The following is a 57,671-nucleotide window of genomic DNA, read 5'->3' as shown; positions in this document are numbered from 1 at the left end:
GTATTTTATTATAGATATTCAATTCTTCTTCTTTAAAAAATATTGATTGCTCACGCTCACCTTTTCCTGTATCAGAACAATGTAAAACACTCCTTGATGGATGAGAAGCGAAATAATACCTGATTGTACCAGCAACATCAAACTTCCCCTGTAAGTCAGTTACAGTTTGGGCAGCATCCACTCCTACTTGCCCTTCTAATGCTATTGCTACAACTGGTCCATCCAAGCAACAATCAATTATAACCGAATAATGGGGTTCATGATGCAAATGACCATAGAGGTCTTCAATTTGCTTCCTTGTCGCAGTGAGCATTTTTAGTCCAATTATCTTTAGCCCTTTATCTTCTAGCATTGCGATAATTTTTCCGATCAAGTTTCTTTGTATAGCTTCCGGTTTTAATAAAATAAATCCTCTCATTAGTCACCTCTGTCTAACCATATATTTTTCTTACTGCGTCTTCTATCGTAGGTTCTTCTAGTTTAATATCTCTTACTTCAGCAAGATTAGCGACTATTTTAATTGCTTGGCCTTGGGTTATAGTATCCTTCTCAAACGCAATCCATTTCCTTTTACCTTCTTCATTAATAATTCTCAAACGAGAGTCCAATTTATCTGGATGGACATTGATTTCATCCATGTAGTCGACCACAATAATGTAACCATTACCATAATGCTTTTTAAACTCTTCGATTTTTCCGTCAAAAAGTAACTGGCCTTTATCAATTGTGATAATCCTATTACATATCGCTTCAATATCATCCATATCATGAGTAGTAAGTAAAACAGTTGTATTCTTTTTTTGATTTATTTCTTTTATGAAGTTCCTTATCTTTTTCTTAACAATAACATCCAGTCCAATAGTAGGCTCGTCTAAGTACAAAATGTCCGGATCATGTAGCAACGCTACTACCAGTTCAGCTCGCATACGTTGACCTAAACTTAGCTGTCTTACCGGCGTTTTAATGAACCCAGCCATATCAAGGAGGTCAACATAAAACTCAATATTTTCTTGGAATCTTGTGTTTTCTATCCTATAGATTTTTTTGAATATTTCAAAGGTTTCATTCATGGGCAAATTCCAAAAAAGTTGTGTTCGTTGGCCAAAAACAGTACCTATCATTTTTGCATTCTCCTTGCGATTTTCCCAAGGCCGATTTCCATTTACTAGAATTTCGCCTTCGGAAGGGACAAGAATTCCTGATAACATCTTTATAGTTGTTGATTTTCCGGCTCCATTTGGTCCAATATAACCTATAAGTTCTCCTCGTTGGATGTTAAAAGAGAGATTTTGAACAGCTTTTTTGATAGTTGACTCACGATGAAATAATGAAACTAATGATGGGAGCAAACCACTTTTTTTCTCGTAAACTTTAAAATGCTTAGAAACTCCATTAACTTTGATAAGCGACATATAGCCTCCTATGATCCAGTACTTTTATAATTGTTTATACCGAACATCCAAAAACGATAGGCGAGATAAATACAGAACACTCCAACAATTGGAGTAGCAAGCTCAAAAACAGGATGAAAAAATACTGACTCTTGCTTTTCTTTCAAAAAAAATTGAACTGGATAAAAATTTATAAATGCATAAGGGAGAATAAATGTCAGGAGTACCTGAACATAATTGTTAAAAATAGTTATTGGATATCGAATGAAACTTTTTAATTGAAAGAAAAAGATATCTTTAAGTCCTCCACTTTCAACAAACCAGAAGGAGGGGACAGAAGTAAGTATAAATCCAGCACCTTGAATTAAACTTCCGCCTATTAGAACTACTAACAAAAAGAAGATACTAGTTAAGCTCCAACTAATCCCCAGTTTTGAAAAAGATAATATGATGACAAGTATTGAAAGAAGCAAATGGCTCAGATAACCACTATTAAACTCCCGACATATTAAATAAAAAAAACTATTAATTGGTTTAGTAAGAACTTCATCAAAACTACCAGTTTTGATCATAGAAACTAACTGATTACTCGGACTGAAAAAAAAGAATCCTGCAATAGCATATGATCCAAGGTTAAGCGCGTATAATAAAATAACTTCATAGGTTCCCCAGCCGTTGATAGACTTAAAATGCTCGAGTAACACCCATACAAGAACAAACTCGGCGCCATATGCAGCTATTTGAGCAAATGCTCCTACAAAAAAAGCTTTTCTATACTCAGCCACTTCCATAATTCTTAGCTTAATGAAAGAAAGATAAAGACCAAGATACATTATCTTCACTTACCCCCCATGAACGACCACTTTCCGTTCTACATTACTCCATACGAATCTTTCGATAATAAACAGAACAAATAACCAAAAAATCTGGACACCAATTTTATTGATGGAATCAGATATAGTATAATGTCCTAGAAAAATTGAGATTGGCTCAAAGAAAATATACTTAAAAGGTAGCCAATTACAAATCGTCTGTAGCCAATTTGGATAAAACCAGAGTGGTACAGTAGATCCTGAGAACAACTCAAATAATGCCCCTAAATAAAACTGAAGATACCAAGTAGAATGAAGCCAGAATGCAGAAAGTCCAACAATATAGTGAATACTAAAAGCAATTAGAACCCCTAAGCAAACACTTATAATAAATATCAATAAATTAATCATTTCGGGTAATACTGGTTGATCATAAAAAAATAAAAATACAATCGCTGCAGGTAAGGACACGAAAAGTGCTTTAAAGACATTATTACCTAGATCCTCTGCTAGTAGATACAACTTAAAACTAATTGGTTTAGTAAAATCGGATACTATCGCGCCTGATAAAACTCGTTCAGCTATCTTGTTGCCAACCCCAAACCTTGTTAATGAAAGCAAAAAGATTGATATTAAAATGTACATAAGCATTTCACTTAGTAATATCGAGTGCTGAATACCATCATTTTTGTACAATGATTTCCAAACACTGATTTGTACGATCAGAGATAACATCGTTGCAAGTATCGAAATGTAGAAATCGAATCTATATACATATTTCTCCTTAAAGGATTTTAAGAAAAAACTCCAGTATAACAAGACTTCTCCACGTCCTTAATGTTTATTTATAAATACGGGAAATAATGAACTGCGAATATCGTCTGGATCTTTTTTCTCAAAAAATAATATTAACGGCAGTGTCTGCGAAGTTAATATCTCAGGGTATTCATCGCCGTTAATCTTAACTGATAATGATGAAATATTCTCGTCCTCTGTGTAAGTCATCACATTAGTAATTCGTTCTCCAGTAAAAATCTCCCTATAAGTGCCGAAATTTAACATTATCATATCGTTATTCGATAATTTTGTATTAATCATATGAAGCTCGAATTGTATATCTTCTTCCCACGTGACTTGCACAGCAACTTCAAGTTTCTGACCTGTTGTTCCCTCATAACCAATTAAGCTATACTCTTCATTTTCATCTTTGTTTTGATATAAAAAGGATGATTTTATTATTGTATTCTTCATTTCCCTGACTATATCATCTAAAACGATTGTTTTTAATAAATTATTTGTTTGATTATTATTGATCCACGTATTGAAATGCCACAGAAGCATTTGAGGAAATCCTGGTTTCAGTTGTCCCATTAGAATTTCAAAAGGATTGTGACCATACAACTTATTCATTACTTCACCGACAAAATCGAGCAATTGTAAAGCGTTATATTTTTCTGCAAGCTTGTAAACTCGACTAATATTAGTTTTTTTTAGAATCTGTACAATTTCAACAATCTGAACTAGTGGTACTGGTGGTAAAAAATCCAGGAATGAAATATAATCTTTAAACAGATTGTTACATAGAATTAGGATTGCCATCTCCATACTTGGAATAGCCAAATTTTTATGAATGTAAATGCAATTTTGGACCAAATCTTCATATCGAATCTCATTTACAATCTGAATACTCTCGCTTGTTTTTAAATTAAGTATATTTAATTGCGTATCCCATATATCTACAGGATACTGATAAATAGGATACAATTTATGAATATCTACATTTAGTGAGTCTTTCACTAATTCTGAAAACTCATGGCCTGTTTCAGATTTAACCTCGAAGAATCCATGGGTTATAAGTTTATCGCGGAGTATGACATAATCTTTCGCAAACAAATCCATGTCACTACTTGCTCGAATAGGTGTTTCTCTGTCCGTTAATAAGTATGCAGTAAAACCTTTAATAATTATTAATGTAGACTCATATTCTTCAGAAAATGAAGTCAAAAAACTATATTGCTCTTCAAATCTTTTTCTAATTTGTCTAGCGAGTGATTCAGCTTTTGAATATATTTTGTCTGAACACCATAATGGTTTCTCTTGTTTGATTTTTTCAAAAAATCTAGTCTCTAATTTGTGTCCAACAATATATTTAAATAGTAATTCCTCATTAATATCGTTCATGCTGATGAAAGGGCTTTCTGATAAATCCAGAGTCCAACTTAGTATTTTTGATTCGTTCACAGTATCTCTCCTTAACAGAATTTTAATCTTTGGAAATACGGGTCAGCTAGAAGATAATGTTTGAGCCTGATATTAAAGTCAACTATTTTTTCCCGTTCTTCCTCATAGCGAAATAACTCGAGATAATGCTTTATGTTGCTTTCCCATATCCTTGGTTCAATATTATACTTTACTTTAATATCTGACCAAATTGGTAATAACCATGTGTGATAGTGAGGATCATTGCTTTTTTCCTCAAGATAGATATGGGCTCTCTCAATTGAGAATAATTTCCTCATTGCATTGCGCAGAATAAATGTGCAAACACCAATTTGCTCAGCAGTTTCCTGGTCGACATCTGCCAAGGAGTTTATATGATCACGTAAACTCAGAATATAAAAACCAGGAACAGGGAATTCAGCGTCTTGTCTTATCGCGAATTTCTGGTTGCTAACCACAGGTTTTAAAATTTCTGGAAATGATTCAATGTTTTTTTCTAAATAACAACCCCTGCATATCTCTCCTACGACTTCAAAACTACTTCCATCCAAAAACTTATACTCTTTCTTTTTTAAAAGGCTCACTTATAATCCTCCTATGCTTATTGGTTCTATTCTATTTAGTTCTCTAATTTTTTTTAATACAAGCCTTGCAGCATTTTCGTCATGAATATTACCAATAATGAGTCTTTCATTATTAACGTCATCTGCTCCCCATGAATAATTGTTATCTTGTTTTGGAACCCACACAACACCTTCTCCATCAATCAATAGATATTGATTCTTCCTATTTTTTCTTGATTTAAACTGAATATCAATGGACGCATTGCCATTAGTAAATTGCTTTAGATCATCTTCGACCTTTTTATAAGTTTCATCTAAAATTTCATATTTATCCTTGTTTTTAAAGCCACCGGGACCGATCGGCATGTACTGAAATAATTGCCACTTGGTAATATGGGGGTAATCAGAAATAATAGAATATATATTTAAAATATCACTTTGGTTTTCTTTATTCACAACTGTATTAATACAAATATTTGTTGTTTGATATTTAGACAAGACTTCAATAATCGATTTAACCTCATCAACCTTTAAGCCTCTTCTAAAGTGATTCATTATTTTATCGGTTGAACCATCAAAAGGGATCCCTATATTATCTATGTATGGCAAAATAGTTTCAGGATTCGCTTGTGAAACAATTTCTCTACCTATTACAACATCTCTTATTAAGGAAAGTCCGACCGTATCTAAATTGATTATCAGACCCAGTTGCTTAAGGCTTTTCAAAATATACCCCATATCATGCCGGGCCAGCGGTTCTCCGCCTGCCATTGTAACTTTTTTTATGTGTACGTTTTTTTTTATGTCCTTGATAAAAGCAATTAGCGACTCGGTGTTGTAATCTTTATTACTAAAATAGTTATAGCAGCCGGGGCACCTGACAAAACATTTGTTTCCACCACTTAAAATGATACTTCTAAAACTGGTTAACATCTAAAGCCTCCTGGGTAGTTATAATTTGGAAATCAAAATGATATAAAATTCATTGTATCCCAACCCATTTCAAGAAAATACCCTATAAAATAGACTTTTTTTCATATAATAATTATACTAGGCATTGAAAAGTTCTACACCACTAACAAACCAATGAATCCTCGTCAACATGTGAAGTAACCTGCTTGGATTTAATTATTTTCGTTATGGCTAAATGCGGATTTTGAGCAAACAGGCGAAAAATAGACTTGCGGAAATAAGCGGCAACGGTGGCCTCGGACACGACAGTATGAGAGGGGGTTCGCAGGTAGCGGAAAAACAGGCCCGGCGTCGTCCTGAAAAGCGCAAAGCGACCAGTTGCAACAGCCCCATCGCAATGCACTGGTACCTGACAAAACCTTCAATCGATTGAATCGTTTGTTCAACCCGACGTTGATCCTGTTTGTTTTTTTACTGCTTCGAGCGGGTGGGCTGAACCCTTTTTCAAAAACCGGTTCAATTTTGGCATGGACTTGCTCCAGAAACGATAGCCGAAAGCGCCGATGGCCGGCTTCATTTCCCGGAACGTGCACTCGATCTTGAAGCGATAACCGTACAAGCCAATGATATCTGTAGCCGTCAAGCAGAGATCCGTACTGACCAAAATGGAGTAGCGACCCTGATGAACTACCAGCACAAAGCGTAATTCCTGATACCATCCCTGTCCCCATAGCAGATCCAGAACTAGAAACTGAACCTCCTTTTCTTTGCCATACATGAGGAACGTTGGCAGTTTGAAAGTCGGTAGCGCGAATCTTAAACAACGCTTTCAGTTTGACCGCCTTGCCTTTTTTCGACGGTCGGCCACGGCCGGGCTTCTTGGTCGTAGGCCACTGCGTTAGACTTGGCTTTCGTCACCAGATGCATCCTGGCATCGGAGGCGAGGTGGCACGCCTGCAAGCGTTCCAGGGCCTGAATCGACAAGAAGTACCGATCCAGAAGCAGCAGTGCTTGACCGAAGTCTTTCGCAGCCTCAAACCCTTGTTCAATCATCTGAACCACATGGGAAGGCGTCGATTCGCGACTCCATCCGCAAGCTGGAGCAAGAGGGATTGATCGTTGGTAAAAAAGTTGTCACGCCGACGGAAGGCGATTTGCGCAACCGATTTCAGGTTCGAATGCTGCTTGAAGGGCATGCAGCCCGCAGTGCGGCAACATTTCTTCCGGACCATCAGCTGGCAGCGCTGCGTGAATGTGTTGTAATTGGGCAGACGGGTGAGCTGGAAGAAATTATGAAGGCGAATGAAGCATTCCATGATATTATAGTGAAAGCAAGCAACAATCCGGTCATGGTGCAAATTATTGACCAGATGCAGTCCATTATTTATCTTTTCCGCCGTACGGTCGTTTATTACAATCGTCCCTTTCTTATAGATGAACACATGAAAATATATGAAGCGATCGAAGCCAGAGACGGCGAGCTTGCCGAGCGGCTGATGAAGGAGCATTTGCAGGCTGATCTGGAGTTTTGCTTGCATCTGATGAGCTCGACCCGCACGATTTAGAAATACGGAGGAATGTGAAATGAACCATTCGTCAGATGAGCAGTGGCTGGAGTGGGTAAAACGGGTTCAAGCACTCGCGCAAAATGGGCTTGCCTATTCGGAAAATGCTTTCGATATCGAGCGATATGAGGAGCTTCGCGCTATTTCGGTAGATATGCTGGCATTTGCTACCGGCATGAAGCGGGATCAGCTCGCGTTAACTTTCGCCAGCGATACGGGATATGCGACGCCGAAGGTCGGCATTCGCGGCGTTGTGTTCCAGGATGAGCAGATTTTAATGATCAAAGAAAAGCAGGATCAGGCGTGGGCGCTGCCGGGAGGCTGGGCGGACGTTGGCATTTCTCCATCTGAGGTGGCGGTAAAGGAAGTTTGGGAGGAATCCGGCTTCAAAGTCAAGCCAAAGCGGCTGCTGGCGGTGCTGGACAAAAAGAAGCACGAGCATCCACCGGATATTTATCATATTTACGATCTGTTTATTGAATGTGAAATCATTGGCGGAGAAGCGGCGGTTGGACCGGAGACGACTGACGTTGGTTTTTTCGCAGAGGATGCGCTTCCTCCATTATCCGTGCAGCGCAATACGGAGCGGCAGATTAAGATGATGTTCGAATTTTTGAAGCAGCCGGATAAGCCGGTTGTATTGGATTAATCGTAATAAGGGCAGCCTTGCCAGTAGTGTTTAACTACTAGCGAGGCTGCCCTTATTTGATAGGCTGGTTGCAGCGATTAGATTAGTTTTTAGACAGGAGATTGTACAACACCTGTGCTACCTGAGCGCGCGAGGAGACCGTTTCAGGGTTGATTTTGCCACCTGATCCCGTAATGATTTGTTGATCGGCCAGCTTTTGAATAGCTTCTTGTGCATAATCGGCAATCTGGTTAGCATCATTGAAGCGGGATAAGGATGTGCTTGCGTTGCCTTCAGGCAGCTCGCCAAGCTCACCAAGCTTGTCAAGCGAGCGGTAAAGCAGTGTAAAGAGCTCTTGCCGCGTAATTTGGTTATCCGGCTTAAATTGATTGTCGCCTACGCCGGTCGTAATGCCAAGACGTTTTGCCGCAGCTAGGTAGCCGGTATAATAGGTGCTGCCAGCATCCGCGAAGTTGTCCGCAGCCGTGCTATCCGGTGCAATGCCAAGGGCATTAAGCAATAAAACGATGAATTGGCCGCGAGTCACTGCAGCATTCGGGCTGAATAGAGCTCCGTCTGTGCCAGTAGTGATACTTCTGGCAGCCAGAAAGCCAACCGCATCGCTATACCAAGCTGTTGCGGGCACATCAGTAAAGGTTACCTTGTTATATCCGATAATATATTGGGAAAAGTGGGTGGTAACAAAATCCACCGTACCCGTTGCTGCGTTATATTTTCCGCGAACATTTTCCAATTGTCCGGACCCATTAATATGATAGACGATGACTGCAAGCGGATCTTCTCCAGTTAACAGCGAGTAGGGAGTGCTGATCGCAGCTTTTCCCCCGCCAAATTCTGAAATCGGGCTGTCACCTGCCTTAACGGACAAGTCATAGACCGGGCGATCTCCAAGAACAGCTTTACCTTCCTCGGTTAGTGAAACCTTTGCTATGCGAATACTAATATCGCCGCTATCTGACGCTGACGTTATGCTTTTCAGCGCCGCAGCATCAAAGATAATCGTTCCGACATTAGCGTAGACGATTCTTACCTCAGCGTTGGTATCGGAAGAAACTTGATTTAAGGCGCTCCTTGGCAGGATAAGCTCAGCTGTTTTGGTTTCGGCGGTTGCCGCCACTTTAATTTCCACAATAGCTGTTTTTCCTTCAGCCTCGGCCTTTTTGGAAGCCTCGGCAAGGCTTGCTAGGGAAGCCGCTGACAGGGTTGCGTTTGTGACCCCCGTTGCATTGTCGTTAACTGCCACGGCGGATGCCGATGCTACAACAGTAGAGGATTCGGCTGTATCCGGCTCGGTACTGCCACCTGCAGCAGGATTAGGAGTGCTGCCGCCAGATGAGCCCGTGCCACCGCCACTGCCGCTTCCTCCACCGCCGCTGCTTGGAGCAGGTGTAAATGCAGGCACGACAACGTCCGTCGCTGCGCTGGCGTTGAAGCCCTCTTTCTCAGCGTATCTGACTTGATAAATACCCGGAGTAAGCCCGGAAATTTCCACATCCGGCGCATAAACATAATCCGTCACGCCAGCTTGCTTGTATTGCAAAGCGGGAGTTGTGCCTGTAATACGTCCGTCATTGTTAGCTGCCGAAGTAGGTGCTATGCCCACGAGACCCGTTGGGGCGGCTTGCTCGCCATATGCCGGAACTTCGACAGAAGCAGCTGCGCTCGCCAAGCCTCCATCAACGGCTGCAAATCTGACCTGATAAATGCCCGGTAGCAAACCCGTGATTTCTTGATTCGGTGCATAAACATAGTCGGTCACACCTGCCAGCTTATATTCCTGACCTGGAACGGTGCCGGTGATTTTCCCGTCGTCATTGGCCGGAGTGGTAGGTGCAACGCCGAGTAGGCCTGTAGGCGCCGCTTGCTCTTGCGAGAAAGCGGGAACGATCACATTAACCGATTCGCCAGCGTTATATAAAATGGCTGTTGCTCCTGCGGCGGCCGTCGTTGGTCCCTGATAGCCTGCTTTGGCGGCATAACGTACGTTATACGTGCCGGGAGCAAGATTGGCAATCGCCTCACCTGATGCTGGTGTATAAGCTGATGCTCCGTCCAGCTTATATTCCAGCGTTTTATTTTTGATGCCGGTAATTTTCCCGTCGTTGTTGCTTGCAGAGGTAGGCGCTGTTGCTTCGAGTCCTGTTGGAACAGCCTCTACTCTAGAAAATAGCGAATCCAAAGCATGGGTATAGTAGGTGTATCTCGCACCAATCGCATAACCGCTGCTGGCATAGTCGGGCTGAATGTTTGTCCAAGAATACATCAGCTCAACATGTCCAAGGATAGGTGCGCTCGCACCGTCCGCATCTTTGTTATTTTTGTTATAAGTGAAAAGGTAGGGTACTTGGAGTCTGTCCCCAACCACTACCGTACCGTTTTCATTGGTATAGCTGATGGTTGAAGGATTAGCTGCGGTGTTGTTTTGCGTCTTGATATTAGTTAAATATTTATTCACGACATCCACATACAGCTTGGCATAAGGGTGATTGTTGGCTCTGACCTGCAGCGTTTCCGTATTATGTGGATTTGTAGTCGGATTGTTAGTCGGGCTGGCAACCGTCACCCCTGAATCCAGCTTCGTATCCCAAAAATAAACCTTGCTAATATTGTAGGACTTCGCATATTGGTTGATATATTTGATGGCCGCCTGTGTATTTGGGCACCATGAGCCGCCAAACAGAAAGATGTAGCTGCCTTCACTGCCGAGCAGCTTATTCAACTCGTGGTAGGTCACATGCTCAAGGACGAGATCGCCGTCCAGATCATCAAAAATCAGCGGCTTTCCCGGGTTTTCATTGCCATAATTTTTGTTGAAGGCCGCTTTAATATAGGCGGACTCGTCAATCGTATCAAATTGCGCAACGGAGCTGAATACAGGCCGCAGCGATGCTTTATAAGCTTCCGTCTTGGCGGGATCAACTATGCCATTGGTCAGGAAATCATCCCAGACATGAGCTTCATCCGAATAGGCAACGATGGGAGCGCTATTGCCGCTTCCGTCCTTATGATCCTTGTTGTAAATGAATAGGAAGGGGGTCTCCAGCTTGTTGGCGACCACCGGAATGCCATCTTTAATATAGCTGACGTTATGATCAGGGTCATTTTTATCATAAAGATCAAGGTTGGTTAAATATTTGTTAACCAGATCAACGTATTTGAAAGCGTAGGGATTGCTTGAATCAGCAATTTGCAGCGTATCGCCATCAAGCTTCGTGTCAAAGTTATAAATGGTGGCTACGCCGTATTCTTTGGCCACTTCATTAATGAAGCCGATATTGGCTTGAGTCTGCTCACTCCATGCGCCGCCGATTAGAACGGCGTAGTTTCCTTCACTCTCGAACAGATGAACGATATCTTCATATGTAGCCGTTTGATAAACATGCTGGTTATCATTCAAATGTGGATAAACATCATTAAAATAATTATAAGCATTCGCAGCGTTTGCGGAGTAAGAAGCCGCAGCATTCGCTTTCTCAACGGGGAGGGGGAGAACGAGCAATGCTGCTGTGAGCAGCATTGCCATCCATTGCTTTAATTCAGATTTTCGTTTCATCATTTGCACCTCTGCTTATTGGATTTCAGTGTTTACAGAACATCATGACAACGACTGCTGCTGCTAATCTGCTTTTTGCTTACGGGCAAATTTCTTCATCGTCAGAGGAGGAAGAAGGTGCCTGCTCTGAAGAGGAAGCTGGCGTAGAAGCAACTGGAGTCTGCGAACTACCGGATGATGAGCTTGATGAAGATGAAGAAGTAGATTGCGCTGCTCCTGTTGAAGCGCTGCTTGTTGTTTTCGCTGCTTGAACGACTTCTGTCGTAGCGAAGGTAATCGTTTTTGCAGGAGCTTGCTCAGCAACCGGTGCTTGGGTAGCTTCAGGCGCTGCCGCTTCTGTCTTTGGCTTGCTCGCTACTTGAGGCTTTACGCCTTCCGTCTTGGGAGCGCTGGTCGGCTTTACGGCTGCCGCATCTGTCTTAGGAGCAGTGGTTGCTTCCGGAGTTGCTGCCACTGTGTTCGTGCTCGGCTGTACAGTTGCGGATGAAGCGACGGCCGATGGCTGGTTAGTCGCTGTTTTGCCGGCACCGACCTCAGCTGCTGCGGACGGTGCTGGTGATGCTGCTGGCGATGATTCTGAAACTGCAGCAGTCGTTACCGTTCCAGCATTTGCTTTTTCAACCGCTGTTTCAGCCGCTGCCTGCTTGTTCTCGGCTGGTGCTGCCGCAAGTGACACGCTTTGTGTTTTCTGAGCCGCCGGGGCAGTAGATGCTGCTGGCTGCTGGCTTGCAGTGGAGGCGGTGTTGCTGGCTGGCGCTTGTGCTTGGTTACTAGAATCCGTTGAAGCGACGACTTTCTCTTGAGGCACAGCTGTGGTCTGCTGCGAGCTGTTTGCGGATACGGCAGCCAAAGTGACTGCAGAAAGCACAACTGCTGCGGAAACGAGTGAAACGGTCCATTTTTTCATGAAAAATACCATCCTTTTCGGTTGCCTTGGGCACAAGAGTAGTCTGTATCCTCTGTCTGCCTTGGCGATTTTTTTGTAATACTTCAAATTTGCTTCGAGCCCGGCGTAGAAAAAAAGATTCAATAAGGAGCGTCACTTCACGCTCCTTATTGAATCTCCGGGTGTCCAGTCGATTCCTGCTTTACGGTTAAAATCATCAATATTGGCCTGCTAATGGCTCAATTCCACCTCCTTGTCATTTGGCAAAAAAATAGAGACCCAAGGCAGCGGTCAATCGTTGCTGCATTGAATCTCTGGTCATCCAGTTGATTAGTTACATGATAGGTGCCAAAAGTTTCCTTGTCAATCATTATTTACTTAACCTATTGAAATTGTCGGATATTACGGAGGGGGCTAGCTGAAATACCGCCAGATACCCTCTTATTTTTTAATCCATAGTTTAGAAAAATCCAGCCAGCCGAAGGAGTCGATAGCCAGGCCTTGAAGGGCTAGCGGCAGCTGCGTCTGGAACCGGGAATGATAAAGGTACAGCAGCCAGTTGTCCTGCCGCAGCCATTGCTCGGCTTCCTCTACAATTTGGGCGCGCTCGGCTGCGGAAGGGAGGCTGACGTAGCGGGCGAGGATGCTCCGCAGCTGCTTTCGCTGCTCCATAGTCAGAAAATGATGCAAATTGCTGTCTTCATTATAGAAAAGCCGAAGCAGGCCCACTTCTGTATCATTTTCCAGTATTTCAGTTGCCAGCATCAAATGGGCAGTTTGCGCTAGCTTTTGCGGCGAGACCTCTGCAATGACATAGGGATGGAGTTTCAGGCGAAGGCCAATAGCAGCTGCCCGCTGCTGCAGCCAAAGCATATCCTGCTGTTCAACAGGCCTGCCGTGATGATACAGCTGAATGACTTCTCCGGCATAGCCACTTTCCCGAAGCAGCGCCTCTGCATCAGCCAGCGAACCAGATTCATATGAAGCCAGCTCACTGCTGGCGACAAGAAAGCTGTTTGCGGGTACGGCGCGATTGCCTCCGAGCTCCGCAATCAGCAGTTCGCGGTCAAGCAACAGCCGCAGCGCTTGGCGGAAGGAGGACTGGTGCTGAATGCCCGGCATGCTGAAGTTGAAAATTAAATAGCGGCAGCCATCAAGCAAGGAATCCATCGCTCTATTATTTTCCGTGGCATGATCTCCGGATGCGGCATCCATATGCGGCAAGGAAAATTGCCGCTCCCGCGGGGCATCTGAAGGAATATGCCAGATTTCCACAAGGTCAAGCCAGGCCCGCTCGCGAAAGTAGTGGTCGAAGGCTTCAAGCCGCAGCACCTGCGCTGCATTTTCCACCAGCTTGAAGGAGCCTGTCCCAAGCATCTTCTGCTCGGAGAATGCCACATCATGCGGCAAAATCGACATGGTCGCGCAGCTGAGAAAATGCAGCAGAAACGGGTTTGGCTGCCGCAGCCTGAAGATTAGGCAATAATCGCTGACGATCTCAATGCCTGCAATGTCCTCGTATTGCCAGCAGGAGGGAGAATGCACCTCACGCAAACGCTCCAGCGTGAACCGCACATCCTCCGCGGTTAGGAGTTGTCCATGATGGAAGCGGACTCCTTTGCGCAAATAAAAGGACCATGCCGTGTAGTCGTCATTGCTTTCCCAGGCATGGGCAAGCGAAGGCAGGAAGCGCTGCGACGCCGAATCAAAGTCGATCAGGCGGCTGTAGATTTGCTCCAGTAGAAACACCTCGGTAACGGTAAAAGCAAAAGCCGGGTCGAAGATGCCGAGCTTCCTCGTCACGGTCACCCGAAGCACATCAAGATTGGCGGCACCTGCCTGCTCCAGCTGGAAGCCCATACGATTTTCAAGCATGGCGCGCAGCTTGTCACGCAAAGCAGGAGGCAGCTCGTGGCTGGAGATGAAATCGATGGCCTCCTTCATTTTCCCCTTAGCCAGCAGCTCGTTAAAATGCTCCGTCAACACATCCTCCAGCCCGCGGATAACCGTTAATTGCGAAATATGGCCGCGTCCCACCCCTGCGCTCCATGCGACAAAGCCTTCCTCCACCAGCCTGCGCAGTACAAGCTTGACGTTGCGTGGCGTACAGTTCAGCACCTCCGTCAGCTCGCCGATCGAAATCGGTATTGCTGCACCCTTATGCTGTTTGCCGGGCAGCGATAACAGCAGGCTAATATAATGCTCCTTATGTTTCATATTCTAACCGTCCTTTGCTCAGGCTGGCGCAAGCGCTGCCCATAAAAGGTGAAATTTTAATTTCAATCTTACTCTTTTTATTCTCGTTTTCCCAGCTAAAATTAAGTCTACTATAGAGAGAGGGGAGAACCATCATGTTTATGCAGCTTGATCGCAATATTAAAATTCGGATTTTGACGACCTTCCTGACCCGCTGCGTAGAGGCGATGATCTTGCCGTTTATGGCGATTTATTTTACCCAGCGGCTGGGGGCGGGGATTGCGGGCCTTCTGCTGCTCATTAATTTGCTCGTGCAAATTACAGCGAGCCTGTACGGCGGCTACATGGCAGATCGTTATGGACGAAAAAAGGTAATGGCATACGCCCAAATGATCCGCTTTATTTCCGTCCTTGTCATGACGCTTGCCAACTCGCCATTTCTTGATTCCACTTGGCTGACCTTCTCCATGATGCTGCTGCTTAGTCTTTGCAATGGCATGTTCAATCCAGCGGCCGAGGCCATGCTGATTGACGTCAGCACAAAGGAAAATCGCGCTTTTATTTATAGCATTAACTTCTGGGCGATCAATTTATCGATTTCGATTGGCGCACCGATCGGCGGCTTTCTGTTTGCGACGCATCGGACCGAGCTGTTTATGATTATGGGGCTAGCGAGCCTGGCTACGCTTATGCTGACGTTATTTTTAATTCGGGAAACTCATTTTCCAGATGCGGAAAGCAGGCTGCAGTACAGTGGCAACGGCCCCATTCGCAATATGGTGCTGAATTACAAGCTGGTGGCGCAGGACAAGCTGTTTATTATCTACAGTGTCAGCGGGATGCTCATTCGCTCGCTGGAAATTCACTTGTACAACTACATTAGCGTCCGCCTGCAAAAAGAGTTCGAGCCCCAGCAGCTGTCCATGCTGGACAATTTCACCTTTGACCTGACAGGCATTAGGCTTGTCAGTCTGCTGCAGGTCGAGAACACGCTCATCATCGTCTGCCTAGCGATCTGGGCAGCCAGCTTTGTCCGCCGTTTCCGTCCGGCACGAATAATGTATATTGGCGTTATTTTGTATACGCTCGGCTTTACGATCGTCGGCTTCAGCAACTCCGTGTGGCTGCTGCTCATATCGATGCTGGGAGCGACGGTTGGCGAGCTCATGTTTACGCCGATTAGACAAGCTTATTTGGCTGGTATTGTGAAGGATCATGCGCGAAGCTCGTATTTAGCGGTGAATGGCCTGCTTGGGCAGTTTGCTGGCGCTTTCGGCGCTATTGGCATCAGTCTTGGTGCTGTGCTGCACTCCAGCTACATGGCCATGATCATTTTCGTTATGGGCATGACGGGGCTGCTGCTGACGCATTATGTATTTCAGCGGCTTTCGCCAGGGGAGTCGCGTCCGCAAGGTTCAGCACCGACGGCTGCAAAGGTTTAGAAGTGAATGGCTGTTGTAAGCGAAGAATATAAAGGAGGTTGTACAGCATGAGTAAAAAACAATGGGCTGGCGCGATGCCGGCTGTACAATTCAGAGTAGCAAGGCCGACGAACCAATTGGCTGAGGTGGCTGCCTTTTATGAACAGGGGCTGGGCCTATTGCGAATTGGCTCCTTCGAGGGGCATGACGGATACGATGGTTTGATGTTCGGCCTGCCGGGGGCGGACTACCATTTGGAGTTTACACAGCATGTCTCGGGGGCGCCGCTCGCACGACCATCTGAGGATAATCTGCTAGTGTTCTACATTGAGGATCGCGAGCAGCAGTTAATTATCGCCAAGCGGCTATTGGAGCTGGGCTACCCTGAGGTGGAGCCGGAAAACCCTTACTGGAAGCAAAAAGGCATCACCATCGCCGATCCCGACGGCTATCGTATCGTGCTGCAAAACACGTCTGGACTGAGCTGATTGTGGGCTACTGGAAGGTTGAACTAAAGAAACATGATTTGGAGAAATCAAAAAAAAGCCGCTCTGAAAGCTTTGCTTACTTGTATCTATGGGTGAGCAAAGCTTTTTTTTATAGGTTAACCAAGATATTTCCCGCTGCCTGTGTTTCCCAGAAAGACAAGTATTCAAAAATACAGTTAAAGTTGAAAATTTAAATTAAAGGAATTATACTATTATCAATTGATAGTTAATACTATCAATTGATAACTTTATTTTCTCATATATTTTCAATGCTGAACAAGTATGGCTAGGGCGTGTATGCAAACTGAGGATAACCTGCTACAACCTGCCTATCGTTTCTCTGGGACCAATCTCATCTGGCGCTTCAGAGCTGGTGAACCTCAGCTTACAATTGCTGCTGAGGCTAAGCAGTTTGGGATGCTCGCTCCTTGATTGGAGGACTGAGGTAACGCTATTCAAGCTTTTTCACTGATTTCAGGCTGTAAGCGGACAGGAAATCCGCTATGACTCTCATTATCCCGTCGAAATAGTCATTTACAGCTTATTAGCGGCTTCTGAGTCCGCATCCAGTGCCTTAACCCATGACTCAGTTGAAATAACGGCTGCTGAGTCCGCCAAATCTATTTTTGTGCAGGGATTCAACAACTGAAGCGATGAACTTTCATTAATATTTTTCAACACATAAAGAGAGGAATGATAGAAGATGCAAGACAAAATCTCTATTCCCCACCCCCCAACGTATGGTCCGCTAGGCAATTTGCCTTTGATTGACGTAGACTCGCCAACCTTATCCCTTGGAGCTTTGGCAGAAAAATACGGACCTATTTTCAAATTTACTGCACCGGGACTATCAAGTTTAATCGTCTCAGGCCATGAGCTCGTGGCCGAGGTATGCGATGTGACCCGATTTGACAAATATGTATACAACGAGCTGCAGAACGTTCGCGCATTCGGCGGCGACGGGCTGTTTACAAGCTGGACGCATGAGCCTAACTGGAGAAAAGCGCACAACATACTGCTGCCCACGTTCAGCAAGCAGGCGATGAAGGGATATCACTCCATGATGATTGACATCGCCGAGCAGTTAATACTCAAGTGGGCACGGCTGAACCCGCAGGACACCATCGATGTAGCCGATGATATGACCCGGCTGACGCTGGATACGATCGGACTTTGTGGATTCAATTATCGATTCAACAGCTTTTACCGGGAAGATCATGCCCCGTTTGTCCAAAGCATGGTCCGAGCATTGAACGAAGCGATGCTCAGAGGCTCGCGAATGAAAATTCAAAATATGTTGATGGTCAAAACAAAACGCCGTTTTGAAGAGGACATTCAGACGATGTTTACGCTGGTGGATAAGATCATTGCCGAACGAAAGGCAAGCGCGGAGCCGGGACAGACGGATTTATTGGCACGCATGCTGGAAGGCAAGGACCCGGAAACCGGAGAAATGCTGGATAACGAAAACATTCGTCATCAGATCATTACGTTTCTGATTGCAGGTCATGAAACAACGAGTGGTCTGCTATCCTTTGCTGTTTATTTCCTGCTGAAGCATCCGGAAGTGCTCGCGAAGGCTCAGGAAGAAGTAGACCGCGTGCTGACAAGTCCCACCCCGCTATATGAGGAGGTTCTTCAGCTTAACTACATCCGTCTGATATTAAATGAATCGCTGCGGTTGTGGCCGACCGCTCCAGGATTTGACGTTTATGCCAGAGAGGACACGATCATTGGCGGGAAGTATCCCATCCCCAAGGGACAGAGTCTCAGTGTGCTATTGCCTCAGCTTCACCGCGATCCGGCTGCATGGGGAGAGGATGCAGATCTTTTTCGGCCTGAGCGGTTTGAAGATTCGACCAAGGTTCCCCATCATGCTTACAAGCCTTTTGGGAATGGTGAACGCGCCTGCATCGGCATGCAGTTTGCCCTCTATGAAGCCACATTAGTACTGGGTATGGTACTGAAGCATTTCGACTTGATTGATTACGACAACTACACATTGGACGTTAAGCAGACTCTGACGCTGAAGCCCGGTGATTTCCGGATTCGAGTGGGGCACCGTCAGCAGGTATCCACCAGGGGAACCGTAGGGATAACAGGCGTGCTGGGAACAAAACCTGTGGATTCTCCATCTAGTGCTGCGGATAAGGTTGTACCAAGCATAGTCGGAACGCCGAGCGGCAATGGATCGCTGCTTGTATTATATGGCTCAAATCTGGGTGCAGCGGAAAGCATTGCCCATCAGATCACGAGTACGGCTCTTGGTTACGGCATCCAAAGTGAAGCAGCTCCACTTAATGAATGGAGTGGACGACTGCAAGGGCAAGGCATCGTCATTATCGTTACGGCTTCATACAACGGCAAGGCTCCTTACAATGCGTCGGCATTTGTAGAATGGCTGAAGGGGGCCGGAACAGATGTGGGGCAAGCTGTTCGGTATGCGGTATTAGGCTGCGGAGACCGGTCCTGGTCGGGAACGTACCAGAGCATTCCACGCTTTATAGATGAAAAGCTGGATGCCATCGGTGCCGAAAGACTTGTATCCCGGGGTGAAGTTGATGCAGGGGGCGATATGGAACAGCAGGTCAAGGAGTGGATGGATGGGATGTGGCCAGCGGTTACGGACGCGCTGGGAATACAGATGAATCATATTGAAACGGCAAATCCAAGTACGCTTCAGCTGCAATTTGTTGAGGGGCCGTCTCAAGTGCCTTACGAGAAAACCTATCAAGCCGCCTATGCGACTGTCCAAAATAACCGGGAGCTGCAAGCCTCTGAAAGTGGACGCAGCACTCGCCATATCGAGCTTCTCCTTCCCGAAGGCATCAGCTATCACGAGGGTGATCACATCGGCGTGCTGCCTCTTAACCGGGATATAAATGTAGACCGCATTCTGAAGCGGTTTGGCATGGACGGCAGCGAAATGATTTGCTTAAGCACCGAAGGTTCACATCTGGCCCATCTGCCTCTTGATCGATCCGTCAATGTACGTGAGTTGATTCAATCCTGTGTGGAAATTCAGATGCCAGTTACTCGTGCTCAGCTGCAGGAGTTGGCTGTCCATACTGTCTGCCCGCCACATCGTCGTGAGCTGGAGGCCATGATGGAGGATGAGCGCTACACCCCGTATATCTTAGGCAATCGAGTAACGATGCTGGAGCTGCTTGAACAATATGAAGCCTGCGAGCTTCCTTTTGTCAGGCTGCTGGAATTGCTGCCTCCGCTGAAGCCGAGGTATTACTCTATATCCAGTTCTCCGCTGCTCCATCCGAGAGAGGTTAGTATTACGGTAGGCGTCGTTAAGGATCAGGCATGGAGCGGCAAAGGAGAGTATGCGGGGGTCGCCTCTACTTATTTGGCGGAACGTGCACCAGGCGACCGTGTTCTAATATTTGTACAGACGCCGGAATCTGGATTTAGACTGCCAGAAGAGGCAACTGCTCCAATCATCATGATCGGGCCAGGGACGGGAGTTGCTCCGTTCAGAGGATTTTTGCAGGCTAGATCTGTCCTGAAAAAGCAAGGGGTGGCGCTCGGAGAAGCCCATCTGTTCTATGGGTGCAGGAACGAGATGGATTTCCTGTATCGAGCTGAGCTGACCCAGTTCGAGCAGGAGGGGATTGTTAAACTGCATACCGCTTTCTCGCGCGTGGTTAGCGAACCCAAAACCTATGTACAGGATTTAATGAAACAAGTGTCTTCACCACTTATGGATCTCATGGATCAACATGGAAAAATCTATGTATGTGGTGATGGCAGCCAAATGGCTCCTGCTGTGGAAGAGACATTAAAGGCTGCTTATCAGGAAAGGCATGGAGCAAGTACGGAGGCAGGTGAGCGCTGGCTCGAACAGCTAGAGCAGGACAGTCGGTATGTCAAGGATGTATGGGCTGGCAATTCCAAACCGGCAGCGTCATAATATACAGCAGCATAATGTAAAGACAAATGAAAGCTAATGCCGAAACGTCATCCCTGGAGATCATACTATAGCATGTCATATCTCCGGGGATATATTTTAGCTGTGAAGAGGCGGTCATTAATAGGGGGATTCAATTATGAAACAGTCAATTGCATTCGCGGTTATGCTATAATTTCATGGTAATACCCTACTATTTGATTGGAATGGGAATCAATTATAGAATAATACTCTCCAAGGAGTGTAATAAGATGAGAACAGAAATGTCATCAATCAAGCAAACGAGGCTTAACTCCATTCTGGATGAAGCGACCAAGCTGCTTATTGAGAAGCCAAATGCGTCGATGAATGAAATTGCAGATTCGGCAGGAATCGGAATCGCTACGCTGCATCGATATGTGGAAAGCAGAGAGCAATTGATGATTTATTTGGGCCTGCGTGCAATCGAGGTTGTTAGTGAAACCATGCGCGGTATTCCACTGGATGAGGATAATTGTGAAAACTACATCCCGATGCTCATTGAAGCGCTCATTCCGTTAGGGGACAAGCTGCACTTCATTGCCCACGATACAACCATTAATTATAACGAGGAAATTATTGGAGCAGATCAGAAGCTGAGGGAACCCGTGCTGCATGCTATCGGTTTGTTGCAGCAAAAAGGTTATTTTCGCCATGATGTAGACAAAAACTGGATTGTGAATGTCCTGTATTCACTCCTATTTCTGACGTGGCAGCAAGTCGTTAGCGGGGATATTGCCAGAAAATCCGCAGCGGCATTGGTCGTGGATACATTCTACCATGGTTTTAAAACCCCATGATGGATGCTAGAACAGCCAAGCACAGCAAAACGGCCCTCTGCGCCGTATTAGGGGGGACGAGAGAGCCGCTTGCTCGTTCTATAATAAAGGTTATTGAACGTTTGCGTAGTAGTTCGAATAATTAAGCTGACCGCTGCCATTTGTAATTTCGGTGCCGTATTCTATGCTGCTGACGTAGCGGGTTGTTGGGAAATAGCTTTTGCCAACGAGATAATCGGTAAAGTTTTTCACATTAATTGTGAAATGATCCGTCTGCGTCCGTTTGAGGAAGGAATAGACCCACCATTGCTGCACCCCATTGTCGGTAATTTCCCCGCGGTAAACGTCATAGCCCTGTCCGCCTATGGAAACGTTGGAGGCAACAAGCCCGCCAATAGGGCCAACTCCGCTTGTCCAGCGGTTCCAAATCATAATTTCCTCCGTTGGCGTGCTGCTCCATGTCGCCGTTCCTGTGCTGTGCAGCCGAATAGCTATCAATTTTGTGAAGCGCTTTCATTTAGTATTTTAGCAATATATGGAGATAGTTAACACCCTGATAATTAGTGATTTAATCATACTATTTTTAGGGTAACTGTTAATATGAGGTATCCTTGAAAAAAGAAAATTTGAAGTTTCCTGGGCATTTTGCCCTAAAAACTAAAGTTTTCTCGCACGAAATCCGAAGTTAATTATAGGGTGGAATTCCTTGTTATTGGAAGGATGCGTGTGAAGATGAATAACAAGAACATTGTGCAATATTTTTATGAGCATCAATTTCTCCCGGCGCTGGACCAGAAAATGACTGCGATAGAAGAGGAGCTTCAGCGTCATCAGGAGCAGTGGATCGATCAGTTTCTGGAAACCTTCAAGCGTATATGCTTACGAATTAGGGAAATGCAGGACTCGGATCAAAAAGGCCCGATTTCGCTTATCCATTTTTGCTTGCTGCGCAGGTCGATGATGGATCATTCCTGTTATTTCATTGAAGCGTATTCGGAAAGATGGTATGAAAATTCGGCACCGCTGTTTGAGGAATATGATGCTGCTTGGCTATATCATTCGCTGCCGGCATTTATTCAGGAAATGACCGAATCGTACGAAGGATTTGGGGAATCCGCCAAGTCTACGGAATTTGAAGCGATGATGCAGAAAGCAGTGGGCTGTTATCATTTATTTGCGGTTGCCTTGCTGCGGGCAGCTATGCCGGAAGCTATTATGCTGGAGGAATATAAGTCCATTAAGCGAGAGCTCGCTTTGCGTATCAGCATTGGCGAATATACAGATCTGAGCGAGGATGTGCTGGTCGATTATCAAGGCTTGCAGGATGTAAAGGAAATTCGCAGGCGGCTGGAGGAGAGCAAGGCAAGCAGCATTGCTTATGGGTGCTACCGTAATCTGATGCTGCCCCAGGTGCGAACGGAATCAAATGATTTGCGATATGCGGATTTCAGCGGAAGCCATTTGCAGGGAAGTCGTTTTCAGCGCTGTGATTTAATGGGTACAAGATGGAACGGCTGCCTGGCACCCGAGTCGGATTTTCGCTATTCGTCGCTGCCGGAAGCGGATTTTCGCCATGCCGATTTGCGCGGAGCCGTGTTTGATTATGTGAGCGGCCATGAGCCGAGAGACCGCCTTAGAACGGGACTGATGGGTGTGCGCTTCGATCATGCCGATCTGGAAGGGGCGAGCTTCATCGGGGCGACCTTTGGCCGGACCAGCTTTGAAGGAGCAAACCTGCAGCATGCGTTATTTTCCCGTCAAATAAAAGACAGCTACAGCTTTTCAGCGGAACAGATTCATAGCATACGGTGGGTTGACTAAAGCGAGCACTGGAGGGAATTCATAAGCTAACAGAAATAACCAAAGTCTTGAGGCGCAGTGTTTGCGCTTCAAGACTTTTTTTATGGATGGTCGAAAAGGCTCATTGGTCAGAGCTGCTGCTCTTGCCAGCTGGAATTAGCTTTGCCGCATAAGGCATAAAAAACTGCAGGATTATTCCGCCCAGGCAGACGGTTAATAATGTTCCAATCCCTATGGGGCCATGAAATAGAAAGGCCATCAATAAGAAAAAGAGCTGGATCAACGTTCGGGAAAGCAGAATGCTCATGCCGCTTCTATCCCGAATGATGAGCATTAAGCGATCCATAGGAATCGGTGCAACCTTCGTTTGCAAATAACAGGCGATGCCTGCTCCAATGATAAGTAAGCCGAGTATCAGAAACGATAGCCTGCTGAGCCACATTTCCGGATGGGCGAACGTCTGCAGCACATAAAGCCAAAAATCGATGCCGAGACCGGCAATAAAAGCGGTGAGCAAGCCTTTAAATTCAGGCCTTGTTTTGGAAAATACCGCATTGCTGCCGATCATGATAAGCGCAATAAGGATTTCCCAGCTGCCCACCGTAAGCCCGACCTGGCCAGCCAGGCCAACGAGAAGCGCATCAAACGGCGATGCTCCAAAGCCCGATTCAATCGTAAGGGCGATGCCGAGAGACATCATTAAAATGCCAGTCGCATAAAAGAAATATTTCACAGTACCCCGTCTTTTCCAGAGCCCTCGGAAGCTAATGCTTTTACCATTAAAACATGCGGAATCCCGTCCTCCATGAATAGGTCCGAGACGGTTTGATAGCCCAGCTTATGATAAAAGCCCTCTGCTTGCTGCTGCCCATGCAATTTAAACCGTGTATAACCGAGCCCCTTCGCTATTTCCTCTAACGTATGAACGATTACTTTTCCCAGCCCAAATTTCCGATAAGCTGGCAAAAGACAGATGCGCTCAAGCTTAGCGAAACTGTCTACTGTTCTTAAACGTCCAGTTCCGACCGGTTTTTCGTTATAATAAACTAAAATATGCTGCACGCGATCCTTCAGCGCTTCATAATCGTCGAATTCATCATATTCATCCTGCAAGGGTGTGCCTTGCTCTTCGACGAAAACGAGCTGCCGGATATGCAAAGCAATGGTTAAATCAGCTTGCGTTTGTATCATGCTTGAATACAACTGCCTCAGTCCTTTTCTATATAGGTATAAGTGCTAGCTTTAAAGCTTTTTAATAGTATAAATGAATTCAATTTTGTTGTAAATGCAACAAAAAGAAAATGAGGGGCAGTGAGAACAATGAAAGACATTCTTCGTGAAATCGGCATGATTGCTCGGGCTTTGGATTCGATTAGCAATATTGAATTTAAACAATTTGATCTGACAAAAGGGCAGTATTTATATGTGGTGCGCATTTGTGAAAATCCGGGCATCATTCAGGAAAAGCTGGCTGAAATGATCAAGGTAGATCGAACGACTGCTGCCCGAGCTATCCAGAAGCTGGAGGAGCAAGGCTTGATCGAGAAAAAAGACGATGACAGCAATAAAAAAATCAAAAAACTGTTCCCGACGGAAAAAGGAGAAGCCGTTTATCCATTTCTAAAGCGAGAAGGCGAGCATTCCAATGCGGTTGCATTGTCCGGACTTTCGCCGGAGGAAGCGGATAATATGCATCAGCTTCTGCAGCGGGTGAGAAAAAATATTGAAGTGGATTGGGAGTTTGTGAAAAAGGGAAATAAACGCAAATATTAATGCGGCCTGTGGTCACCTTTCTTGGGCGTCAGGTGTTATAGAGAGTATACAAACCAAGAAGGAGGTGCTCACATCGCATCATAATCAATTGGAGGCATCGGAGCTGGAACGGCTGATCACCGCTGTTCAGGCAGGGGAGACGGAGCATTACGCTGCGGTCGTACAAGCTTTTCAGCAGCCGCTTTACCATTATTGCTGGCGGATGCTGGGGAGTCGGCAGGACGCAGAGGATGCGGTACAGGATATTTTTGTAAAAGCGTATGAGGCGATAGAGGGTTATGCACCCAAGGTGCATTTTTCAGCCTGGCTGTACCGCATTGCCTATCATCACTGTCTTAATTTGCTGCGAAGGCAGCGTCTGCAAAAGCATTGGCTGCGTTTGTTTCGGCCAAGCGAAATGACAGCCGCAAGCGCGGAAGAGGAAATGGACAATCGGCTGTATACGCCAGCGCTTGCGGCGGCTCTTGCTAAATTGTCACTGGAGGAGCGTAATTTGCTTGTTTTACGAGTGTTCGAGGAGAAATCGTATGCGGAGCTTGGGGTCATTATGGGGAAAAATCCGGATGCGCTGAAAAAAAGAATGAGCCGCATTAAGCAAAGGATCAAACAGCAGCTGCTAGAGAAGGGGGAAGAGGCATGGAGCGAATCCGCTTCGATCATGAATACGACGATATAACGAGCAGAGCCGCAGCAAATGGAAGGCTCCCAGCTATCAATGTGACTGAAGCTGTGATGGAGCGAATTTCACGGGGAGCTGCAGTGGGCAGGAAGGGACGAGGGGCCTTCATGCGTCCCGTAATGAAGCGCACGACTGCTTTCAGCGGAGCGCTCATGCTGCTGCTCTTGCTATCGGTAAGTGCCTATGCGGCAAGCCAGTATATTGAAATTCGCAATGCGGCTGGCGAAATTAAGGTTCAGACAATCGATGCCATAACGCCGCAACCGGGCAGCGCAGAAAACGAGGCGTATAATAACTATTTGTACAAGGCCCAAAACTTCGCCAAGCCGGGCGAGATGGTTGCTTTTTATGTAAAAGGGAAAGAAGATCGAGTGCTGTACACCTATAAAGAAAAGCCGTTAGAAGCTTATACGGCCTTTGCGCAGGAGGCAAATCGGACGGGTGCGCAGCTACTGCCCCAGAAGCTGAATGGCTACAGCTTTGTTTCCGGCAAAGTAGCTGCTTATCTGCCTTCTACCGATGCGGACAAGCAGACGGCGGCATATAAGCAAGTGCTGTCTGAGCTGAAGGAGCAGGCCGCTGCTGGAGCAGATGGAAAGAAGCTATTCATGAAGGCTGTGCCTTGGAATAAATCGGACGTGGTAAGCGCGATCTATACCAAGGGGCATTATAAGTCGGAATTAACCAAGAATCCTTTGCATGGCGGTGATGTATACTTATCGTTGCCTGCCAATCAAAATGCCGAGAAGATCAAGGTAGAGGGAATAGAAGTAATATATAATAAGCGGACTAGCGAGATATTCAACTATCATTATGCCCAGTGGTACGACGAGAATCAGGATGCTTTTTATATGCTTACAGACCGCGGGAATAAGCATTTAACGAAAGCTGAACTGCTTACGCTCGCTGGCGAATGGATTAAAGTGCTTAAATAGGCTCAGGTTTAGAAGCCGAACGTTTGCTTTAAATCAGCGGGCTCTGCTGGCAGGACGAGGACAATTTTAGACGGATCGGACGGAGCGTAGGTGACTTTAATGATTGTGCCTGGCTGCAGACGGGCTAGCATAGAATCCCTTATCTCCTTCGTCGTTGTTACTTGAAACGTATCCCCATCCGCCTTCGTTATCGCCAGATCCAGCCGCAGCTTAAGCTTGTCGTTCGGCGTGCTGCCGAGCGGAGTGGCATCCAGCACTTTGGCATAGGCGTGTTCGCCGCTGCGCGATACTTCGAGCAGCTCGGTGGATACGTCTTGCTTGATTAGCTGCTCATTCATTAAGGCTTGAATATCCGAGGTGGCGACCTGACCTTCCCAGGCAAAAGCGACTTTGTTTCTGTCTTGCTGGGAGACAAGCAGGGGCACGACAGCCCCTGCTTTAAAATTGTCCAGCGACAACAAAGAAATGACTGCTTTCAGCTCGGTAGTATATTGCGCGCCACCTTTTCTCGTTACTAGCAGCTTAAAGTGCAGCTGCGGCTGCTCATTTATATAAACGCCCGTTTGCATAGCGCTTGTTATAAGTCCTACGGCAGGTTCGCCGTCCTTTATTTTTTGCTGCTCCATTCTAAGATTGAATAATCTTGATAAAATAACCATGCCGAGGCCTTCCGCCATAAATAGGATGAAGAGCGGCATCCCGATCCAATAAAAAGGGTTCTGCCAAATCGAATAAGCGATAGCTGCATATAGGCCAAATGCGGCCATTTGTATAATGCCAACCCATCTAATCCATTTATGCATAGCAATCATTCCCCCTACTTGGTTTTTCCGTTGACCATGACATGGTCTGTAATCCGGTGCCTGGTGGCTTATGGTGTCAGGAGCCCCATGTAAATCAGCTCGGAAGGATTGGCGGGGTTTTGGCCGAGCCCAATTTGATCGCCGGGGCGCGGAATTTGCAGCTTGGAGACGAGGGTTTCCATCGTTTTCTGATAGCTGCGTCCATCTGATTCGGTGACATTAAGCGCAAGAATGACAATCGGATCGAAGTTAACGAGCTTGCCCGTATCTGTTATCGAAAGCACGGTCGCAGTTGCGGCAATAGGAATAGCGCCAGTAGACGCCATATGCGCCTGCTTTGCTTGATTCAAGCTTTGATTCATCATATCGCGATGCTCCTTAGGGACAAAACCTTTCATCATCATGCCGGTGAATCCCTTGTTAAGCTTCTTATCCGCATACTCCAAAGCCTCTTCTTTGCTTTTCTTCTTTCCGAATAAGTTAAACATAACAACACCTCGTTCTCATCGTATTTTGTAGCTTAATTTAAGTATGAGGCAGGCTGGAAATCCGTTCAATACAATCCGGCACATGTAAACAAATCTTAAAAAACGAAGCTTGAGCAGCGAAAAAAGGCCGTTTTTTTGTGTCGGATGGGGCTTTATGCAAAAAAACAGCCGGTTTCAGCGATTCAATGAGCCGCAGTACCGATTGTTTTGCGGCATTCGCTGTGGCTGCCGCCCTGTTCCGCCTATTTATTTCGCAATAAATAGACCAATTTGCGGTAATACAGCGCTGATTCCTTGTAGCGGCGACCGTCTTCGGAGGCCACAGCGAGCGTCTCATAAAGCGGCTCCAAACGCATCGTCTGCTGGGTCTGCTCGAAATAGGGCAGGCAGGATAAGGCTGCATCCATAAAAGCTTCCTTTTTATCGCTCGACAAGGCAAGCTGGCTTTCATAAAATACGGTAGTCATTTGCTGATCCTCCGTCAGCGAGTAGCTGGCAAGCAAGCTAAGTCCTTGCGAAAGTAGGCCCCAGTTTTTGGAGGTGAAGGCCACCTCGCAGCGATAGATCAGTAGAAGCGGCAGAAGCAGCTGCTTGGTTTCGTCCGTTTCCTGCTGCGCGAGCTCCTCAAAGCGGGATATTTCATCGGATGCTTTGTCCAGCTCCCCCTGAAGTGTCAGCATAATGATGCGATTATTCATAATGGACGGAAACAGGTCACCAGGGCTCGGCGTATAGACGAGATGGGCTTCAGCCATCGACAAAGCGAGCAGAGCCTCCTGATAAAGACCCATCGCAAAGCAATAGCCGCTGTAGGCAAGATGCTGGCTGGACAATCGATGATACAGCCGTTCGCTGTACACATGCTGCATCGTTTGCTCATAAATCGCTTTAGCCGATTCATATTGCTTGCTGTAAACAGAGGCTTCCATTAGAAAGTTTTGTACCGTTAACCAGAGTTCCGAGCCTTCTTCCACAAGTGCACTTAACCGCTTGCTATTGCTTAACGCTTCGAAATATTGATTTTTGGAGCGGTAATGCTGGATTTTATACAAAAATAGCGCCTTCTTGAGCGGAATAGGCAAGTTCGGGTCGTCGGCGCGTCCAAACTTCTCTAAATAATAATGAAGATAAGTGCGATGAATATAGTCATAAGCATCGCCATCATTCATTTGCTGATAATAGATGGCTTTCATTAGTGCGGTAGTCAGCTCAATCGTTAATGCGTCATTTTTGTCATCGAGTTCATTGACATCCGTCTCAGTCAGCGTTGAAACCGGCTGCGACAGCCGGGCGAAAATCTCCTCAGTCCTTTCAAGCGTGGCTTCATCCTGCAAGGCGGCATGGATTAAATACTCAGAAGAGACGGCAAGGCGGCTGGCAATCAGCTCAGCTAAATCATCGGCAAACGGATACCGTTCCGCTAAAATATTTGCAAAATGCGCTTGCGTCACCAGCCCCTCGACCAATTCCTTGCGTGCTAAGCCGCGTTTTTTACATAGAAACTCAACCCGTTCTTTTAGCAAATTCATCCTCCTCAGGTTAATAATCTTTCATCTAGCCCTTCTGGTTGCATCATTTATCTTATAATAGTAACTTACCCCAAGCTCCAAGGGGAATAACCCGATGCTAACGACTAGAAGGAGGACAAAAATGCAGTTCAAAAAACGAATATTGGCTTCATGGATGGTGATGTCGCTTTTTATAGGCGCGGCCATTCCCTTCTCCAATGCTGTTATAGCGGACAAGGTTCCACAGATTGTACTCCGCAGCGATTTTGAAGACGGCAGCCTGCAGGGCTGGAAAGCCAGAATCGGACACGAGAAGCTTAGCCTCAGCAAGCAGGAGGCGAACACCGGCAGCGGGAGCATGCTGGTAGAGGGGCGAAAGCGTACCTATAATGGTCCCATGCTCGATATTAGGAAGCAGCTGCTCCCTAATAAAGAATATGAAATATTGGCTTATATTAAGCTGAAGGAAAAGCCGGCCAAGGACATAACGATGCAATTAACCGTTTATAAAAATTCGGGAGCGGCAAGCTGGAGCCCGCTTAAGCAAATGACAATCAAGAAGGAGGAGTGGCAGCAGTGGCATGAGCTCAAGGGAACGTTTCTTCATGGAGACACCCCATCCGAGCTGAAACTGTACCTGGAAACGCCTTACATAACGGATGATACAATCGATACGACAGCTTTTTATGTGGATGATGTATCGATAGCGGTTATCTCCGACATGGCGATAGAGGACAATATTCCGGCAATAAAGGAGGTTTATAAAGACGATTTTACAATTGGAGCGGCGGTATATCCGTGGCAAATGGAAGGCATCTACGGGGATTTGCTCAAAAAGCATTTTAACAGCTTAACCGCAACCTACGAGATGAAGCCAAAGTTTCTGGCGCCCAAGCAGGGGCAATATGCGTTTGCGGCAGCGGATCGTTACGTCCGCTTTGCCGAGGCGAATGATATGGTGGTGCGCGGCCATGCGCTCATCTGGCATACCGATGCGGCGGAATGGATGTATTGGGACAATAATGGCAAGCCAGCTAGCCGAACACTGGCGCTATCTCGTATGAAGCAATATATCGAGAAGGTCATGAAGCGCTACAAGGGCAAGGTGTATGCATGGGATGTCGTCAATGAGGCGATCGCGGATACAGGCGGCGATAAAAACGGGCTTCGCCAAACGTCGTGGTATAAAACGATCGGACCGGATTACATTGACAAAGCGTTTGAATTTGCGCGTGCTGCCGATCCATCGGCCAAGCTTTATTACAATGACTATGGGACGGAAACACCGCAAAAGCGGCAGCAAATTTATCAGCTGCTCAAGCGTCTTAAGAGCAAGGGACTTATTGATGGCGTAGGGCTGCAATCGCATTATAAGCTGGAGTCGCCATCGACGCAGGAAATCGAGAAAACGATCAAGCTGTATGCCGGACTCGGCTTGGACCTTCAAATTACGGAGCTGGACATCGACACCCGGATCAGCTTCGGAACCGCAATGCCGGAGGCGATTGCCGTACAGCAGGCATACCGTTACAAGGAGCTGCTGGGGCTTTATAAAAAATACAGCAAATCGATCTCTTCTGTGACCTTCTGGGGGGTGCAGGATGAGAAGACGTACAACAATCAGGCGCTGCTATTCGATACGGAGCTGCAGGCTAAGCCAGCTTATTGGGGAGTCGCGGATTCGTCGCTTCTGCCGTCAGACCCGCAAAGCCGCACAGTTGCTTTAAGAGCTTCACCAAGAGTGCAGCAGTCAGTTGATCAAATATGGGATCAAGCGGTGTCCTCCCAGCTTACGCAGACAGGAAGCGAGAAGTCGAGCTTCAAAACGCTATGGGATGGGACAAATTTGTATGTACAGGTCATTGTAGCCGATAAAACAAGCGATGATGCTGATCAGGTGGAGCTGTATGTACAGGAGAATGGGCAGGAGGGCAGCGATAATGGAGCAGAAGTAAGACGGCTGAGCTTTCCTCGTCTGAATCATCAGAAGGGCAGTTATTCTTATGTAACCAGAGCGCTCTCCACCGGCTATATAGTAGAAACGGTCATTCCTTGGAAAGCGATCAAGGGGGCAAACGGACGGGAAATTGGGTTTGAAGTCAAAATCATAGATGGATCGTCCGGCGCAAGCGAGCCAATCTATTGGAACGACAGCGCTTGGCCGAGCGATTCGGTGAGCAAGCTGGGAGCGGTCTGGCTGGCTGATATGCCGAAATAAGGCTTGTTTGGCAATAGTGTGAGCTGCAGAGGGCGCTCTTAACCGGCAGATAGACTGCCTCGAACACCCTTGCCTTGGCTTTTGAGCTTGGTGACGAGAGTTGGTCTGTAGCGTCTCAGGATAAAGCGGATGACAAAATAGCCAAGTAAAGAAAACACAATGCTGTTCACGATGGAGCCAATCAGAAAATTCATGCCCAGATGGCCGAAGGAAGCAAAATGCCCCGCCTTATGTGTAATCGGTGGCGCAACGGCATTGGCCGCATGGGCGGGATGATCGGCGGCTGGAGCCCCTACGAGGCGGTTCAGCCAAAATCCGACTTTGTAATTCAAATAAAACAGTCCCGGCCAAGTAAAAGAGCCAATCGTTGAAAAAATAACGCAGGCGGCCAGATTGCCGCGCAGCAGCCGAGTCAGCAGCAGGGAGATCGGCAGTCCGACGATAAAAGTCGGAAACCAGCAGTGCAGAAAGCCCAGTACGCTGCCAAGCGCAACGACATGGTCGCTTTTTTTTATACGGAGCAGGCGCAAGCAATAATATTTGAATTTCCGCAACATTTTTGTTCTCACGATGAACGGCTCCCAGCTTATATGATGAATGTATCATATCATATTCGCAGGGTGGAACAAAGGCTGCTACAGCTTGTGCCCGCTGTGTTTTCGTCAAAAAGAGACAAAAAAGCACAGCAACGAAAAACAAGCCTCTGAATGCGCTGCAGCAGCGAGAACAGAGGCTTGTTTTTCTCGGACTGAAACGCACTGTGTCGCCAGAGGACAGTGCGTTTCACCTTGAGAGGTTTTATCAACAAAAGCCGAGAAGACTCCTTTCTCTACAGAGAGGGGATGAATCGGCCATTTTTGGACGTTTTACGAACGTATGTGCTATAATGATAAGAACATATAGGGAAGGAGGAGGGTCTCGTGTTGGTACATAAAGCTTATAAATATCGGATTTATCCGAATGAAGAACAACAAAGGCTAATTCATCAGATGTTTGGCTGTTGCCGTTTTGTATTCAATTATTTCTTGGGCTTATGGAAAGGTACCTATACGGCAACAGGCAAAGGATTATCCTATAACACCTGTGCCACTGAGCTTCCTTCCCTCAAAAAAGACTATGAGTGGTTGAAAGATGCCGATAGTATCGCGCTGCAATCAGCCGTTCGAAACGTGGCGGATAGCTTTGATCGATTTTTTAAGAAACAAAATCAGGCTCCACGTTTTAAGAGCCGTAAGCATCCCGTTCAAAGCTACACCACCAAATATACGAATGGCAATCTAGCGATTAAAGGGGATCAGCTCAAGCTTCCGAAATTGGGCTGGATTCGCTTTGCAAACTCCAGGGCGACAGAAGGGCGCATCCTATCTGCAACGGTTAGGCGAAACGCGGCGGGTAAATATTTCGTATCCATCGTCTGTGAAGTCGACGTTCAATCGTTGCCGCAAACCGACAAACATATCGGAATTGACTTAGGACTCAAAGACTTTGCTGTAGGCTCCGATGGCATGCGGGTTGCCCATCCTAAAGCGTTCCGAAAGCACGAAAATCGGTTGGCGATGTGGCAGCGCCGCATGGCTCGCCGCACAAAAGGCGGCTCAAATTGGCAAAAAGCTAAAAACAAAGCCGCCCACATTCATGAAAAGATTGCAAATGTTCGTCATGATTTTTTGCATCAACTCACAACGAAGCTGATTCGTGAAAACCAAACCATCAGCATCGAAGACTTAAATGTGACAAGCATGCTTAAAAACCATAGGTTAGCCAAAGCCATTAGTGATGCGTCCTGGGGCGAATTCGAACGACAGTTATCGTATAAATCGCAGTGGTACGGACGGATCGTGAAGTTCGCAGCCCCATTTGCCCCGACGAGCCAAAGGTGTCATGGGTGTGGATTCATCCATAAAGAAGTGAAAAACCTTTGTGTGCGACAGTGGAAATGCCCGTCATGTGGTACGGTTCATGATCGGGATGAAAATGCCGCACACAATATTAAAGATGTTGCCGTATAAACGACAACGCCATGAACTGCGGGAACCGCAGGGATCGCTTGGTCTATTTTGCTTCGTTAGAGGCAACTACCCAAGAATCTCCCACTTCAAGCGTTAGCTAAGTGGGGGAGCGTTCAATTGTAATAGGACGTTGTAAGCGGAACGAATACGGCTCCATCCTCTTTGGCATCGGCATAAATATACAGCTGGTTTGCACCGCCGATTTCTACTTCAACCGTAACGAGCCCATCGGCAACGTTAATTTCCGTCGTTTTCAAAATCGTATCGGTATCCGTGTCTTTCACCGTCAGCTTGCCGAGGTCCTGACCAACGGCTGCGATTTGAAGGTACAGCTTTTGGTATTTTTTCTTAGGCTCCAAAATGAATGAGCTTGAACGGGCACCTTCTGCGTTATCGAATATGGCTTCCTTGTAATCTTTGCCGTTATAGGTCGTTTGCGCAGCATCCTTCGTGCGGTACATATTGGTCGTCATGGAGCTTGAGATTGCAACGCCCTCTACCTTTTCGCCTAGCTGAATCATTTGCGTCTTGCTGTCATAGTCGACAGCAACGCCAAGCGCGTCGGAAATCGATCTTACCGGAAGGTAGGTTGTGCCTTTGTAGCTAATTGGAACAACTGTATTATTGCTGCCGTCCCGGAGCTGCACCGGCTTGCCATCTACCTTGAAAGAAATGTCTTTATTCAAATAGGCTTTAATTTCTTGAAGTTTTGTAGCTCCGTAAGCACCAGTTGCCATGCTTGCAACAATCGTTGTGCCAAGAATTACAGCTATCGTAAGCTTTTTCAAAATAGGCCACTCTCCTGTTCTGGTTTGGAAAATGATAGTTCGCATAACTGAAGCTTGGAAATGCTTACCCTATTATAGGTGCGCTGCAACAGAGGGACAAGCTTAATGGGACTATTTTCCTTTAAAAATAAGTCTCTAGAAATGGATTTGTTTTTGAAACGCGTTGCGTACATGCCACGTACAAGGAAGGAGAAATGTGGTTAATAGGAATAGAAACGGAACATGATAAGGAGGAGACAAATGTCAGGTGTTTGGATTCAGCATTCGGTTATTTTTAGTTTGAAGCATGCAGAGGGCTCGGATGAAGAGCAGCGTTTTCTGGAGGATGGACGTACGATTTTGAGTGCTATCCCGGTCGTTCGCGATTTTCAGGTGTATTTGCAGGTTAGCCCTAAAAACGATTATCGTTTTGGCTTCTCCATGGTATTCGAGAGCAACGAAGATTACGAAGCCTATAATGCGCATCCGCTGCATGTGAAGTTTGTCGAGGAGCGCTGGGTTACGGAAGTAGAGAAATTCCTGGAAATTGATTATCAGAAACACGTTACGGTCGTTTAGAAGGAGGAGACAACGTTGGAATTGCTGTTGGAATATGGCTGGGTATTAGTGGTCTTGGTTGTTCTGGAGGGTTTGCTGGCAGCAGATAATGCGCTTGTGCTAGCTGTAATGGTTAAACATCTTGATGAGAAAAGCCGGAAGAAGGCGCTGTTTTACGGGTTGTTCGGCGCATTTATTTTCCGTCTAGCCTCCTTGTTCGTTATCTCGCTGCTTGTGAATGTATGGCAAATTCAGGCACTCGGAGCGCTGTATCTCTTATTTATTTCAATAAGCAATATAATTAAGTTTTTACGAAGGTCTAAAGAGAGCGAAGAGGAAGAGGAGACTGAGGAGCAGAAGGAGAAGAAAAACTCCAAGGCTGGCTTCTGGTGGACTGTTCTGAAGGTCGAAATCGCCGACATCGCCTTTGCGATCGATTCCATTTTAGCAGCGGTAGCTTTGGCTGTCGCCCTGCCTCCAAGTGGTCTGAAGCCAATCGGCGGCATGGACGGCGGACAGTTTATCGTTATTTTCCTCGGCGGCTTTATCGGGCTTGTCATTATGCGTTTCGCGGCAAACTATTTCGTGAAGCTGTTGCATTCCCGTCCAGCGCTTGAGCTGACAGCATTCGTTATCGTGGGCTGGGTCGGCGTCAAGCTGGCTGTTCACACGATGGCGCATCCATCGATTCACTGGCTGTCGCATGATTTTGTAGAAGGCTCTTTATGGAAAGCGACCTTCTACATCGTACTCGTCCTGATCGCTGTAGTTGGTTGGTTCTTGTCGGGCCGCAGTAAAGTGGAAGGCGAGCATGGAGATGGTGCGGGCAAAGCCCCAAACCTGGATAAACATACGGGTTAAGCAAATAGAATGACCAAATAAAAGAACAAAGGGAGCCATCTACACAGCTAGTGCTGCGTGGGTGGCTCCTTTTTACTGACATAGATAGGGCATTAGGAGAAGGAAAAGCTAACGATTTCCTCCACCATCACGTATAAGGTGGTTGACGGAGCAGTCGTAATAACGAGATAGGAGGCAGTGTAATCGGTAAACTGTCCACTTACGCTGCTGCCAGCCGTCGTATTAACCGTTATGGGATTGCCTTTGTTCTCGCTGAGTACGGTGGAGAGAGGGCTTCCGGGAATAATATGCTTGGCCGTGGATTCGATAGCCATCAAGGGCCCCTCCTTTTTAAGGATATAAAAGAATATAGAAATTAAAAAATGTGCGGCTTATAACTAGGCCTTTATTCCTCCGTGAAACGCGCCGTGCCTCAAAAAGGATAGCAAAGTCGAAGGATAGCAAAGTCGTCTGTGCTTGTTAAACTGGATTTTCATGCACGTAAATAATGTTGACGAAGAAAATGCGCAGTTCATACAAAAAATTATCCTGCTCAAACGAGACGAGAATATAATCATTTCCAACCCGATTCAGCGTTCCGACGACTGCAAGCTGAAAATAGCCATTGGTCATCACGGACACCTCTTTGCCAATCAAGGGAATTAAATCACCCGAAAGCGTAGTAGCCATGAGCTCCTTTCCTCCTTTTCGGCTTTGCCGGGACGGGCCAAAACCGCTTCTGAAGCCATGGCCTCAGCTCAGGGCTTCTATATTCGTAATGTGGGCCAGCGGGATGATCATAACCGACTGGGCAGAAGTGGTGAAGCTTGCAAGCGTCTGCTCCAGACTAAGCACGGTTCCAGCAAAGCCTGTCGGCTGTCCGGCAGTCATGACGGTAATGAGTGTCCCGGCATCGAGGAAGCCGGTAAGTACAGCAAGCAGCTCGGTGAAATCGACATTTCCCGAGGTGCCGGGAGGGCCCTGGGGCCCGGCTGGCCCTGGGGCGCCGGCGGCTCCCGGCGCTCCTGCCGGGCCGGGGATACCGGCGGGGCCGGCTTCGCCCTGCACGCCCGGCGGCCCTGGCTCGCCGGGCAGGCCCTGCGCGCCGGGAGCGCCAGCTGGCCCGGCGGCTCCGGCAGGGCCGGCAGGCCCCGCGATGCCGGCGGGGCCTGCAAGGCCGATTGTGCCCGGCGCGCCTTGCTCGCCGGGCACTCCAGGCTCGCCGCGTGCGCCCGGCGAGCCAGCTGCGCCTTGCGGTCCGGCTGGCCCGGACGCGCCGGCGATGCCTTGGGCCCCGGGTTCCCCCGGAGGCCCGGCAGGCCCGCGAAAGCCGCGCGAGCCGATGCAGCCGTAAGAAATACGCGGCTTAGGGGCTCCTTGAGACTGCGCTGGCGTAAAGCGATAAACCTTGCAATGCTTATGAAAACGTCGGCGGGCAGAGCAGCCGAAAGAAGGTCGAGCCAGCTTGCGAAGCTTTTTACGTTTGCGTATGCATGGGGACGGTTTTGGACGCAGTCTTTTTCTGATTTTACGACGCTTGCGGCGTTTAAGTGTAGGCGACGTCAGCTTGCTCCTGCGCGGAGGAGGCTTAAGAAAGGAAATCATGGCGTATCCTCCCATTTTTTATTTAAAATATAGGAAAGCATAATGTTATCCTTTTTCTATATTTCTCGGGCTGAAACGCGCCGCGCCGCTAAAGGATTGCGACAGTCGTTTCACCTTACTATATATGTATCCGGTAACCAAGCAGATGGGACTAGGTAGCTCCCTATTTTTGCGCACAATTTGACAATTGCCTGTCATGGATTGCCGAGCGGGCGAGAAAGGCATATAATTAAAACGGCAAACATCGTACTTTTTCGTACAAATATGAACATTAGGGGAGGCTGTACCTGTGAAGAAAATCAAGGTGCTTCAACAAATTGTAGATGCTGGCGTTGTCGCTGTGCTTCGCGCTGATTCGGCGGAGGAAGTTGTAGAAATGTCCCGCCATGCGATAAAAGGTGGTATTAAAGCGATTGAAATTACGCTGACCGTACCGTTTGCGCTTCGGGCAATCGAGCAGCTCAGCAAGGAATATTCGGTGGATGCGGACCCGCAATCGGATCAATTTGCTATTATCGGAGTGGGAACGGTGCTTGATCCGGAATCGGCGCGCGCGGCGATTTTGAGCGGCGCGGAATTTGTCGTTTCCCCGGCACTTAACCCTGATACTATAAAGCTATGCCATCGTTATGCAATTCCGGTTATGCCAGGCACGATGACCGTCAATGAAATTCAGCATGCGCTGGAGCTGGGTGTTGATGTCGTGAAGCTGTTCCCTGGCAATCTGTACTCGCCAAGCGTTATTCCTTCGATTAAAGGACCTTTGCCGCAGGCAAATGTGATGCCGACCGGCGGCGTATCGTTGGATAACCTCGGCGAATGGGTAAAGGCGGGCGCGGTTGCGGTTGGCATTGGCTCCGATTTGACGAAGGAAGCTGTGAAAACAGGCGATTACTCCTTAATTGAAGCGAAGGCACGCGCTTATATCGAAGCTTACCGCAGCGCGAAGCGCTAAATTTCACCTCTCGCCACTGCTTTTTATGAAAGCGCATTAGCGAAAAGCGGCGGAAAGCAGCCTCTGCAAGGCGAACGGGCAGCCTTATCGCAAGCAATTGAGGTGCTTTTGACGCATATGGATGGCGAAAGCTGTTTGCGTTTGATAAAGTAGGAGTAGGTTGTTCAAGATTTTGAAGGAGGCTACTTAAAAGATGGAATATCGGATTGAGAAGGACACAATGGGTGAAATTCAGGTTCCTGCGGACAAGCTGTGGGGCGCTCAAACGCAGCGCAGCTTGCAAAACTTCAAAATCAGCGGAGAGCGGATGCCGATTGAGGTCGTTCATGCCATGGCTATTATCAAAAAAGCTGCAGCAATCGCCAATGAAAAGCTCGGTGTGCTGGATGCGGAGAAATCTGCTGCTATCGGTGAAGCGGTAGATGAAATTTTGACAGGCCGCTGGGATGAGCATTTCCCGCTTGTCGTTTGGCAGACGGGCAGCGGTACACAAACGAATATGAACGTCAATGAGGTTGTAGCGTTTCGCGCCAACCAACTGCTTGAGGAGCGCGGCAGCGCCGTTCGCATTCATCCGAATGATGATGTCAACCGCTCCCAAAGCTCGAACGATACATTCCCGGCAGCGCTGCATATTGCTGGCGTAGTAGCGGTGGAGCAGCGCCTGATTCCGGCTATTGATGTGCTGGCAAGAACGCTCCAGGACAAGGCGGAGCGTTTCAACGATATTGTGAAAATCGGCCGTACGCATTTACAGGACGCAACTCCGATTACACTTGGCCAAGAGATTAGCGGCTGGTACGCAATGCTGACTAAAACGCGCAAAATGATCGTGCAAAGCGTTGACGAAATGCGCGAGCTGGCGCTTGGCGGCACAGCGGTAGGTACAGGCCTTAACGCGCATCCGGATTTCGCGGTGCAGGTAGCGGCGGAAGTGACGACACTTACAGGCAAAACGTTTATTACAGCGGAAAATAAATTCCACTCGCTGACAAGCCACGACCAAATCGTCTACACACACGGTGCGGTTAAAGCGCTGGCGGCTGATTTGATGAAGATCGCCAATGATGTTAGATGGCTGGCCAGCGGCCCGCGCTGCGGTATTGGTGAAATCTCGATTCCTGAAAATGAACCGGGTAGCTCCATTATGCCAGGTAAAGTAAATCCGACGCAAAGCGAAGCCATTACGATGGCGGTTTGCCAAGTAATCGGCAACGATGCGACGATTGCATTTGCGGCGAGCCAAGGCAATTTTGAGCTGAACGTGTTCAAGCCAGTTATTATCTACAACTTCCTGCAATCCGTTGCTTTGATGGCGGACGGCATGATTTCCTTCAATGACAACTGTGCGGTTGGCATTGAGCCGAACGAAGCTGTAATCAAGCGTAATCTCGATCAATCGCTCATGCTCGTAACCGCGCTTAATCCGCATATTGGCTATGAGAATGCAGCAGCCATTGCGAAAAACGCGCATAAAAAAGGGCTGACGCTGAAAGAATCGGCGATTGCCAGCGGTCTCCTGACGTCCGAGCAGTTCGATGAGTTTGTGAAGCCGGAAGCAATGATCGGCAAACGCTAAGCGGAGTATCAGCGGCACTAGCTCCACTAACTTAGTTTGTTCTATAAGGAAAATCGAATAAGTATAGAAAAGAGCCTTTGATGTCCTAAGAAATGTGGGATATCAGAGGTTCTTTTCTATTTTTATTATTGAACATATGTTTACTTTTGTGCCGGGCATATGATCAAACGAGTGGATCATTAGCGGAATGTTAAGATATTATATTCATTTTCACGGCTGAATGTTAAGACAATGTAAATTTAGATGACAATTAAAGATAGCTTAACAATATTTTTTTGTCAAAATGTTTACAATAGCTCTACTCTACTTTATATTAAATATTAAATAGAGATAAAAAGGTTTCTTTTTTTCATTGATTTATGTTTATATGAAATTTTGATAAGGAGTTGATCGATGAAAAATGCACAAAAAGTAAATTCGTTGTGGATTTTTCGCATGTTTACCCGGTTTATTGCACGAAATGACAACAAGATTCGACAAAATGATATTAATGTCATATATATGTGAGAGAAAAGAACTATGTATGGGATTATCCTAGGAAAAAAGGGGAGACTGTCTATGAGACGAAAGTTTCAGGCGTTCAAGCGGCCAGTCAGCCTATTTTTGGCTGCTATTTTGCTTGTAGGAACGATATTGGGTGGTTTTGGTGCGCCTGTGCAAGCGGCCGTGAGCAATGACAACATTGTCATTTCACAAGTGTATGGTGGCGGCGGCAATGGTGGCGCGCCAATTAAACAGGACTTTATTGAATTATATAATCCAACGGATTCACCAATTTCCCTTGCGGGCTGGAGTGTGCAGTATGCTTCGGCTACAGGGGCCTTTACACCGAATACAAATGTACACAATTTTAGCGGTACGATTGCCGCTAAAGGCTATTTCCTTATTCAAGAGGCGGCGGGAACGAGCGCGACGGCTGCTAATCTGGAATCGCCAGATGCCATTGGTTCGCTGAATATGGGCGGTACCGCTGGTAAAGTTAGACTTCTTGATGCAAGCAGCGCAGTAGTAGATCTAGTTGCCTATGGTTCGACGGCGACTGGTGGAGAGGGTACGCCAACTGGCGACCTGGGTGCTGCATTAGCGGCTATCCGCAAAGCGATGAATCCGGGTGATCGGGCGCTGGATACGGATAACAATAACGCTGACTTTACGGTAGCTGCACCAAGCCCTAGAAACTCTTCTTACGGCGCGGTTGCAAGCGTTTCGGCTAGTCCGGCGGGAGGCGAGGTTCCAGCAGGAACGTATGTAACCTTGTCTACAGCAACGGTTGGCTACAGCGTTTATTACAGTGTCTACAGCCCGGATGCACCGGTTGCTCCGGAAAATTTTGCAGCTTATGCTTCGCCTATCGGAGTTACAGCTCCAATGACGCTTCATGCGTATGTGAAAAATACAGAAGGCACAATGGCTGGCCTGACTGAATTCTCTTATACAATAGCAAACCTTACGCCCGTTGCGATTTCGGATGTGCGCAGCGCAGCGGTAGGCTCGAAGGTTGTAACGCAAGGGACAGTTTCCCATCGCACAGAATCTGGCGGCAAAGTGAATTTGTTTGTTCAGGATGCCAATTCTGCAGTCATTGTTAGAGGAACGGATTCAGGTGCACAGCCAGGGGATGACGTTGAAGTTTATGGTCAAACTTCGCTGTACAATGGCTTACTGCAGCTGGACACTGATCTGGTAACAGGCGGTTATGTCATGATTAATGGCCAAAGCGGGGTTCCTGAGCCGACCGTCATTACTTCGACGTCTTTCGGTACGAGTGACGCAGTGCGGAATCAATCCGAAGGCCGTTTGGTGCAAATCAATAATGTAACCATTAAGCGCGCGGCAAGCGGTGTATTCTTTGCAACGGATGCGGCCAGCAGCCAAGAGATCGCGATTTATTCCTCCGATACGGCATTCGCGCTGAACAAAACGTTTGAGCAAGTGACAGGCGTAATGACTTATTACACAGGCGTGGGCCTTGAGCTTGTTCCAAGAGGCTCATCCGACATTGTGGAGCGCAAGCTTTCCGTTACGTCAAGCCTACCTTCTGGCGGCATTGCGGCTGGTGGAACGGTAGAGCTTAGTACGCTAATGAATGGCGGAGTTATTCATTTTACGACGGATGGATCAACACCGACATCTGCAAGCCCGGTATACAGCGCTCCAATAACAATTAATGCTGATACAACGATCAAAGCAATCGTAGTAGCGGGTGCTGAGACGAGCTCTGTATACACATTCGAGTATACGGTGCTGCAAAATACAGACGGCATCAAAATTCATACGATTCAAGGCAAAACCCATCGTTCCATTTATGAAAATGTAGCGGTGACCAATGTTTCCGGTATCGTCACATCGGTAAGCACGAACAGCTTCTACATGCAGGAGCCAGACAGCAGCATCGATAACGATCCTGCTACCTCAGAGGCGATTCAAGTGTATAAAGCGGCGCACGGCGCTCAAGTGGGAGATATGGTAACGGTTGATGGTACGGTTGTAGAGTTTGGGACTAGCCCTGCTCTGACAGTCACGCAAATTACAGCGACAACCATTACGAAGGGCTTGCCTTCGCAGCCATTACCTTCGCCGATTGTACTCGGTACAAATGGACGTATCGTCCCGAACGTCATTGATACCGATAGCTTCGGAGCATTTAATCCCGATGGCGATGCGATTGATTTCTTCGAAAGCCTGGAAGGCATGCGCATTCAGTTGAATGATGCCCGCATTACTGGCCCTTATGCTAACTCGGTTACGCCAGTGACTTTCGATAATGGCGCTAACAATCCGATTAAAACCGATGCAGGCGGCATTGTGCTTACAGGTGATGGCACGCAGCCATTCGACAGCAGCCTGAATCCACAAAAATTGTATATCGCGGCAAAGCCGGCCGGTCAGGATATTAAAACAGGCGACCAATTTAATGCTCCGATTACAGGTGTTTTGAATTATACGAGCAATTTGTTCAAGCTCATTCCTGATGGCACGTTGCCAGCTATTACGTATTCATCGCGTGCACAAGGTGTTGCGACTACGGTTGCAGCAGCTGATAAGCTGACGATTGCTACGTTCAACGTAGAAAATTTCAGCAGCAGCCAGACGGCTAAAGCTGCAAAAATCGGCGGCATTATCGTAAACAACCTCAAGACTCCTGACATTATTGGTCTTATGGAGGTTCAAGATAATAATGGCGAAACAAACAACGGTGTAACGGATGCGAGCCAAAGCTTCCAAGCATTAATCGACGCTGTTGTTACTAAAGGCGGGCCAACCTATGCCTACACGGACATTGCTCCAGTAGACGGGCTGGATGGCGGAGCTCCGGGCGGAAATATCCGTGTAGGGTACTTGTATAACACAGCGCGGGTAACACTTGCGACTGGAACGAAAGGCGACTCAACAACTGCTGTACAGGTGAAAGGGGATGGCAGCCTGTCTGTGAATCCGGGCCGAATCAGCCCGACGGACGTTGCCTTTAATGCTTCGCGTAAGCCGCTTGCCGCAGAATTTAACTTCCAAGGTAAACGTATTGTAGTTATCGCGAACCACTTTAATTCCAAAGGTGGAGACGGTCTTCCTTGGGGAACGATCCAGCCGGTTATCCGCAGCAGTGAAACACAGCGTGCTCTGCAAGCTGGAATCGTAAATTCCTTCGTATCGCAGCTTGTAGCTAGTGATCCGAATGTTAATGTAACGGTGTTAGGCGATCTGAATGACTTCCAGTTTTCGAAGACGCTTGATATTTTGAAGAAGGATGTTTTGACTAATCTTGTAGACGAAATGCCAGAAAAGGATCGTTACTCTTATATTTATGATGGCAACTCCCAGACGCTTGACCATATTTTGGTCAATGATGCTCTGACAGACTATTCGGCGATTGAAGTGGTACACGTCAATGCTGACTTTACGGATTCAATGGGACGCGTCAGCGACCATGATCCATTGCTTGCCCAGCTTGATCTTGGCAGCAAGCCGGTTGTCGGCAATGACAATTTCTCACTGCGTGTATTGCACACGAATGATACACATGCGCATCTGGATAACATGGCGCGCCGCGTGACGGCAATTGAAAGCCTGCGCGACGACAATACACTGCTGCTTGATGCAGGCGATGTGTTCTCGGGTACGCTCTATTTCAATCAATTCCATGGTCTTGCTGATCTGTGGTTCATGAACTATCTGAAATATGATGCGATGACATTCGGCAATCACGAGTTTGATAAGGATGCAGCGACGCTGGCAGCGTTCATTAGTGGGGCGAAATTCCCATTCGTTGCTGCGAATGTGAATTTTAGCGGTGAAGCAGAGCTTGGCAGTAAATTCGTTAATAGCATTCCACAAGTGGATGGCGCAGCGAATGATGCTAAAATCTACCCGGCTATCATCAAAGAGGTTGATGGCGAGCGGGTTGGTATTTTCGGCTTGACGACACCGGATACAGCATTGCTTGCATCCCCGGGCAACGTTGTATTTAACGATGTGAAAGCAAGCGCAGAAGCGACAGTTGCACAGCTGGAGTCGCTCGGGATTAATAAAATTATCGCATTGTCCCATATCGGTTATACCGAGGATCAGAATCTTGCGGCTGAGGTGGACGGCATTGACATTATTGTCGGCGGCCACTCGCATACGCAATTAAATGAACCATTTGTATATCGTAAAAACCTAAGTGCAGATCCAACGCTTATCGTTCAAACAGGCGAGTATGGCGTGAATTTGGGGCAACTGGATGTTAAATTCAATGCGGCAGGCAAGCTGACCTCATGGGATGGCAAGCTGGTGAATGTAGATCAGCAGGTTAACTCGCAATATGTATTTGCGGCTGATCCAACTGCTGCAGCTAAAGTAGCAGAGTATAACGCTCCTTTGGCTGAGCTGAAGAAAACGGTAGTAGGCAAAACTGACGTAGCGTTAGACGGACTCCGCAAAAACGTGCGCAGACAGGAAACGAATCTAGGTAACCTGATTGCAGACGGCATGCTGGACAAGGTGAAAAATAGCCCATTGATCGATAAAACAGGCATTGCCGGTTATGTGACGATTCAAAATGCAGGCGGAATTCGCGATTCGATTCCGGCAGGCGACATTACGCTTGGTCATTTGCTTACCGTTATGCCTTTCGGCAACAATTTGACAGCGCTGAAAATGACAGGACGTGAAATCATAGCTGCACTCGAAAATGGCGTCAGCGGCTCCACGCCAGTTAGCGAGGAAGGCAGATTCCCGCAAGTGGCAGGCATGAAATTCTACTATGATATGACGAAGCAAGCGGAGATGTACAACTCCGTTCTCGGCGAAATTACTTCGCAAGGTCAACGTATCCTAAAGGTTCAGGTGCTGAACGACAAGGGCAAATATGTTGACATTGATAAAGAGGCTTATTATATCGTAGCAACCAACTCTTTCATGGCAAATGGCGGCGACTTCTATCTGTCCATGAAGGCAGCGAAGGATGCTGGACGCTTCTATGAACTGAATTTTGTAGACTATGAAGTGTTCAATGAATATTTGAGCAAGGTGGGTACGGTGAACATTGGGGTAGAGGGTCGTATTACCAATGTGCAGAATGCATTCGATTTGCGTGTTCTTCATACGAACGATACCCATGCACATCTGGATAATGCCCCGCGTCGTATAAACGCAGCGATGGGCCTGAAGAATGAGAAGGAAAATGCCTTGCTGCTGGATGCGGGCGATGTATTCTCGGGTACTTTGTATTTCAATCAATTTAAAGGACTTGCTGATCTTTGGTTCATGAATGAAATGAGATACGATGCCATGACGTTCGGAAACCATGAGTTTGATAAGGATGCTGCGACGCTGGCGGCATTTATTAGAGGGGCAAACTTCCCATTTGTCAGCTCGAACGTTGATTTCAGCGGCGAAGCAGAGCTTGATGCTTTGTTTAATGATGATATTATTTATTCCTTGTCATCCGATGAACGCAAGGCGGAAATTCATAAGGCAATTATTAAGCAGTTTGGCAGTGGGGATGTTGGAGTTGGCATCATTGGGCTGACAACGCCGGATACGGCGCTGCTTGCTTCTCCAGGACAAGTGAGATTTGAGGACTATGTGGAAAGTACAAGAGAAACAGTTGCAGCTCTGGAACAGAAGGGTGTCAACAAAATCATCGTACTGTCCCACTTGGGCTACGGCGAGGATCTTAAGCTGGCAGCGGCAGTTGAGGGCATAGACATTATCGTCGGCGGTCACTCGCATACGCAGCTGAATGAGCCGACTGTTTATCAGAAGACGGCTGACGCAGCTTCTACCTTGATTGTACAAACGGGAGAATATGGCGTATATCTAGGCAAGCTGGATGCGATTTTTGACGCTCAAGGCGAGCTTGTAGTGTGGAATGGCGAGCTGGTTAATGTAGACGAGAAGATTGGCTCGAATTATAAGTTCAACGCTTATCCTGGACATACTGCGAAATTGGAAGAATTCAAAGCGCCAATCGCAGAGCTTCAGAAGACGGTTGTTGGCAAAACGGATGTTGCACTCGATGGTCTTCGTAAAAACGTGCGCAGACAGGAAACGAATCTTGGAAACCTGATCGCGGATGGCATGCTGGACAAGGTGAAAAATAGCCCATTAATCGACAAAGCGGGCATTGCCGGCTATGTGACGATTCAAAATGCAGGCGGAATCCGTGATTCCATCCCTGCTGGCGACATTACACTAGGCCATTTGCTGACGGTTATGCCATTTGGCAACAATCTGACGGCACTGAAAATGACAGGTGCAGAAATCACTGCTGCTCTTGAAAATGGCGTCAGCGGCTCTACGCCGACGACAGAAGAAGGCAGATTCCCGCAAGTTGCGGGCATGCGCTATACTTTCGATTCCACGAAGAAGCCTGAAATTTACAACTCGGTTACCGGTGTTGTGACGCAGCAGGGCGAGCGTATCGTAAAAGTAGAAGTGCTGAATGAGCAAGGCGAATATGTAGCGCTTGATCCAAATGCGTATTACATTGTAGCGACGAATTCCTTCATGGCAAATGGCGGAGACTTCTATCTGTCGATGAAAGCAGCGAAAGACGCTGGCCGCTTCTATGAACTGAATTTTGTGGACTATGAGGTGTTTAATGAATATTTGGCGAAAATCGGTACAGTAGATATCGGCATTCAAGGCAGAATTACCGATTTGCTAGGTTCCGGAAACCCGGGCACAGGAACTCCTGGGACGAGCAATCCAGGAACGAGTACTCCTAGCCCGAGCCCGACACCTTCTGTATCTCCGAGTCCAGATCCAAGCCCGACGCCAACTCCAGCTCAGCTGAAGGATGTAACGGGACACTGGGCAGAGCAGTCGATTAAGCAAGCGGTAGAGCAAGGGATTGTAAAAGGCTTCACAGACGGTACATTCCGCCCTGAAGCGAATGCGACTCGTGCAGAGTTTGTAACGATGGTTAGCCGTGCATTTAAGCTTGGAGATGCAACGTCAGTACCGAATTTCCGCGATGTGGATGCGATTCCGGTATGGGCACGCTCCTTCGTAGCGCAGCTGTCGGAAGCGGGACTCATTAGCGGTTATGCGGACAATACGTTCCGTCCAAGCAATCCATTGACCCGTATTGAAATGACGGCGATTATGGTACGTGCACTAGATATTCCAGTTGATCCGGCGGCAACGGTAGATTTTGCCGATGCGAGTGAAATTCCAGCTTGGGCAGTTCCTTATGTAGCTGCGGCAGCCAAAGCAGGCATTGTACAAGGGGCGAACAATAAGTTCAATCCAAATGCTAAGGCCACGAGGGCTGAGGTTGTCACCTTGCTGCTGAATGCAACGAAATACGCAGAAGCAAGCAAATAAGCAAAAGGCATTTAATGAAATAAGCGAGGCCGTCCCAAGGCAGTATTTACACTGCTTTGGGATGGCCTTTGTTTTGTTTTGTTTAAACAGCAGCTCCCGCAGAAATGAGAGCAATTTGTTCATTTAACTGGCCGCTGCATAAGCCGCCATGATAGCAAATCACATGCTCAAGCGGGTAATCTGCAAGTACTTTGAGAGAATGCAGCGCCATTTCATAATCGAGCGTGGCAGCAGGAATAGGAGGTGCTAGCTTGTTATTTTCTGCGATAAGCGCATCTCCGGCTATTAAAGTATGGCTCGCGTGATGGTACAAGCTGACATGTCCGGGTGTATGTCCCGGCGTATTAATAACGCTGACGCCGCCGCATATATCAAGCTTGTCGCCGCCAAGCAGCTGCGCTGTTACATTTGCGTGGGGCGGATGCTCCAGCATTTTTCGAAAAGCGGCGCGGAACGCAGCGGGCGTTTCCGGTGGAAACATTAGGTCTAGGCTCGCGAGCGCCTCATCGGTTATTTTAATCAGGCGTTTGCGTCCTTCAATGTAGGGCTTCTCGATGTCGCTGCTCCACACGCGTGGTGCTTGATTAGCTTGTTCGATAACGGCGGGCAGACTGCCAATATGATCGATATCTTGATGGGTAAGTACGATGTCGGTTATGTGTTCGAGAAGTACGCCTTCTTGTGCCGCGGCCTCCTGAAGCAAAGGAAGCTGCCCGGGATGGGCAGTGTCTATAAGGATTTGGTGATCATGATCCCAAATAAGGGTGGGGTGAATGGTTGTGGGTTTTCCCATAATGATGGCTGTAATCTCAAGCATGGCAATGCCTTTTACAAGCAGCATACGATCCCTCCGATGAACATCAGCTCAAATTGTGCTTGGCCAAGCATGTATATCATAAGGGGTAAACATTTCAATGTAAATAATAAAATATTATATTATAACACAAATAATTATTTTTGTCAATATACAAATGAGGTGGCTGCTAAGCGGGGTGGAGGGGCGTGGATTATGATATGATAGTTGGAAAGGGCGGCTTTTCCAAGCGATCTATTGCAGGAAAAGCTAGCTTGGCACAACTATCTCTGATGTAAAGTAGGTTATTGCGATGCATTTATTATCAGTCGAACATATTACGAAAAGCTACGGGGAAAAAATGCTGTTCGAGGACGTTACCTTCGGTCTCGAGGATGGCGACAAAATTGGTATTATCGGCGTCAATGGGACGGGTAAATCGACGTTCCTTAAAGTGATTGCCGGGCTTGAACCAGCGGATGCGGGCAACATTTCCATTGGGAACCGTGTGAGTATTCGCATGCTGTCGCAGGACCCGGTGTTTACGCCGGGAGAAACGGCGCTTGAGCATGTGCTGGGTGGCGATTCGCCGCAGCAGCGTGCTGTGCGCGAGCATGTGGAGGCGCTTGAGGCACTTGAGCTTCATCCAAATGACGAGGCGCTCCAGCAAAGGCTGATCAAAGCGAACCAGCGGATGGATGAATCGGACGCTTGGACGCTGGAGAGTGAAGCGAAGATTGCGCTCGCAAAGCTTGGCATTCTTCATTTTGACGAGAAGGTCGAGACGTTTTCCGGTGGGCAGCGCAAGCGGGTAGCGATGGCGGCGGCACTGCTCCAGCCTTCGGATATTTTGATTTTGGACGAGCCGACGAACCATATTGACAATGATTCGGTCGCTTGGCTGGAAGGCATGCTGCAGAAGCGCAAAGGTGCGCTGCTTATGATTACCCATGACCGGTATTTCCTCGATCGGGTCAGCAATCGGGTCATTGAGCTGGACGGCGGACGTGCTTATTTCTATGAAGCGAACTATAGCCGTTTTCTGGAGCTTAAGCTGGAACGGGAAGAGCGTGAGGCTTCTACAGAGAACAAACGCAAAAACCTGCTGCGCAGCGAGCTGGCCTGGATCAGGCGCGGAGCCAAGGCAAGAACGACGAAGCAGAAGGCGAGAATTGATCGCTTCGAGGATTTGAAGGCGCAGGCGCCTAAGCAAAGCGCGGGGAAAATGGATGTATCAGTTGCTTCCACTCGCCTTGGACGTAAAATCGTCGAGCTGGAAAAGGTGACGAAGCGCTTTGGCGAGCGGACGCTCATTTGTGATTTCAGCTATATCGCCGTACCGGAGGATCGGGTGGGCATTATCGGACGCAATGGCAGTGGCAAGTCTACGCTGCTGAAGCTGATTGAGGGTAGGCTGGTGCCAGATGAAGGGACAGTTGAGCTGGGCCTCACCGTTAATCTCGGCTGGTTCTCGCAGGAGCATGAAGAGATGGACGAGTCGCTGCGCGTCATTGAATTTATCCGTGAAGGTGCGGAGCAGGTGAAAACGGCGGATGGCTCGCTCATTTCAGCGGGACAAATGCTGGAGCGGTTTTTGTTCCCTCCTGCGATGCAATGGAGCCCGATCGGCAAGCTGTCAGGCGGCGAGAAGCGCCGTCTCCAATTGCTTCGCGTGCTGATGAAGGCGCCGAACGTGCTGCTGCTCGATGAGCCGACGAATGATTTGGACATCTCGACCTTGGCCGTATTGGAAGATTATTTGGATGATTTTCCGGGCGTCGTATTTGTTGTATCTCATGACCGCTACTTTCTTGACCGGACGGTCGATAAAATTTTGTCCTTTGAGGATGGCGTCATTACACAGCATACAGGCAACTATAGCGAATATCAGGAGTTTGTAGAAAAACATGGCTCGGCGGCTGGTTCATCGTCAACGCCGGGAGGAGCGTCGGCGGGCGGAAATGCGAAGAATGCTGGGGCAGGCACGGCGGCAGCTGCTGGAAGCGGGAGTGCAGCGGGCGAATCGAATGCAAAAGCCGGAACGGGCGGCAGTAAAGAACGCGCGCTCAAAATGTCCTACAAGGATCAAAAGGATTTTGAGCAAATTGACAGCTGGATTGAGCAGGCTGAAAATGATATTGCGCACATTGTGCAGCGCATGGAGGAATCCGGCAGTGATTCGGTGCTGATTCAGCAGCTATCGGAGGAGCAGCAGCAGCTAGAAGAAAAGCTGGAGCAGCTTATGGAGCGCTGGACAGAGCTGAATGAGCTCGCTGAGCAAATTGCCGCTCAGAAGAAGGGCTAATGATAATGGGGCCTAGAAAACAGGAGAGGGAGATGGAGATGTTTTCAGAAGTACGCAACATTTATTGCATTGGACGGAATTATCGTTTGCATGCATTGGAGCTGGGCAATGAGGTGCCTGAATCGCCGATGGTATTTACGAAGCCAACTCATGCGCTTGTGCCGATGGATGGCAATGTTGTGGAGCTGCCGGGTAATCAAGGCGAGGTTCATTTCGAGCTGGAGCTGGTGCTGCGGGTTGGTAGGACGCTTGAGCCGGGCATGGACCCTGACGCATGTATCGATGGCCTGGCGCTGGGACTTGATATGACGCTACGCGATGTGCAAAGCAAAATCAAAGCGAAAGGCCAGCCATGGCTTCCGGCCAAAGGCTTCAAAGGCTCCGCTCCCCTTGGCGCATGGCTGCCGTACCCTGGTTCAGAAGAGCTCAAGGTCCATGATTTTGCGCTGCTTCGCAATAATGAAGAAGTACAGCATGGCAATTCTGCCGATATGCTGTTTGATATTGGAACGCTGCTTCGGCACATTAACGACAACTACGGGCTTGGGCCGGGCGATCTCATTTTTACTGGAACGCCAGCAGGTGTTGCGGCTTTGCAGGATGGCGACAAGCTCTCGGCATTGTGGCAAGGCAAAGAAGTAGCTAGCTGTTCAATTAAGCTCGTATAATCGGATTCAAACAACCAAAAAGCCCTCAAACCCGCGCAGTTCGCAGAGTTTGAAGGCTTTTTTTGCGTCGCAGCCTTCCTTGCGGGAGAGGCTGTGACAGCTGAATAGGAGGTGCACCTATGCGAGCGTGTGGCATGATTTTTTGAAAATTAAGCGTTAAAAGCTTTCAGCATCCATACATGCTTCTCAAGCGAGGTGTGGATCGCAAGCAGCATATCGGCTGTCGTCTCATCATTCGCTTCTTGGGCAATCGACATGCCAGCTTTCAGTTCTTCGATAATAGTCGAGAAGTCGGTGATGAGAGACTCAACCATAGCAGTAGCTGTTTCTTTGCCTGTAGCATCTTTGATGGAAGCTGTCTCCATATATTCTTTCAACGTTGCGACAGGCTTGCCTTCCAGCGCGAGCAGGCGCTCAGCCAGCTCATCGACATTCAAAGCGGCCTCTTCATAAAATTCTTGAAACTTCACGTGCAGGGTGAAAAATTGCGAGCCCTTCACGTACCAGTGGAAGTTATGCAATTTAATATAGAGGACACTCCAGTTAGCGATTTGTTTATTTAATACCTCATGTGTTTTTTTCATTATCGTTCATCCTTTCGTTTCCTGATTTTATGTTTCTTAAAGGGGAGTTTGCTAGACGTAAACTCAAAGGCTAACAAGCTAATTGTTTAATTTATAATAATTACTTATTTATAATTATTACAAATAGTAAGCGTTTTGTCAAGCTCGGCTCGCTGCATTCATCCGATAACATACTATAAACGCCCGAGCTTTATTTTAAACAAGCTGTTAAACAGACAGTGCTATTTTATGCGTTTCATTGTCTTTTTAACCACAGGCGGTAACCGCCATAAGATATGGCGAAAAAGGCGGCGTATACGCCCGCGAATAATGCGAAGCTCGCCCAGTCTTTAAACATATTTTGTCCCATATAAGCGAATAGCAGCATAAAAGGGATTTTGCCAAGAGCCGATGCGATGGCATACGGAATCAGCCGTACAGAAGTGACCGCAGGATAAATATTGACGACCATATGGGGAATGATCGGAATTAAACGCGCTGTCAGAATCGTCAGAAACGGCCGTTTTTCCATCGTTGCCTGAAGCTTATCCAGTTGGTTGAATTTATGGAGGAAGGCTTTTCCTTGCTCTAGGAAGAGATAGCGCGCCAGCAGAAATACGATGATGGCAGCAAGTGAAGCGGCCAGCCAGCTAATGAATGCCCCAAGCAGCGGACCGTACATATAACCGAGCAGGGCAATCATGATCTTGAATGGAACGACGGGAACGAGCACGAGGAACAGAGCGACGAGAAAGACGATAAATACAGATGGGGTGTCATTTTGCAGCCAATCGAGCAGATTGTTTTTGTATATAAAAACGGTGACGAGCAATAAAGCATAAATAATGGCGGAAACCCATTTCAGCATAACTATCTCCTTTAGCATGTCCTTGGCGGTACTTCTTTAATCTTAGCTGTTGCATGCTGGTGGGTGCAACCAAGGATAGTGTGCAAACGGCAGTACTACTTAAACTTGGTACTAGCTGGATGTTGCCTTTACGCTAAAATAGGAAAAAAAGCCCATGGGGCGAAAAAGGGGAAGCAGTCGTTGAAAGAGAGAGAGTGGAGTACCATTATTTTAGCTGCGATACTTATTAGCTTTCCGATTATGTTCTTTACTTGGATCATCTATGCTATTGTGATGCTGTCAACAGGCTCGAAATTATATGGAGCATTAGTCATTGCGGCTTCTGCGCTTATAAGTATCTTTTATTTGCTAGCTTATATTGATGTCATAAAAGAAAAGGTTTTCTGGTCATTGTGCGGTTCAGCAATCTTAGTCGTTGCAATATTCTTTGTGATCGGATGGAGATATGAACAATACGTAGAGAAGTTGAAAATCGTCGATGATCAAGCGATAAATATGAGTAATTATGAACCTTTCCATGAGGGGACGAAGGCGGTATCCCTACCAGAGCCGGCAACGCTCAAGATCCGCAGTAAGCTTCCGCATCTGGATGGCTCAACCGCCCTATATCCGATGTATGCGGCATTCGTTCAGGCGGTATACAAGCAAAAGGAATATCCCTACTATGGGCAGGACAGTGAGGTTCAGGTGAACGGTACAGAGGATGCCTATAATCGCTTAATTAAAGGCGAGGCTGATATTATTTTTGCGCCTGCACCGTCCAAGGATCAGGAAACTCAGGCAAAAGCCGCGGGTGTGGAGCTTACGCTGACGCCGATTGGCTATGAGGCTTTTATATTTTTCGTAAACAGTCGCAATGAGGTGCAGAACTTGACGCTGGAGCAGATTCAGGGCATTTATGCAGGAGAGCTCACGAACTGGAAGCAGTTTGGGGGCGAGGCTGAGAAAATTCGGCCGTTCCAGCGCCGAGAGAACAGCGGCAGCCAGACGATGCTGCAAAAAATCATGATGGATAAGCAACTGATGGAGCCTGCGAAAGAAGATGTTAATTCCGGGATGGGCGATATCATTAAACAAACCGCAAACTACCGCAATTATAAAAATGCAATCGGCTTTTCGTTCCTTTTCTACGCCACCGAAATGGTGCACGAGCAGCAAATCCATTTGCTGAGAATAAACGGCGTGGAGGCGAACCGCGAGAACATTAGAAACGGGACCTATCCGCTTACGGCGCCGTTTTATGCCATCACCGCAAGCAGCGACAACCCTAAAGTACAGCCGTTTATTGACTGGATTTTATCGCCGCAGGGTCAATATTTGATTGAGAAAACAGGGTATACACCGCTTAAGTCGGAGTTACACGCTGCACGAAGATAGACTTTGGCGGACACAGCACCGGCTATTTCAACCGAATCACGGGTTTAGGACAGGCCGCGGACTCAGGAGCCGCTAATGCGCTGTCCATCCCCATTTTGACGGGATTTTTAGGGTAATAACGGATCTCCTGTCCGCGAACGGTCTGAAATCGGATCAAAATCCAAAATAGCGGCACCTCAGTCCTTGAAAAATAAAAGTGTGCATCCCGAGCTCGGCTACCAGCAGCAATTCATTCAAAATGAAACCTGCTTAATCTTCAATGGAATTAACCTTCTGGCCATCACGCTTTTTTATCCTTCCTTCAGCCCTTCTTAACAGGAACATGCATCGAGGATTCGCGGACGATCAACCGATGCGGAATAATGGTGCTCGATTGGTGAATCGGCTCGTCTTGGATGAGACGGACAAGCTTCTGCGAGGCGGTGTAGCCAAGCTGATAAGTGCCGATATCGGTGGAGCTGATTGGAGGCGTGGCAAGCTCTGAGAGAGCGATATTGTTAAAGCTTACAATGCAAATATCGTCTGGAACGGAATAGCCAAGTTCGGTAAGTCCGCGCAGTACGCCGAAGGCGACCACATCATCAATGACGATGAGCGCGGTAGGACGGTCAGGCATTTCCATGAGAAAAGACATTGCCCGAAACCCGCTTTCCTGCAAAAATTCGCCCTCAACAACCCATTCCGTATTCAGCTTCAGCCCAGCGTTAGCTAAAGCTTGGTGATACCCCTCCATTCGGTCGAAGGAAACGGTCAAATTGCGCGGTCCGCTAACAAAGCCAATTCGCTCATGGCCTTGCAAAATCAAATGCTGGGCCGCATCATAAGCCGCCTGCACATTATTGTTGTTGACCGTTAAAATATGCGGATTCGAATCGTCTGTACGTCCAATCAGCACGCTCGGAAATTGCTGCTCATTCAAATAATGAATGAGCGGATCTTTGACGCGTGCGGATAGAAGAATGACGCCATCAACCCGGCGTCCAAGGACAAGCCTTGATATCGTTTCGATTTCATCATGCTCGCCAGTAGCGGTTGTCAGCAGCATGTCATAACCGGCTCTAGTGGAATGTGTCAGTATGCCCCGCAGCAGCTCCCCAAAGAAAAAGTCCTGGAACAGCTCCTCCGCAGGCCTTGGCAGCATAATAGCCAGTGTATTCGTTGTTTTGGAGACAAGGCTTTTAGCCATCGCATTGGGATGGTAGCCCATTTCCGCCATAATGCGTTTTACTTTATCTGCTGTTTCTTTACTAATGCGGGGGTGTTTAGAGACGACCCTTGATACGGTCGAAGGAGACACCCCTGCCGCTTTTGCAATATCTTTTATCGTTACCATAGTCTAATCGGGCTCCTGTCACTTTAACTGTGCAATCGTTTGAACATTATAGTTACATGTTAATGCAAGCGCTACCGAAAAGTAAATACGCTTGAGATTTAAAAATGGAAAAATGATGAAATCATAAGAAAATGGAAGTAAAATGCAGTGATTAAGCGAAACAAACGGATAATTTCAGCATTTTGAGCTGTGCAAACGTTTTAACAAACCTTTGTCCATGTTGTATGATAAATCCGTTAATCAAACGCTTACATCGCAGTTAACGAATAGATTCAAGCTGATTATATCGATTGAAAGCGGCTTGAATGATTTTTGCACGATCATTTGTACAAACGTTTGCACAAACAGAGGGAAGCGTTTGGAGCATCTGTATCGGTAGGCGTGCAGCAAAGGCATCACATTATGGAGGGGGATTTTTAATGATGAAGAAATGGTTGGGAGTATTTATCGTCTGTGTACTCGTGTTTAATTTGGCAGCATGCGGCAATGCGGGTAATGGCAGCAATAACGTGAGTGCGCCGGAAGCTTCCTCTACACCTGCAGAGCCAGGGGGGAGCAACGCTGTCAATGAGGAAGAGGGCGAGCTGCTGCCGGAGGATGGAGCAAGTCTCATCATCTGGGAAGGCAAATCCCAGCGTGCGTTTGTAGAAGCTTTGGCGCAGGAGTTTACGGAGCAATACGGCGTTCCCGTCAAGCTGGAGGAGGTTGAAAATCCGGATCAGGTGACGAAGCTGACGACGGATGGGCCAGCGGGGCTGGGAGCGGACATTGTTGTATTCCCGCATGATCAGATCGGGCGGGCCGCTTCTGCCGGTCTCGTGCTGCCGAATGATTGGTTTGGGGAAGAAACGGCAGGCGAAAATGATCCCAATGCAGTAAGCGCGGTAACCTTTGAGGAGATCCTTTATGGCTATCCGCGTTCCGTCGAAACGTATGCGCTGCTTTACAACAAAAAACTCGTTCCAACGGCTCCAAAAACGTTCGACGAGGTCATCACATTTAGCAAAACGTTTAATGATCCGAAAAAAAATAAATATACGATTATGTGGGAGCTTCAGCAATTTTATTATGATTATGCCTTCCTTGCCACAACCGGCGGATATATGTTCGGCAGCAATAATACAGATAAAGAAGACATTGGCCTAAACAATGAAGGCGCAGTGGAGGGAGCCAAGTTCCTTGCTTCGCTGAAGGAAAGCCTGCTGCCGCTCAATACTGGCGATATTACATTTGATATTAAAAAGGGTCTGTTCATCGAAGGCTCCTTGGCGATGGATATTAACGGGCCATGGGCGCTTGCTGATTACAAAGCTGCTGGAATCGAGCTTGGCGTAGCGCCGCTGCCATCGATCAATGGAAATCCAACGACCTCGTTCTCGGGCGTCCAAGGCTATTATGTAAACGCATTTACGAAATATCCAAATGCATCGAAGCTGTTTGCACGATTCCTGTCTACGAAAGAGTCCCAGCTTCGCAACTTTGAAATGAACGGTACGATTCCGGCAAATTTAGAAGCGGTCCAAGATCCTAAAATTCAAAATGATGAAATCACGAAAGCTTTTTATGAGCAGTTTTCCCATTCTACGCCAATGCCAGCTATTCCGCAAATGGCTAGTGTATGGGGGCCGATAACAGCCGGCATCGCTGATATTTGGGACGGGGGAAAAGATGTGAAAGCTACTCTCGACAACTCGGTAGCACAAATTAAAGATGCCATTGCCAGCCAATAACACGTTAGCGAGAGCTTATTTTCACCCGCCAGAGGAGCTGCGGCGGGTGAATTTTAGTCGGGAGGGAGCCGGAGCGCAATGAAGCAGCATCGCACAATTGCTGTACTATTATCGATCGTGCTGCAAGGTTTGGGACAAATTTATAACCGGCAGTGGTTAAAGGGCATTCTTTTTATGCTGCTTGAAGTGGCGGGGTTCATCTATATTGCACCACGTCTCGGTGGGGCGATCTGGGGCCTTGTTACTTTAGGCGAGAAGACGCAAAAATTTGTGAAGGTTGGCAAAGTGGCGCAAATGGTCAAGGGCGACCATTCGATTTTTTTAATATTGGAC

At 47.3% G+C, this 57,671-nt stretch carries 48 protein-coding genes and 1 pseudogene (2 of these 49 cut by a window edge); 22 read left to right on the top strand and 27 right to left on the bottom strand.

The genetic code is table 11. The annotated features are described in order from the left end of the window. The 9 genes from ACSR9A_RS08850 to ACSR9A_RS08810 all read right to left on the bottom strand — a co-directional run. Positions 1–418: the 5' portion of a nucleoside-diphosphate kinase gene (locus ACSR9A_RS08850; protein ID WP_473756778.1), read on the bottom strand. 35 nt of this gene lie to the left of the window's left edge; only the first 418 of its 453 coding nucleotides appear in the window; it begins with the start codon at positions 416–418; its stop codon lies beyond the left edge, outside the window. A 13-nt stretch (positions 419–431) separates the two neighbouring features. Beyond that, a complete protein-coding gene (locus tag ACSR9A_RS08845; RefSeq protein ID WP_473756777.1) occupies positions 432–1,412 on the bottom strand; it encodes an ABC transporter ATP-binding protein in 981 nt (326 codons plus the stop codon). Positions 1,413–1,420: 8 nt separating this feature from the next. Next, entirely contained in the window at positions 1,421–2,224 is an 804-nt protein-coding gene (locus ACSR9A_RS08840; protein ID WP_473756776.1) for an ABC transporter permease, read from the bottom strand. Positions 2,225–2,233: 9 nt separating this feature from the next. Further along, positions 2,234–2,938, bottom strand: a complete 705-nt coding sequence (locus ACSR9A_RS08835) for an ABC transporter permease (RefSeq protein WP_473756817.1) — start codon at positions 2,936–2,938, stop codon at positions 2,234–2,236. 99 nt (positions 2,939–3,037) lie between these two features. After that, entirely contained in the window at positions 3,038–4,444 is a 1,407-nt protein-coding gene (locus ACSR9A_RS08830) for a hypothetical protein (protein ID WP_473756774.1), read from the bottom strand. Between the two features lie 11 nt (positions 4,445–4,455). Continuing rightward, a complete protein-coding gene (locus tag ACSR9A_RS08825) occupies positions 4,456–5,007 on the bottom strand; it encodes an HIT family protein (protein ID WP_473756773.1) in 552 nt (183 codons plus the stop codon). Next, positions 5,008–5,919 (bottom strand): radical SAM protein, encoded by a 912-nt coding sequence (locus ACSR9A_RS08820; RefSeq protein WP_473756772.1) that lies wholly within the window; start codon positions 5,917–5,919, stop codon positions 5,008–5,010. Positions 5,920–6,340: 421 nt separating this feature from the next. After that, the gene (locus ACSR9A_RS08815) at positions 6,341–6,595 is read right to left on the bottom strand and encodes a hypothetical protein (RefSeq protein WP_473756771.1); all 255 of its coding nucleotides are present in this window, start codon (positions 6,593–6,595) and stop codon (positions 6,341–6,343) included. Positions 6,596–6,714: 119 nt separating this feature from the next. Beyond that, positions 6,715–6,951, bottom strand: coding sequence for a hypothetical protein (locus ACSR9A_RS08810; protein ID WP_473756823.1), 237 nt, complete (start codon positions 6,949–6,951; stop codon positions 6,715–6,717). 14 nt (positions 6,952–6,965) lie between these two features. On the opposite strand from ACSR9A_RS08810, the pseudogene ACSR9A_RS08805 reads away from it, so the two are divergent. Next, positions 6,966–7,463, top strand: a pseudogene (locus ACSR9A_RS08805) (GntR family transcriptional regulator); the annotation flags it as partial. 19 nt (positions 7,464–7,482) lie between these two features. Further along, positions 7,483–8,112 (top strand): NUDIX hydrolase, encoded by a 630-nt coding sequence (locus tag ACSR9A_RS08800; protein ID WP_473756769.1) that lies wholly within the window; start codon positions 7,483–7,485, stop codon positions 8,110–8,112. A gap of 82 nt (positions 8,113–8,194) precedes the next feature. On the opposite strand, the gene ACSR9A_RS08795 is transcribed toward ACSR9A_RS08800, so the two are convergent. The 3 genes from ACSR9A_RS08795 to ACSR9A_RS08785 all read right to left on the bottom strand — a co-directional run bounded on the left by ACSR9A_RS08795 (position 8,195) and on the right by ACSR9A_RS08785 (position 14,768). Continuing rightward, complete coding sequence (locus ACSR9A_RS08795; RefSeq protein ID WP_473756767.1) at positions 8,195–11,668, bottom strand: S-layer homology domain-containing protein; 3,474 nt, start codon at positions 11,666–11,668, stop codon at positions 8,195–8,197. 76 nt (positions 11,669–11,744) lie between these two features. Beyond that, the gene (locus ACSR9A_RS08790; protein ID WP_473756766.1) at positions 11,745–12,572 is read right to left on the bottom strand and encodes a hypothetical protein; all 828 of its coding nucleotides are present in this window, start codon (positions 12,570–12,572) and stop codon (positions 11,745–11,747) included. 420 nt (positions 12,573–12,992) lie between these two features. Next, entirely contained in the window at positions 12,993–14,768 is a 1,776-nt protein-coding gene (locus ACSR9A_RS08785) for an ABC transporter substrate-binding protein (RefSeq protein ID WP_473756764.1), read from the bottom strand. 134 nt (positions 14,769–14,902) lie between these two features. On the opposite strand from ACSR9A_RS08785, the gene ACSR9A_RS08780 reads away from it, so the two are divergent. From ACSR9A_RS08780 to ACSR9A_RS08765, 4 genes are all read left to right on the top strand, one after another. Further along, positions 14,903–16,189, top strand: a complete 1,287-nt coding sequence (locus ACSR9A_RS08780) for an MDR family MFS transporter (RefSeq protein WP_473756763.1) — start codon at positions 14,903–14,905, stop codon at positions 16,187–16,189. A 47-nt stretch (positions 16,190–16,236) separates the two neighbouring features. Continuing rightward, the gene (locus ACSR9A_RS08775) at positions 16,237–16,656 is read left to right on the top strand and encodes a VOC family protein (RefSeq protein WP_473756762.1); all 420 of its coding nucleotides are present in this window, start codon (positions 16,237–16,239) and stop codon (positions 16,654–16,656) included. A gap of 703 nt (positions 16,657–17,359) precedes the next feature. Then, positions 17,360–20,578: a bifunctional cytochrome P450/NADPH--P450 reductase gene (locus ACSR9A_RS08770; RefSeq protein WP_473756760.1), complete on the top strand. Its 3,219-nt coding sequence runs from the start codon at positions 17,360–17,362 to the stop codon at positions 20,576–20,578. Positions 20,579–20,826: 248 nt separating this feature from the next. Next, positions 20,827–21,393, top strand: coding sequence for a TetR/AcrR family transcriptional regulator (locus tag ACSR9A_RS08765; protein ID WP_473756759.1), 567 nt, complete (start codon positions 20,827–20,829; stop codon positions 21,391–21,393). 90 nt (positions 21,394–21,483) lie between these two features. Here the strand turns inward: ACSR9A_RS08765 and ACSR9A_RS08760 are convergent, their stop codons facing one another. Further along, complete coding sequence (locus ACSR9A_RS08760) at positions 21,484–21,870, bottom strand: GH12 family glycosyl hydrolase domain-containing protein (protein ID WP_473756757.1); 387 nt, start codon at positions 21,868–21,870, stop codon at positions 21,484–21,486. Between the two features lie 234 nt (positions 21,871–22,104). Between ACSR9A_RS08760 and ACSR9A_RS08755 the strand changes: the two genes are divergently transcribed. After that, on the top strand, positions 22,105–23,193 hold the full coding sequence (locus ACSR9A_RS08755; protein ID WP_473756755.1) for a pentapeptide repeat-containing protein: 1,089 nt from the start codon (positions 22,105–22,107) through the stop codon (positions 23,191–23,193). A gap of 100 nt (positions 23,194–23,293) precedes the next feature. Here the strand turns inward: ACSR9A_RS08755 and ACSR9A_RS08750 are convergent, their stop codons facing one another. Both ACSR9A_RS08750 and ACSR9A_RS08745 read right to left on the bottom strand, forming a co-directional pair. After that, positions 23,294–23,905 (bottom strand): YczE/YyaS/YitT family protein, encoded by a 612-nt coding sequence (locus ACSR9A_RS08750; RefSeq protein WP_473756752.1) that lies wholly within the window; start codon positions 23,903–23,905, stop codon positions 23,294–23,296. Then, a complete protein-coding gene (locus ACSR9A_RS08745; protein ID WP_473756750.1) occupies positions 23,902–24,375 on the bottom strand; it encodes a GNAT family N-acetyltransferase in 474 nt (157 codons plus the stop codon). Before ACSR9A_RS08745 ends, ACSR9A_RS08750 begins: the two co-directional genes overlap by 4 nt. Positions 24,376–24,492: 117 nt before the next feature. On the opposite strand from ACSR9A_RS08745, the gene ACSR9A_RS08740 reads away from it, so the two are divergent. The 3 genes from ACSR9A_RS08740 to ACSR9A_RS08730 all read left to right on the top strand — a co-directional run bounded on the left by ACSR9A_RS08740 (position 24,493) and on the right by ACSR9A_RS08730 (position 26,559). Continuing rightward, positions 24,493–24,945 (top strand): MarR family winged helix-turn-helix transcriptional regulator, encoded by a 453-nt coding sequence (locus ACSR9A_RS08740; protein WP_473756748.1) that lies wholly within the window; start codon positions 24,493–24,495, stop codon positions 24,943–24,945. 64 nt (positions 24,946–25,009) lie between these two features. Further along, positions 25,010–25,621, top strand: a complete 612-nt coding sequence (locus tag ACSR9A_RS08735; RefSeq protein ID WP_473756746.1) for an RNA polymerase sigma factor — start codon at positions 25,010–25,012, stop codon at positions 25,619–25,621. Further along, positions 25,582–26,559 carry a hypothetical protein gene (locus tag ACSR9A_RS08730; RefSeq protein WP_473756744.1) on the top strand — a complete coding sequence of 326 codons (978 nt, stop codon included), beginning with the start codon at positions 25,582–25,584 and terminating at the stop codon, positions 26,557–26,559. Before ACSR9A_RS08735 ends, ACSR9A_RS08730 begins: the two co-directional genes overlap by 40 nt. An 8-nt stretch (positions 26,560–26,567) precedes the next feature. Here the strand turns inward: ACSR9A_RS08730 and ACSR9A_RS08725 are convergent, their stop codons facing one another. The 3 genes from ACSR9A_RS08725 to ACSR9A_RS08715 all read right to left on the bottom strand — a co-directional run bounded on the left by ACSR9A_RS08725 (position 26,568) and on the right by ACSR9A_RS08715 (position 29,379). Further along, entirely contained in the window at positions 26,568–27,362 is a 795-nt protein-coding gene (locus ACSR9A_RS08725; RefSeq protein WP_473756742.1) for a hypothetical protein, read from the bottom strand. Between the two features lie 68 nt (positions 27,363–27,430). Next, positions 27,431–27,850, bottom strand: coding sequence for a hypothetical protein (locus ACSR9A_RS08720; RefSeq protein ID WP_473756741.1), 420 nt, complete (start codon positions 27,848–27,850; stop codon positions 27,431–27,433). 242 nt (positions 27,851–28,092) lie between these two features. Then, the gene (locus tag ACSR9A_RS08715) at positions 28,093–29,379 is read right to left on the bottom strand and encodes an XRE family transcriptional regulator (protein ID WP_473756739.1); all 1,287 of its coding nucleotides are present in this window, start codon (positions 29,377–29,379) and stop codon (positions 28,093–28,095) included. A 121-nt stretch (positions 29,380–29,500) separates the two neighbouring features. Between ACSR9A_RS08715 and ACSR9A_RS08710 the strand changes: the two genes are divergently transcribed. Further along, entirely contained in the window at positions 29,501–31,576 is a 2,076-nt protein-coding gene (locus tag ACSR9A_RS08710; RefSeq protein ID WP_473756737.1) for an endo-1,4-beta-xylanase, read from the top strand. A 38-nt stretch (positions 31,577–31,614) separates the two neighbouring features. Here ACSR9A_RS08710 and ACSR9A_RS08705 read toward each other — a convergent pair whose 3' ends face one another. After that, a complete protein-coding gene (locus ACSR9A_RS08705; RefSeq protein WP_473756735.1) occupies positions 31,615–32,145 on the bottom strand; it encodes a DUF2062 domain-containing protein in 531 nt (176 codons plus the stop codon). A gap of 351 nt (positions 32,146–32,496) precedes the next feature. On the opposite strand from ACSR9A_RS08705, the gene tnpB reads away from it, so the two are divergent. Further along, positions 32,497–33,585: an IS200/IS605 family element RNA-guided endonuclease TnpB gene (gene tnpB, locus ACSR9A_RS08700; RefSeq protein WP_473756733.1), complete on the top strand. Its 1,089-nt coding sequence runs from the start codon at positions 32,497–32,499 to the stop codon at positions 33,583–33,585. Positions 33,586–33,698: 113 nt separating this feature from the next. Here the strand turns inward: tnpB and ACSR9A_RS08695 are convergent, their stop codons facing one another. Next, the gene (locus tag ACSR9A_RS08695; protein WP_473756732.1) at positions 33,699–34,373 is read right to left on the bottom strand and encodes a stalk domain-containing protein; all 675 of its coding nucleotides are present in this window, start codon (positions 34,371–34,373) and stop codon (positions 33,699–33,701) included. Between the two features lie 240 nt (positions 34,374–34,613). Here ACSR9A_RS08695 and ACSR9A_RS08690 point away from each other — a divergent pair, with 240 nt between their 5' ends. Together ACSR9A_RS08690 and ACSR9A_RS08685 are read left to right on the top strand one after the other, a co-directional pair. After that, the gene (locus ACSR9A_RS08690; RefSeq protein ID WP_473756730.1) at positions 34,614–34,931 is read left to right on the top strand and encodes a Dabb family protein; all 318 of its coding nucleotides are present in this window, start codon (positions 34,614–34,616) and stop codon (positions 34,929–34,931) included. A 15-nt stretch (positions 34,932–34,946) separates the two neighbouring features. Beyond that, positions 34,947–35,771 (top strand): TerC family protein, encoded by an 825-nt coding sequence (locus ACSR9A_RS08685; protein WP_341280955.1) that lies wholly within the window; start codon positions 34,947–34,949, stop codon positions 35,769–35,771. A 92-nt stretch (positions 35,772–35,863) separates the two neighbouring features. On the opposite strand, the gene ACSR9A_RS08680 is transcribed toward ACSR9A_RS08685, so the two are convergent. The 3 genes from ACSR9A_RS08680 to ACSR9A_RS08670 all read right to left on the bottom strand — a co-directional run bounded on the left by ACSR9A_RS08680 (position 35,864) and on the right by ACSR9A_RS08670 (position 37,355). Then, positions 35,864–36,085, bottom strand: a complete 222-nt coding sequence (locus ACSR9A_RS08680) for a DUF2642 domain-containing protein (protein ID WP_341280956.1) — start codon at positions 36,083–36,085, stop codon at positions 35,864–35,866. Between the two features lie 145 nt (positions 36,086–36,230). Next, the gene (locus ACSR9A_RS08675) at positions 36,231–36,440 is read right to left on the bottom strand and encodes a hypothetical protein (protein WP_341280957.1); all 210 of its coding nucleotides are present in this window, start codon (positions 36,438–36,440) and stop codon (positions 36,231–36,233) included. 63 nt (positions 36,441–36,503) lie between these two features. Beyond that, positions 36,504–37,355 carry a collagen-like triple helix repeat-containing protein gene (locus ACSR9A_RS08670; RefSeq protein WP_473756728.1) on the bottom strand — a complete coding sequence of 284 codons (852 nt, stop codon included), beginning with the start codon at positions 37,353–37,355 and terminating at the stop codon, positions 36,504–36,506. A 289-nt stretch (positions 37,356–37,644) separates the two neighbouring features. On the opposite strand from ACSR9A_RS08670, the gene ACSR9A_RS08665 reads away from it, so the two are divergent. The 3 genes from ACSR9A_RS08665 (at position 37,645) to ACSR9A_RS08655 (ending at position 47,701) form a co-directional block, all read left to right on the top strand. Then, the gene (locus ACSR9A_RS08665; RefSeq protein WP_341280959.1) at positions 37,645–38,310 is read left to right on the top strand and encodes a bifunctional 2-keto-4-hydroxyglutarate aldolase/2-keto-3-deoxy-6-phosphogluconate aldolase; all 666 of its coding nucleotides are present in this window, start codon (positions 37,645–37,647) and stop codon (positions 38,308–38,310) included. A gap of 193 nt (positions 38,311–38,503) precedes the next feature. Then, on the top strand, positions 38,504–39,889 hold the full coding sequence (gene fumC / locus ACSR9A_RS08660) for a class II fumarate hydratase (RefSeq protein WP_341280960.1): 1,386 nt from the start codon (positions 38,504–38,506) through the stop codon (positions 39,887–39,889). Positions 39,890–40,447: 558 nt separating this feature from the next. Next, positions 40,448–47,701: a 5'-nucleotidase C-terminal domain-containing protein gene (locus ACSR9A_RS08655; protein WP_473756725.1), complete on the top strand. Its 7,254-nt coding sequence runs from the start codon at positions 40,448–40,450 to the stop codon at positions 47,699–47,701. Between the two features lie 82 nt (positions 47,702–47,783). Here ACSR9A_RS08655 and ACSR9A_RS08650 read toward each other — a convergent pair whose 3' ends face one another. Then, entirely contained in the window at positions 47,784–48,542 is a 759-nt protein-coding gene (locus tag ACSR9A_RS08650; RefSeq protein ID WP_473756723.1) for an MBL fold metallo-hydrolase, read from the bottom strand. 265 nt (positions 48,543–48,807) lie between these two features. Between ACSR9A_RS08650 and ACSR9A_RS08645 the strand changes: the two genes are divergently transcribed. Together ACSR9A_RS08645 and ACSR9A_RS08640 are read left to right on the top strand one after the other, a co-directional pair. Further along, complete coding sequence (locus tag ACSR9A_RS08645; protein ID WP_473756721.1) at positions 48,808–50,799, top strand: ABC-F family ATP-binding cassette domain-containing protein; 1,992 nt, start codon at positions 48,808–48,810, stop codon at positions 50,797–50,799. A gap of 38 nt (positions 50,800–50,837) precedes the next feature. Next, positions 50,838–51,467 carry a fumarylacetoacetate hydrolase family protein gene (locus tag ACSR9A_RS08640; RefSeq protein ID WP_473756815.1) on the top strand — a complete coding sequence of 210 codons (630 nt, stop codon included), beginning with the start codon at positions 50,838–50,840 and terminating at the stop codon, positions 51,465–51,467. A gap of 149 nt (positions 51,468–51,616) precedes the next feature. Here ACSR9A_RS08640 and ACSR9A_RS08635 read toward each other — a convergent pair whose 3' ends face one another. Together ACSR9A_RS08635 and ACSR9A_RS08630 are read right to left on the bottom strand one after the other, a co-directional pair. Then, a complete protein-coding gene (locus ACSR9A_RS08635; protein ID WP_445933790.1) occupies positions 51,617–52,051 on the bottom strand; it encodes a Dps family protein in 435 nt (144 codons plus the stop codon). Positions 52,052–52,286: 235 nt separating this feature from the next. Beyond that, positions 52,287–52,898, bottom strand: coding sequence for a TVP38/TMEM64 family protein (locus ACSR9A_RS08630; protein ID WP_473756719.1), 612 nt, complete (start codon positions 52,896–52,898; stop codon positions 52,287–52,289). 180 nt (positions 52,899–53,078) lie between these two features. Between ACSR9A_RS08630 and ACSR9A_RS08625 the strand changes: the two genes are divergently transcribed. Beyond that, positions 53,079–54,275 (top strand): PstS family phosphate ABC transporter substrate-binding protein, encoded by a 1,197-nt coding sequence (locus tag ACSR9A_RS08625; RefSeq protein WP_473756717.1) that lies wholly within the window; start codon positions 53,079–53,081, stop codon positions 54,273–54,275. 301 nt (positions 54,276–54,576) lie between these two features. On the opposite strand, the gene ACSR9A_RS08620 is transcribed toward ACSR9A_RS08625, so the two are convergent. Then, a complete protein-coding gene (locus ACSR9A_RS08620; RefSeq protein ID WP_473756715.1) occupies positions 54,577–55,608 on the bottom strand; it encodes a LacI family DNA-binding transcriptional regulator in 1,032 nt (343 codons plus the stop codon). Positions 55,609–56,027: 419 nt separating this feature from the next. On the opposite strand from ACSR9A_RS08620, the gene ACSR9A_RS08615 reads away from it, so the two are divergent. Both ACSR9A_RS08615 and ACSR9A_RS08610 read left to right on the top strand, forming a co-directional pair. Then, positions 56,028–57,338, top strand: coding sequence for a sugar ABC transporter substrate-binding protein (locus tag ACSR9A_RS08615; protein WP_473756713.1), 1,311 nt, complete (start codon positions 56,028–56,030; stop codon positions 57,336–57,338). Between the two features lie 78 nt (positions 57,339–57,416). Beyond that, positions 57,417–57,671: the 5' end (the start) of a carbohydrate ABC transporter permease gene (locus ACSR9A_RS08610; protein WP_473756711.1), read on the top strand. The gene runs 1,059 nt beyond the window's last position; 255 of the gene's 1,314 nt are visible here — the first part of the coding sequence; it begins with the start codon at positions 57,417–57,419; the stop codon falls past the right edge of the window.

The organism is Paenibacillus sp. R-74696 (assembly GCF_055814915.1).
This window is presented reverse-complemented; position numbering and strand designations above follow the sequence as displayed.

Excerpts from the sequence above, each read along its gene's own strand:
- ACSR9A_RS08680 (WP_341280956.1), bottom strand. The coding sequence starts at position 36,085 with ATGGCTATCGAATCCACGGCCAAGCATATTATTCCCGGAAGCCCTCTC.
- ACSR9A_RS08755 (WP_473756755.1), top strand. The coding sequence starts at position 22,105 with ATGAATAACAAGAACATTGTGCAATATTTTTATGAGCATCAATTTCTC.
- ACSR9A_RS08690 (WP_473756730.1), top strand. The coding sequence starts at position 34,614 with ATGTCAGGTGTTTGGATTCAGCATTCGGTTATTTTTAGTTTGAAGCAT.
- ACSR9A_RS08670 (WP_473756728.1), bottom strand. The coding sequence starts at position 37,355 with ATGATTTCCTTTCTTAAGCCTCCTCCGCGCAGGAGCAAGCTGACGTCG.
- ACSR9A_RS08715 (WP_473756739.1), bottom strand. The coding sequence starts at position 29,379 with ATGAATTTGCTAAAAGAACGGGTTGAGTTTCTATGTAAAAAACGCGGC.
- ACSR9A_RS08655 (WP_473756725.1), top strand. The coding sequence starts at position 40,448 with ATGAGACGAAAGTTTCAGGCGTTCAAGCGGCCAGTCAGCCTATTTTTG.
- ACSR9A_RS08835 (WP_473756817.1), bottom strand. The coding sequence starts at position 2,938 with ATGTTATCTCTGATCGTACAAATCAGTGTTTGGAAATCATTGTACAAA.
- ACSR9A_RS08640 (WP_473756815.1), top strand. The coding sequence starts at position 50,838 with ATGTTTTCAGAAGTACGCAACATTTATTGCATTGGACGGAATTATCGT.
- ACSR9A_RS08795 (WP_473756767.1), bottom strand. The coding sequence starts at position 11,668 with ATGATGAAACGAAAATCTGAATTAAAGCAATGGATGGCAATGCTGCTC.
- ACSR9A_RS08800 (WP_473756769.1), top strand. The coding sequence starts at position 7,483 with ATGAACCATTCGTCAGATGAGCAGTGGCTGGAGTGGGTAAAACGGGTT.
- ACSR9A_RS08675 (WP_341280957.1), bottom strand. The coding sequence starts at position 36,440 with ATGGCTACTACGCTTTCGGGTGATTTAATTCCCTTGATTGGCAAAGAG.
- ACSR9A_RS08615 (WP_473756713.1), top strand. The coding sequence starts at position 56,028 with ATGATGAAGAAATGGTTGGGAGTATTTATCGTCTGTGTACTCGTGTTT.
- ACSR9A_RS08775 (WP_473756762.1), top strand. The coding sequence starts at position 16,237 with ATGAGTAAAAAACAATGGGCTGGCGCGATGCCGGCTGTACAATTCAGA.
- ACSR9A_RS08765 (WP_473756759.1), top strand. The coding sequence starts at position 20,827 with ATGAGAACAGAAATGTCATCAATCAAGCAAACGAGGCTTAACTCCATT.
- ACSR9A_RS08780 (WP_473756763.1), top strand. The coding sequence starts at position 14,903 with ATGTTTATGCAGCTTGATCGCAATATTAAAATTCGGATTTTGACGACC.
- ACSR9A_RS08650 (WP_473756723.1), bottom strand. The coding sequence starts at position 48,542 with ATGCTGCTTGTAAAAGGCATTGCCATGCTTGAGATTACAGCCATCATT.
- ACSR9A_RS08630 (WP_473756719.1), bottom strand. The coding sequence starts at position 52,898 with ATGCTGAAATGGGTTTCCGCCATTATTTATGCTTTATTGCTCGTCACC.
- ACSR9A_RS08810 (WP_473756823.1), bottom strand. The coding sequence starts at position 6,951 with ATGATTGAACAAGGGTTTGAGGCTGCGAAAGACTTCGGTCAAGCACTG.
- ACSR9A_RS08785 (WP_473756764.1), bottom strand. The coding sequence starts at position 14,768 with ATGAAACATAAGGAGCATTATATTAGCCTGCTGTTATCGCTGCCCGGC.
- ACSR9A_RS08845 (WP_473756777.1), bottom strand. The coding sequence starts at position 1,412 with ATGTCGCTTATCAAAGTTAATGGAGTTTCTAAGCATTTTAAAGTTTAC.
- ACSR9A_RS08840 (WP_473756776.1), bottom strand. The coding sequence starts at position 2,224 with ATGTATCTTGGTCTTTATCTTTCTTTCATTAAGCTAAGAATTATGGAA.
- ACSR9A_RS08770 (WP_473756760.1), top strand. The coding sequence starts at position 17,360 with ATGCAAGACAAAATCTCTATTCCCCACCCCCCAACGTATGGTCCGCTA.
- ACSR9A_RS08740 (WP_473756748.1), top strand. The coding sequence starts at position 24,493 with ATGAAAGACATTCTTCGTGAAATCGGCATGATTGCTCGGGCTTTGGAT.
- ACSR9A_RS08720 (WP_473756741.1), bottom strand. The coding sequence starts at position 27,850 with ATGTTTAACTTATTCGGAAAGAAGAAAAGCAAAGAAGAGGCTTTGGAG.
- ACSR9A_RS08620 (WP_473756715.1), bottom strand. The coding sequence starts at position 55,608 with ATGGTAACGATAAAAGATATTGCAAAAGCGGCAGGGGTGTCTCCTTCG.
- fumC (WP_341280960.1), top strand. The coding sequence starts at position 38,504 with ATGGAATATCGGATTGAGAAGGACACAATGGGTGAAATTCAGGTTCCT.
- ACSR9A_RS08710 (WP_473756737.1), top strand. The coding sequence starts at position 29,501 with ATGCAGTTCAAAAAACGAATATTGGCTTCATGGATGGTGATGTCGCTT.
- ACSR9A_RS08645 (WP_473756721.1), top strand. The coding sequence starts at position 48,808 with ATGCATTTATTATCAGTCGAACATATTACGAAAAGCTACGGGGAAAAA.
- ACSR9A_RS08790 (WP_473756766.1), bottom strand. The coding sequence starts at position 12,572 with ATGAAAAAATGGACCGTTTCACTCGTTTCCGCAGCAGTTGTGCTTTCT.
- ACSR9A_RS08820 (WP_473756772.1), bottom strand. The coding sequence starts at position 5,919 with ATGTTAACCAGTTTTAGAAGTATCATTTTAAGTGGTGGAAACAAATGT.
- ACSR9A_RS08635 (WP_445933790.1), bottom strand. The coding sequence starts at position 52,051 with ATGAAAAAAACACATGAGGTATTAAATAAACAAATCGCTAACTGGAGT.
- ACSR9A_RS08725 (WP_473756742.1), bottom strand. The coding sequence starts at position 27,362 with ATGCATAAATGGATTAGATGGGTTGGCATTATACAAATGGCCGCATTT.
- ACSR9A_RS08730 (WP_473756744.1), top strand. The coding sequence starts at position 25,582 with ATGGAGCGAATCCGCTTCGATCATGAATACGACGATATAACGAGCAGA.